47 protein-coding genes (2 of these 47 cut by a window edge) are annotated in these 57,671 nt (G+C 38.7%); 25 read left to right on the plus strand and 22 right to left on the minus strand.

The annotated features are described in order from the left end of the window. Both OSH00_RS14760 and OSH00_RS14765 read right to left on the minus strand, forming a co-directional pair. Positions 1-1,857 carry the 5' portion of an efflux RND transporter permease subunit gene (locus OSH00_RS14760; protein WP_266131063.1) on the minus strand. It extends 1,263 nt beyond the left edge of the window, so only the first 1,857 of its 3,120 coding nucleotides appear in the window; the start codon lies at positions 1,855-1,857; its stop codon lies off the left edge, out of view. Beyond that, positions 1,857-3,041 (minus strand): efflux RND transporter periplasmic adaptor subunit, encoded by a 1,185-nt coding sequence (locus OSH00_RS14765; RefSeq protein ID WP_266131128.1) that lies wholly within the window; start codon positions 3,039-3,041, stop codon positions 1,857-1,859. Before OSH00_RS14765 ends, OSH00_RS14760 begins: the two co-directional genes overlap by 1 nt. A 146-nt stretch (positions 3,042-3,187) precedes the next feature. On the opposite strand from OSH00_RS14765, the gene adeR reads away from it, so the two are divergent. Together adeR and adeS are read left to right on the plus strand one after the other, a co-directional pair. Beyond that, on the plus strand, positions 3,188-3,910 hold the full coding sequence (gene adeR, locus OSH00_RS14770) for an efflux system response regulator transcription factor AdeR (RefSeq protein ID WP_266131064.1): 723 nt from the start codon (positions 3,188-3,190) through the stop codon (positions 3,908-3,910). Between the two features lie 404 nt (positions 3,911-4,314). Continuing rightward, positions 4,315-5,385, plus strand: coding sequence for a two-component sensor histidine kinase AdeS (gene adeS, locus OSH00_RS14775; RefSeq protein WP_266131065.1), 1,071 nt, complete (start codon positions 4,315-4,317; stop codon positions 5,383-5,385). Between the two features lie 67 nt (positions 5,386-5,452). On the opposite strand, the gene OSH00_RS14780 is transcribed toward adeS, so the two are convergent. Then, the gene (locus tag OSH00_RS14780) at positions 5,453-5,908 is read right to left on the minus strand and encodes a GNAT family N-acetyltransferase (protein WP_266131066.1); all 456 of its coding nucleotides are present in this window, start codon (positions 5,906-5,908) and stop codon (positions 5,453-5,455) included. A 236-nt stretch (positions 5,909-6,144) separates the two neighbouring features. Next, positions 6,145-7,335: a benzoate/H(+) symporter BenE family transporter gene (locus OSH00_RS14785; protein WP_266131067.1), complete on the minus strand. Its 1,191-nt coding sequence runs from the start codon at positions 7,333-7,335 to the stop codon at positions 6,145-6,147. Positions 7,336-7,498: 163 nt separating this feature from the next. Between OSH00_RS14785 and pdxR the strand changes: the two genes are divergently transcribed. The 8 genes from pdxR (at position 7,499) to OSH00_RS14830 (ending at position 18,709) form a co-directional block, all read left to right on the plus strand. Beyond that, complete coding sequence (gene pdxR, locus OSH00_RS14790) at positions 7,499-8,992, plus strand: MocR-like pyridoxine biosynthesis transcription factor PdxR (RefSeq protein ID WP_266131068.1); 1,494 nt, start codon at positions 7,499-7,501, stop codon at positions 8,990-8,992. Positions 8,993-9,288: 296 nt separating this feature from the next. Then, the gene (locus OSH00_RS14795; RefSeq protein WP_266131069.1) at positions 9,289-10,218 is read left to right on the plus strand and encodes a hypothetical protein; all 930 of its coding nucleotides are present in this window, start codon (positions 9,289-9,291) and stop codon (positions 10,216-10,218) included. Positions 10,219-10,303: 85 nt separating this feature from the next. Beyond that, entirely contained in the window at positions 10,304-15,001 is a 4,698-nt protein-coding gene (gene tssI, locus OSH00_RS20600; protein ID WP_420909528.1) for a type VI secretion system tip protein TssI/VgrG, read from the plus strand. Positions 15,002-15,019: 18 nt separating this feature from the next. Further along, positions 15,020-15,529 carry a hypothetical protein gene (locus OSH00_RS14810; protein WP_266131070.1) on the plus strand — a complete coding sequence of 170 codons (510 nt, stop codon included), beginning with the start codon at positions 15,020-15,022 and terminating at the stop codon, positions 15,527-15,529. Beyond that, positions 15,529-16,296, plus strand: coding sequence for a DUF7738 domain-containing protein (locus OSH00_RS14815; RefSeq protein WP_266131071.1), 768 nt, complete (start codon positions 15,529-15,531; stop codon positions 16,294-16,296). The genes OSH00_RS14810 and OSH00_RS14815 overlap by 1 nt, the downstream gene beginning before the upstream one ends. Further along, a complete protein-coding gene (locus OSH00_RS14820) occupies positions 16,296-17,111 on the plus strand; it encodes a DUF7738 domain-containing protein (RefSeq protein ID WP_266131072.1) in 816 nt (271 codons plus the stop codon). The genes OSH00_RS14815 and OSH00_RS14820 overlap by 1 nt, the downstream gene beginning before the upstream one ends. Continuing rightward, positions 17,086-17,907, plus strand: coding sequence for a DUF7738 domain-containing protein (locus OSH00_RS14825; protein ID WP_266131073.1), 822 nt, complete (start codon positions 17,086-17,088; stop codon positions 17,905-17,907). Before OSH00_RS14820 ends, OSH00_RS14825 begins: the two co-directional genes overlap by 26 nt. Continuing rightward, positions 17,882-18,709 carry a DUF7738 domain-containing protein gene (locus OSH00_RS14830; RefSeq protein ID WP_266131074.1) on the plus strand — a complete coding sequence of 276 codons (828 nt, stop codon included), beginning with the start codon at positions 17,882-17,884 and terminating at the stop codon, positions 18,707-18,709. Before OSH00_RS14825 ends, OSH00_RS14830 begins: the two co-directional genes overlap by 26 nt. Before the next feature lie 87 nt (positions 18,710-18,796). Here OSH00_RS14830 and OSH00_RS14835 read toward each other — a convergent pair whose 3' ends face one another. After that, positions 18,797-19,894, minus strand: coding sequence for a transcriptional regulator (locus OSH00_RS14835; RefSeq protein ID WP_266131075.1), 1,098 nt, complete (start codon positions 19,892-19,894; stop codon positions 18,797-18,799). 260 nt (positions 19,895-20,154) lie between these two features. Beyond that, positions 20,155-21,147 carry a lipoyl synthase gene (lipA, locus tag OSH00_RS14840; protein ID WP_266131076.1) on the minus strand — a complete coding sequence of 331 codons (993 nt, stop codon included), beginning with the start codon at positions 21,145-21,147 and terminating at the stop codon, positions 20,155-20,157. Positions 21,148-21,509: 362 nt separating this feature from the next. Here lipA and OSH00_RS14845 point away from each other — a divergent pair, with 362 nt between their 5' ends. The 7 genes from OSH00_RS14845 to OSH00_RS14875 all read left to right on the plus strand — a co-directional run bounded on the left by OSH00_RS14845 (position 21,510) and on the right by OSH00_RS14875 (position 30,322). Beyond that, a complete protein-coding gene (locus tag OSH00_RS14845) occupies positions 21,510-22,472 on the plus strand; it encodes a thiamine pyrophosphate-dependent dehydrogenase E1 component subunit alpha (protein ID WP_266131077.1) in 963 nt (320 codons plus the stop codon). 15 nt (positions 22,473-22,487) lie between these two features. Continuing rightward, positions 22,488-23,507 carry an alpha-ketoacid dehydrogenase subunit beta gene (locus tag OSH00_RS14850; protein WP_266131078.1) on the plus strand — a complete coding sequence of 340 codons (1,020 nt, stop codon included), beginning with the start codon at positions 22,488-22,490 and terminating at the stop codon, positions 23,505-23,507. A gap of 1 nt (position 23,508) precedes the next feature. Beyond that, positions 23,509-25,074 carry a 2-oxo acid dehydrogenase subunit E2 gene (locus tag OSH00_RS14855; protein ID WP_266131079.1) on the plus strand — a complete coding sequence of 522 codons (1,566 nt, stop codon included), beginning with the start codon at positions 23,509-23,511 and terminating at the stop codon, positions 25,072-25,074. Positions 25,075-25,084: 10 nt separating this feature from the next. Next, positions 25,085-26,485, plus strand: a complete 1,401-nt coding sequence (gene lpdA, locus OSH00_RS14860; RefSeq protein ID WP_266131080.1) for a dihydrolipoyl dehydrogenase — start codon at positions 25,085-25,087, stop codon at positions 26,483-26,485. Positions 26,486-26,496: 11 nt separating this feature from the next. Beyond that, a complete protein-coding gene (locus OSH00_RS14865; RefSeq protein WP_266131081.1) occupies positions 26,497-27,282 on the plus strand; it encodes an acetoin reductase in 786 nt (261 codons plus the stop codon). 72 nt (positions 27,283-27,354) lie between these two features. After that, positions 27,355-28,413, plus strand: a complete 1,059-nt coding sequence (locus OSH00_RS14870; RefSeq protein ID WP_266131082.1) for a 2,3-butanediol dehydrogenase — start codon at positions 27,355-27,357, stop codon at positions 28,411-28,413. Between the two features lie 724 nt (positions 28,414-29,137). Then, a complete protein-coding gene (locus tag OSH00_RS14875) occupies positions 29,138-30,322 on the plus strand; it encodes a hypothetical protein (protein ID WP_266131083.1) in 1,185 nt (394 codons plus the stop codon). Positions 30,323-30,425: 103 nt separating this feature from the next. On the opposite strand, the gene OSH00_RS14880 is transcribed toward OSH00_RS14875, so the two are convergent. Together OSH00_RS14880 and OSH00_RS14885 are read right to left on the minus strand one after the other, a co-directional pair. Beyond that, complete coding sequence (locus OSH00_RS14880) at positions 30,426-31,259, minus strand: DMT family transporter (protein ID WP_266131084.1); 834 nt, start codon at positions 31,257-31,259, stop codon at positions 30,426-30,428. A 74-nt stretch (positions 31,260-31,333) separates the two neighbouring features. Next, positions 31,334-32,314, minus strand: coding sequence for a LysR family transcriptional regulator (locus tag OSH00_RS14885; RefSeq protein ID WP_266131085.1), 981 nt, complete (start codon positions 32,312-32,314; stop codon positions 31,334-31,336). A gap of 100 nt (positions 32,315-32,414) precedes the next feature. Here OSH00_RS14885 and OSH00_RS14890 point away from each other — a divergent pair, with 100 nt between their 5' ends. From OSH00_RS14890 to OSH00_RS14925, 8 genes are all read left to right on the plus strand, one after another. Continuing rightward, on the plus strand, positions 32,415-33,527 hold the full coding sequence (locus OSH00_RS14890; protein ID WP_266131086.1) for a tartrate dehydrogenase: 1,113 nt from the start codon (positions 32,415-32,417) through the stop codon (positions 33,525-33,527). A 43-nt stretch (positions 33,528-33,570) separates the two neighbouring features. Beyond that, positions 33,571-35,220: a BCCT family transporter gene (locus OSH00_RS14895; RefSeq protein ID WP_266131087.1), complete on the plus strand. Its 1,650-nt coding sequence runs from the start codon at positions 33,571-33,573 to the stop codon at positions 35,218-35,220. Next, on the plus strand, positions 35,217-36,170 hold the full coding sequence (locus OSH00_RS14900; protein ID WP_266131088.1) for an alpha/beta hydrolase: 954 nt from the start codon (positions 35,217-35,219) through the stop codon (positions 36,168-36,170). Before OSH00_RS14895 ends, OSH00_RS14900 begins: the two co-directional genes overlap by 4 nt. A 66-nt stretch (positions 36,171-36,236) precedes the next feature. After that, a complete protein-coding gene (gene cntA / locus OSH00_RS14905; protein WP_266131089.1) occupies positions 36,237-37,352 on the plus strand; it encodes a carnitine monooxygenase subunit alpha in 1,116 nt (371 codons plus the stop codon). A gap of 58 nt (positions 37,353-37,410) precedes the next feature. Beyond that, the gene (locus tag OSH00_RS14910; protein ID WP_266131090.1) at positions 37,411-38,862 is read left to right on the plus strand and encodes an NAD-dependent succinate-semialdehyde dehydrogenase; all 1,452 of its coding nucleotides are present in this window, start codon (positions 37,411-37,413) and stop codon (positions 38,860-38,862) included. Positions 38,863-38,966: 104 nt separating this feature from the next. Then, the gene (gene cntB / locus OSH00_RS14915) at positions 38,967-39,923 is read left to right on the plus strand and encodes a carnitine monooxygenase, reductase subunit CntB (RefSeq protein ID WP_266131091.1); all 957 of its coding nucleotides are present in this window, start codon (positions 38,967-38,969) and stop codon (positions 39,921-39,923) included. Between the two features lie 326 nt (positions 39,924-40,249). After that, on the plus strand, positions 40,250-41,131 hold the full coding sequence (locus OSH00_RS14920; protein ID WP_266131092.1) for a LysR substrate-binding domain-containing protein: 882 nt from the start codon (positions 40,250-40,252) through the stop codon (positions 41,129-41,131). Between the two features lie 68 nt (positions 41,132-41,199). Next, entirely contained in the window at positions 41,200-42,078 is an 879-nt protein-coding gene (locus OSH00_RS14925) for a LysR family transcriptional regulator (RefSeq protein ID WP_266131093.1), read from the plus strand. 105 nt (positions 42,079-42,183) lie between these two features. Here OSH00_RS14925 and OSH00_RS14930 read toward each other — a convergent pair whose 3' ends face one another. The 14 genes from OSH00_RS14930 to OSH00_RS14995 form a co-directional block, all read right to left on the minus strand. Continuing rightward, the gene (locus OSH00_RS14930) at positions 42,184-43,212 is read right to left on the minus strand and encodes an AraC family transcriptional regulator (protein WP_266131094.1); all 1,029 of its coding nucleotides are present in this window, start codon (positions 43,210-43,212) and stop codon (positions 42,184-42,186) included. Positions 43,213-43,401: 189 nt separating this feature from the next. Further along, entirely contained in the window at positions 43,402-43,917 is a 516-nt protein-coding gene (locus OSH00_RS14935; protein ID WP_420909535.1) for a fimbrial protein, read from the minus strand. Between the two features lie 42 nt (positions 43,918-43,959). Continuing rightward, on the minus strand, positions 43,960-44,967 hold the full coding sequence (locus OSH00_RS14940) for a fimbrial protein (RefSeq protein WP_266131096.1): 1,008 nt from the start codon (positions 44,965-44,967) through the stop codon (positions 43,960-43,962). 14 nt (positions 44,968-44,981) lie between these two features. Further along, complete coding sequence (fimD, locus tag OSH00_RS14945; protein WP_266131097.1) at positions 44,982-47,603, minus strand: outer membrane usher protein FimD; 2,622 nt, start codon at positions 47,601-47,603, stop codon at positions 44,982-44,984. A 3-nt stretch (positions 47,604-47,606) separates the two neighbouring features. After that, positions 47,607-48,305 carry a fimbria/pilus periplasmic chaperone gene (locus OSH00_RS14950; RefSeq protein WP_266131098.1) on the minus strand — a complete coding sequence of 233 codons (699 nt, stop codon included), beginning with the start codon at positions 48,303-48,305 and terminating at the stop codon, positions 47,607-47,609. A gap of 23 nt (positions 48,306-48,328) precedes the next feature. Next, the gene (locus OSH00_RS14955) at positions 48,329-48,805 is read right to left on the minus strand and encodes a hypothetical protein (RefSeq protein ID WP_266131099.1); all 477 of its coding nucleotides are present in this window, start codon (positions 48,803-48,805) and stop codon (positions 48,329-48,331) included. Positions 48,806-48,852: 47 nt separating this feature from the next. After that, positions 48,853-49,401 (minus strand): type 1 fimbrial major subunit FimA, encoded by a 549-nt coding sequence (gene fimA / locus OSH00_RS14960; protein WP_266131100.1) that lies wholly within the window; start codon positions 49,399-49,401, stop codon positions 48,853-48,855. Positions 49,402-49,935: 534 nt separating this feature from the next. Then, positions 49,936-50,136 (minus strand): hypothetical protein, encoded by a 201-nt coding sequence (locus OSH00_RS14965; RefSeq protein WP_266131101.1) that lies wholly within the window; start codon positions 50,134-50,136, stop codon positions 49,936-49,938. Positions 50,137-51,297: 1,161 nt separating this feature from the next. Next, on the minus strand, positions 51,298-52,332 hold the full coding sequence (locus OSH00_RS14970) for a helix-turn-helix domain-containing protein (protein WP_266131102.1): 1,035 nt from the start codon (positions 52,330-52,332) through the stop codon (positions 51,298-51,300). Between the two features lie 268 nt (positions 52,333-52,600). Continuing rightward, a complete protein-coding gene (locus OSH00_RS14975; RefSeq protein ID WP_266131103.1) occupies positions 52,601-53,161 on the minus strand; it encodes a fimbrial protein in 561 nt (186 codons plus the stop codon). Between the two features lie 12 nt (positions 53,162-53,173). After that, a complete protein-coding gene (locus OSH00_RS14980) occupies positions 53,174-54,214 on the minus strand; it encodes a fimbrial protein (protein ID WP_266131104.1) in 1,041 nt (346 codons plus the stop codon). 100 nt (positions 54,215-54,314) lie between these two features. Beyond that, a complete protein-coding gene (locus OSH00_RS14985) occupies positions 54,315-56,933 on the minus strand; it encodes a fimbria/pilus outer membrane usher protein (RefSeq protein ID WP_420909531.1) in 2,619 nt (872 codons plus the stop codon). Positions 56,934-56,939: 6 nt separating this feature from the next. Beyond that, entirely contained in the window at positions 56,940-57,641 is a 702-nt protein-coding gene (locus OSH00_RS14990; protein WP_266131106.1) for a fimbria/pilus periplasmic chaperone, read from the minus strand. A gap of 19 nt (positions 57,642-57,660) precedes the next feature. Then, positions 57,661-57,671: the final stretch of a hypothetical protein gene (locus OSH00_RS14995; RefSeq protein ID WP_266131107.1), read on the minus strand. Its footprint extends 469 nt past the window's final position; only the last 11 of its 480 coding nucleotides appear in the window; the start codon falls outside the window, past its right edge; it ends in the stop codon at positions 57,661-57,663.

Genomic DNA, 57,671 nt, shown 5'->3' on the forward strand with positions numbered 1-57,671 from the left:
GTTTTGACCTGAACCGCTAAAGCCCCAACCCAAGATTGTGGTATTACTTTTTACATTGGGATTGTCTTTCAAATGCTGTTCAAATTCATTGACGACATTGCGAGTACGCTCCGCAGTTGCATCTGAAGGCAGTTGGAATGAGGTTAAAAACCAGCCTTGATCTTCCTCAGGCATAAATGCTGTAGGCCAGTATTTCATACCTGCAAATGTAATTCCTGTGATCACGACAAAGATCACCATCATGGGAATCGTATGTTTGATGACTTTAAGCAACAGCAATTCATATTTTTTGGTGACTTTATCGAAACTACGATCAAACCATGCAAAAAAGCCTTTCTTTTGATGGTGGCCATCAATCGGCTTTAGAATCGTTGCACACAGGGCAGGCGTTAAGATTAGTGCCAAGAGTGCAGAGAATAAAATCGACACAGACATGGTCAGTGTAAATTGCTGATAGATGATGCCGACAGAGCCACTGGCAAAGGCCATCGGTAAAAATACCGCAGCAAGTACCAGTGTAATTCCAATGATTGGACTGGTGATTTCTTTCATTGCCTTAGACGTTGCTTCTTTGGGTGGCAAGCCTTCTGTGGCCATAATCCGTTCTACATTTTCGACCACCACAATCGCATCATCGACAATAATCCCGATGGCAAGCACCATTCCGAACATGGTCAACACGTTGATTGAAAAGCCTAAAGCTAACATCACTGCGAAAGTACCGAGGAGGGCAATAGGCGCAACAATGGCAGGAATCAGGGTATAACGTACATTGTGTAAAAACAGATACATCACAATAAAGACCAATACCATGGCTTCAAGTAATGTATGAATGACCTTTTCAATTGAAATTTTAACAAAAGGTGCAGTGTCATAAGGAATGCTATATTGCATACCTTCTGGCAAATTTAATTTCAACTCTTCAATTTTGGCTCTTACACCTTCTGCTGTTTTTACTGCATTTGCCCCCGGACTCAACTGAATCGCGGCTGCTGTAGCCGGTTGTCCATCTTCTAAAATGGCAAAGTTGTAGGCTTGGGAACCCATTTCAACTTGTGCAACATCTGAAAGTTTAATCACGCTGCCATTCGTTTTGCTTTTTAAGCTGATATTTTTAAATTGCTCTACATTGCCTAATTGTCCTTGAGCCGATAAAGGAACAGTGATTAATTGCCCTTTTTCAGCAGGAAGATCTCCAAGACGTCCCGGAGCAATTTCAATATTGTTTTCACGAATTGCTGTATTCACATCACTGATCGAGAGTCCATAAGAAATCAATTTATTCGGATCGACCCAGATTCGCATGGCTTTTTCAGCACCGAAAGATTGAACTTTACCGACACCTTCAACACGTTTGAGTTCTTCAACCACGTTACGGACCAGATAATCACTCAAATCGACTTCTGAATACTGACCATTGGGTGAGTTGATACCGACCAACATCAAAAAACCGGAAGATGAGGCTTCAACTTGCAAGCCTTGTTGACGAACAACTTGAGGTAAGCGTGCTTCAACAGCTTTGATTTTGTTTTGTACATCTACCTGTGCCATTTCAACATCAGTACCCGGCTTAAAGGTTGCAGAAATTTCCGCAGTACCCGAAGTATCTGTGGTTGAACTATAGTAAAGCAGGTTTTTCACCCCTGATAATTCACGCTCAATCAAGGTGACTACACTGTCATTGATGGTTTGAGCGGTAGCTCCCGGGTATGTCGCACTGATATTGACTTGAGGAGGTGCAACACTTGGAAATCGTGCGATTGGTAATTTGGGAATACTCAATACCCCAAATAAAATAATGAAAATCGCAATGACCCATGCAAAGACAGGGCGGCGAATGAAAAATTGTGACATCATCATTGAGCTCCTTGTGTTGCCTGTATTTTCACAGGTTCAGCTGCATTCGCTGTTGTTACAGGGGTTTTCCATACCGTTAATTCAAGTTTTTGGTTAGGTTGAATACGATCAATACCTTCAACCACCACCTTGTCACCCGCTTTCAGGCCTTTGTTGGCAATATAATATTGTTCATATTGTTGCCCCAGTTCGATTGGACGAATATCAGCTGAGCCTTTTGCATTGATCACATAGACTTGAGGTTCACCGTTGATATTGCGTTGAATGGCCTGTGCAGGGATCAGTAGAGCTTGAGGTACAGACGCACGATCAATATCGACCCGGACATACATACCAGGGAGTAACTTTCTTTCAGGATTGTTCACCTCGATACGAATCGTGACATCGCCTGTTTCTGGATCTACATTGATGTCTTCAAACAACATTCTTGCTGTAACGTTATAGGGTTGACCATGACTGTTGGAAATTCGGAAAGTCTTCTGGTCATTTGCCGACAGTTCACCATTCTGTAAAGCTGTTTGTAATCGTTCATATTCACTGATTGATTGTTTAATATCGACATAGACTTTATCGATCTGCTGTATCGTGGCCATTTTATTGGTATCACCTTGACCGACCAATGCGCCTTCAGTGACAAAGGACTGTCCGATTCGACCTGAAATGGGTGCACGAACTGTGGCATATTGCAAGTTGAGATTCTGGCGTGTCAGCAAGGCTTTCATTTGTGCAACATCTGCAAGCGCCTGTCGATACTCCGCTTGGGCATTGCTGACTTCCTGCTTACTGATCGCATTGCTGGGCAGCAATTGCTGATAGCGTTCTAGCTGAACTTTTAAACGTGCCACTTCTGCTTCTGCTTTATTGAGTGATGCACGATTGCTGTTCACATCTGCTTGAAAGGTTTCGGAATTAATTTTATAGAGTGCCTGTCCTGCCTTCACTTCACTGCCTTGTGTGAATAACACTTTTTCAATAATACCGCCGACCTGGGGGCGAATTTCAGCTGTACGGAATGCCTGTACACGAGCAGGGAGGTTCTCGCTGAAATTGACGGATTGAGGTTGGATATTCAGTACACTGACTTTTGCCGGTGGTGTTTCTGGTTGGGCTGCTTCCTTGGAGCCACAACCTTGCAGTACCAATCCAATGGATAAAAATAATGGAAGTAATAGATGCTTTTGCATTCTGTCCAAGCCTTGGGAGTTTTTGATGCTGACATTATTTTTGATGTTTGTGTAACCTTGATCAGCAAAGTGTGGAAAAAGTGTGGAGAAAGACAGATAAATCAGCGTATCATGCAGATTGACAGAAATTATTTGATGATTCATTCATGTTTGAAGCCTCATTTTCTTTTGATTGCCGTGATAAACAAATCCTTGTGGTCGAGGATGAATATGATATTGGCGATATTATTGAGCGTTATTTAAAACGTGAAGGAATGCGGGTGATTCGTGCGATGAATGGGCGGCATGCGATAGAAATACATGCAAACCAACAGATTGATTTAATTCTTTTAGATATTAAATTACCTGAGATGAACGGTTGGGAAGTGTTGAGCAAGATTCGTCAAAAGGCCCAGACGCCCGTCATTATGTTGACTGCATTGGATCAAGATATTGATAAGGTGATGGCATTACGTATAGGTGCAGATGATTTTGTGGTTAAACCATTCAATCCAAATGAAGTGGTTGCCCGAGTGCAGGCGGTATTAAGACGAGCGCAGCAAAATGCATCTGTTCAAAACCCCCATCTTATTTATAAAAATATTGAAATAAATACCGATATTCATAGTGTCTATGTGACTCAGCAAGACAACAGGGTTTTACTCAATCTGACTTTGACTGAATATAAAATTCTCAGTTTGATGATTCACCATCCACATAAAGTCTTTACCCGCAGCGAGTTGATGAATCATTGCTTGCCTGATAGTGATGCACTGGAACGTACAGTGGATAGTCATGTCAGTAAGCTTAGAAAAAAACTGGAAGAACAGGGGCTTCAGCAAATGTTAATCAATGTACGTGGGGTTGGTTATCGACTGGATCATCTTTGAAATTCAAACATCCTTTTTAAAATGGAATTAACCTGGATTATGCGTTTATATTTTTTTCATGATGCTATAAAAAGATAGGGATGATTTAATGTTAAATATCCCTGAGTGAATAGAACAATTTCACAGCAACATTCAACTTTAATCATTATGATTAATACTGGGACTTGTGATGTTGAATTCTCAATATTTAAAAGTAGTGGACTGTTGATCATAATTGATTTTAATTCACAATTTTTAAAATCGTTTTAGTTCTATTGAATACAATTTGATTGTCGATACATCAATGATGCGAAACTTTGCCAAAGAATAGAGAGTTAAACTATTCATAAAATGTTTAAGCGTAAGATCAGAAAAAATGCAGAAAATGAGAGAGTGAAATTTCGATGGATAGAGCTGCAAAGTTCATGAAAAAAAAGTCAGGAATCAGTAAACAGCTATTCATTGCACTCAGTATCGTCAATTTGAGTGTGACACTGTTTTCTGTTTTGCTGGGCTATTACATTTATAACTATGCCATTGATGTGGGCTGGATTACCTTAAGTACGCTACAGGAAGACTGGACAGAATTTCATTTTGTTGACTGGATTTGGTTAGCCACAGTCGTTTTTTGCGGTTCGGTGATTTCACTGATTATTGGAATGCATCTTGCCCAACGATTTATAAAACCGATTAATTATTTGGCAGAAGCTGCCGAGAAAATCAGCCAAGGCGATCTTTCTGCAAGAGCAGATGACCGCCAGATTCATTCAGCTGAAATATCTGAGTTGATGCATAACTTTAACCATATGGCACAGAAACTTGAGCTCTCCGTTAAAAATGCTCAAGTGTGGAATGCTGCCATTGCACATGAACTCAGAACGCCAATGACGATTTTACAGGGTCGTTTGCAAGGAATCATTGATGGTGTTTTTGAACCCAACGTTGTCTTATTTAAAAGTCTTTTAAATCAAGTTGAAGGTTTATCTCATCTGGTGGAAGACTTGCGAACATTGAGTTTAGTTGAAAATCAGCAGCTAAGATTAAACTATGAATGGGTCAATCCACAGGAAAGTATCGAACGGGTGCTTAAGCTGTTTGATGACCGTTTGGCTCATGCCCAACTCATTCCTCAGCTTGATTTGACCACAACCCCTGTATATTGTGATCGACGTCGTATTGAGCAAATTTTGATGGCATTGATTGATAATTCAGCACGTTATGCACATGCAGGTCAATTAAATATTTCCTCAAAAACAATCAATAAGCAATGGATTTTACACATTGAAGATCAAGGACCAGGCATAGCTCCTGAGTATCAAGCAAGTTTGTTTGACCCTTTTTTTAGACTGGAGCAATCCAGAAATAAAGAATTTGGTGGAACCGGGCTGGGATTGGCGGTCGTCCATGCAATTGTTGCTGCACATCAAGGAACGATTGAATATCACAACAAAAATTCAAATAGTATATTTACGATTAAAATACCATGTCTTGAATAGCATGCTTTTAAAGCAGGTATTTCCAGAGAATCAGCGCCAGAAATAAATGACTTCTGGCAGTATGAGTTTAATTTAATGACATACGGTATTCAATTACACCTGGTTTTTCAGCTACCCAGTCATACAGTTTTTGTGCAGTATGATTGCTTTCTTGAGTGTGCCAATACAGACGCGCGCATTCACGTTTTTGAGCGTACTGTTTGACATATTCAATCAAGTGTTTACCAATATGTTGACCTCTGGCTATCGGTGAAACATATAAATCCTCAAGGTAGCAATAATCCTGTACGGCCCATGTCGAGCGGTGAATAACATAGTGTACAAAGCCCAATACAGTGTCTCCATTTTTTGCGACAGCACAATAAACAGGTTCTGCATCACTAAAAAAACGCTGCCATGTGGCTTGAGTGACTGCACTGGATAAACTGATTTGATAAAATTCTTGATAGGCTAACCAATAGTCTAGCCACTGTGTGTAATCGCGTTGTGTGGCAGGTACAACTTGAATCGTTAAATTTTCCATAGATATTCTCCAGTCGATATATGGTTTAAAGTGGAGAAAGAAGTTTAATTTTATTGTGGTATTCTCATAAGGTACACTTTTGATATTTTTGAGAGTACCAGTTGCTCAAGCTATAAAAAAGGGAGCCTTCGTCTCCCTTGTCTTACTCAGATATGCCGATAGAATTCCACAGTATCTAAATCTCATCGATGGGGAATATCCCGTGAAAAATAGAATTAGACTGCTAAAACAATCCCTTATCTTTTAAATTTTCCATTTAAGATAGCATAGGAGATTAACCCAATCACCAGTCCCCAAAAAGCCCCACCGATGCCCAACAGATGAATATTTGCTGCAGTGGCTAAAAAGGTGATAAGCGCAGACTCGCGCGTATCCTGAGCATGCATTGCATTTGCCAGGCTTCCTGCAATCGTCCCCAGTAAAGCAAGTCCAGCCAAAGTTGCAATGAAAACACTTGGAAAAGCGCTAAAGAGGCCTGCAAGGGTTAATCCAAATATTCCCACCAAGATATAAAACATACCCGCCGCAATCCCTGCAATCCAGCGTTTAGATGGATCAGTATGCGATGCTTTACCTGTACAAATCGCTGCAGTAATTGCTGCGAGATTAAATGCATGAGACCCAAAAGGCGCCATTAAAAATGAACCTAAACCCGTGATGGTGAATATCGGTTTTAAACTGGTTTGATAACCATCATTTCTAAGTACCAAGATACCCGGCATGTATTGACCTGTCAGGGTAATTAAAAATAGAGGCAATGCCACGCTCAAAAGCGCATTGATTGAAAATACAGGCGCTGTAAAAACGGGCGTAGCCAATTGAAGTTCAAATGCTGAAAAATCAATACGAGATTGTAAGATTAAAAACAGCAGCCCCAGACTAAGTACACTGACGACAGCATAACGAGAAGAAATGCGTTTAGTCAGCATATAAATAATCAGCATACTGAGTGCTAACATCGGATCAATATTGATATTGGAAAATGCAGAAATGCCAAATTGTAATAAAATTCCAGCGAGCAGACCTGAACAAATGCTTGGTGGAATATAAGCAATCAGTCTTTCAAAATATCCAGTCATACCTAAAATCACGAAAGCCAGCGCAGAAACCAGATAAGCTCCAATGGCTTCCGCATAAGAGATGTTCACCAAAGCTGTAATCAGAAAGGCAGCTGCAGGTGTCGACCACGCTGTAATAATCGGTTCTCGGCTGATCCAGCTTAATAAGATGCCTGAAACTCCAACACCAATGGAAATAGACCAGACCCATGAAGCGGTCAATTCAGCACTTAATCCTGCTGCTTGAGCTGCCTGAAAGATCAGAATAAAAGTACCGCCATAGTTCACAATCACTGAAATCAATCCTGCCACAGCAGGATGGATCAGATCAGCAGAAAAAAATCGAAATGGGCGCTGTTGAGCGTGCATAAGTCAACCCCAAGTTTTTTAATAATGTGTTTAGAGCCAAATGATTTGAGTGAAAGTTTGTCTTTTTTCTCAATGATTTGGGATGGTCAGGTTGAGTGTAGTTTTGATTGTGGTATTTTTATAAGATACACTTTTGATATTTTAGACAGTACCAGTTCAGCTTATGAGTTCACCATCTTCTGCTGTTTTTCCACATTTAATTTTGCCTAAAGGGCAGATCAAAGATGGTTTATATAGTGTTTTGCGTGATGCGATCTTGGATGGGCGTTTGCGAGCAGGGACTAAACTGCCTTCGAGCCGTTCTTTGGCGGAGATGATGTCTATATCCAGAAATTCAGTGCTGGCTGCCATTGAACGCTTACTGGATGAGGGATATCTGTTTACCAGACCCAGTTCCGGGACATATGTGGCTGAAATTATTCCAGATCAGTTGATTAACTCAGACCGGGATTTAAAGCGAGCATTAGCCAAGCCCTCTCAGCAATTAAATATTAATCCGCACATCGCAAATTTGTTGCCTGCATGGCAAAAACACAACATTTCTGGACAAGGGAAGAAAATCTTTCATGTGGGGGTAGGGTGTACCGATTTATTTCCACATCCCTTGTGGGGAAAATTGTTGGGAAGAGTTTGGCGACAGTCTTATCATCAGTTAGGACAGTTGCATGACTGTCGTGGTTATTTGCCCTTACGCCAGGCAATTTGCGATTATGTTCGGTCTACACGAGGGCTCAACTGTCATGAACAGCAGATTATCATTGTCAATGGTACACAACAGGCGATTCATTTGGCTGCCTATGCTTTATTGCAAGCACAAGACCAAGTCTGTTTAGATGAGCCAGGTTATGATGCAGCACTGAATATTTTCCGCAGCTTTGGCATGACTGTCCATCCTGTGATGAGTGATGATGAGGGTATGAAGATCAATGAGATAATTCAACATTATCCAGAATCTAAACTCATCTATACCGCGCCCTCCCATCAGTTTCCGCTGGGTGGAACTCTAGGATTGAGTCGCAGGCTAAGCTTGCTGGATTGGGCAGTAAGTCAGCAAAAATGGATTTTCGAGGATGACTATAACAGTGAGTTCAGATATGGCACTCATCCGATTCAGGCTTTACAAGGCTTAGATCAACATCAACGGGTAATTTATTCTGGCACATTTTCAAAAATGATGTTTCCAGAGTTTCGCTTAGGATTCATGGTCGTTCCAGAAGCATTGATTGAAACTTTTAGCCTCGCCAAATACTACACAGATACACGTAGTTCCTATCTGGAACAAGCTGCTTTGGCATTGTTTATTCAAGAGGGGCATTATGCACGGCATGTACGAAAAGTACGCAAAGCATGTTATGAACGGCAGCAGGTGCTTATTGCAGAAATTCAACAACAGCTTTCTAATGTGTTGACTGTACAGCCGACAGATTCAGGGATTCATCTGGTGTGTTGGCTGAAACAAGGATGGACTGAGCAAAATTTCCTGAAAATGTGTGCGGAGATTGATCTGGCTGTACAACCTTTATCACGTTACTGCCAAAACCCACTGCAAAAAGCGGCGGTTTTATTTGGCTTCGCTGCGCATAGCCCTGAGGAGATCCGGTTCAATATTCAACGCTTAGCACAGCATATCCAAAATACAAAATCTTTACTTCATTGAAACGAATCATCGTACTTATAAAACGAATATTGTATTTAAGAACACTATAAAAAATTCCCACAAGGGATGATTGTATAGCAACAAAAGGATTTCAAAATCGAAACCTAAATTGTCAAAAACTTAATTAGGATCATCAAAGTTTAAGGATGTTCTTTTATTTATATGCAATATCTTTTATTGGGCTTTTTATAAAGATTAATTAACATATTAATTAATGTATTAACAGAAAATATCACTTGCTAATGTGTAGAAAAACTTGATAAAACAAACCATGTTGTGAATAAAATATTAGAGTTATGGTAAAAAGATATAAAAATGATCCAATTAAAATCATTAAAGATTGGCAAGGTGAGGATTGGAATGTTTATGAAGAGCGAAATACACAAGCTGGGGTAATAATCTACAAAGGCTGGATGTACGAGCGAGTTGCAAAGAGTCAATATATCTACATTTTGACGAGTGACTTGGCTGAATTTTTAAAGAAACATGATCGAGCTCAATCCATGAAACTACTTGGGTTGTCGGTTAAAATAGTGACTAAATTTAGACGTGTATTGGGGCTTCAAAAAAAATATGATTATACCTTATCCACTTTAAGAGATTGGATGCTTGAACATCAAGATGAGTTGTTTAATCAAAGTTTCCAGATGTTAAATGAAAAATATGGATTAACTCAAACGGAAGTCACAAAGTATTGCACCTTTTTAAGAAAGAAAGGAGTTCAACGTAGTAACAAACTACGTAAGAACAAAATTGGCTATGCAAATCGTAGAATTGTAGAAAATAACAAAGAAGCCCTAGCTCAATGTGAAAATATTTTTGAGGTTCAATCATTATTGAATAAAAAGAATCACAGAGCAGCGAGGTACGTGCATAATCAGGTATGTATAGAGCTAGGTATACCTACATTAAATGATTTGCGTCTACAACATTTGAATGAAAAAAAAGAGTGGCGATTAGAACATAAAGAAATCATTCTGAATAAACAGTATTCAATCAAAGAGATCGCGATACAGCTCAATAAAACTAAAAGGGAGATTTTAACTGCTCGTTCTTATTTAAAAGAATTATTCGGTGTAAAAAAAAGAGTTCCTATTCTAAATTGGGTAAAGGAGCATCAACAGGATTTAAATACACTTTCTATAAAAGAATTGTGTGAAAAATTTAATTTAACTATGGGAGCGGCAATATATCGGAGAAAGCTATTGAAACAAAACGAAACATAAGGGATTTTTAAGTTAAAATTAAATATGGACAAGATATGGTTTTTTTGTAATGTTGGTTAAATTTAGAACTACTACACAATAACTCATGTTTAATAATATTTATGTAGCATTAGAAAAAATGGGCCTTAGCGCTCAAAAGCGTACAATCCATGTATTTTTTTCAAATACAGATCTTAATCAGCAAGTATTTTTACAGCGTATTGATGGAACACATGCCATTAATGAAGGCGTAAATCTACAGCTTATTTGTCTGTCTACACGACATGACATTGCTTTAAAAAGTTATATTGGCTGTCGTGTAGCGGTTGATATTGTCAATGATCGATCTGAGCTTAATCGAATTTCAGGCATTGTCACCAAAGCTGAGGCGGGTGCCTCTGATGGCGCTCTCTCAGTTTATCGTTTGACCGTAGAAGATCCAACAGTACTTTGGAAGCAGCGTAGAAATTCGCGTGTATTTATGAATATGTCTGCTATACAGGCAGTAGAAGTGATATTTAATGAATGGCGAGAAAAATCTCAGCTCTTTGCTTCAAGTTTGACTCTGGATAAAAGTGGTTTAACCAAAGACTATGATGTTAGACCGTTCATTATGCAGCATAATGAGCGGGATGCGGACTTTGTTCAAAGATTGCTCGCCGAGGAAAGTGTGTGTACATTAATTGACGAAGCACAACTTAAAGTGTCTCGTTTTAACGAACAAATCCATCCTCAAAAACTTCGTTTGATTGATGATAATTCCCAGTATACTTGTTTGGACCGACGTAACATTCGGTTCCATCGAAGTAGCGCAGTTGAAAAAAACGATTCGATTTTAAGTCTGCTCGCAGAACGAAGCCTACAACCGACCTCAGTACATATCCAGCGTTGGCAAGCTGATGCACTGGAAATAGAAGAAGGGGCTGGCAATGTTTTAAGTAAGCACCAGCACAGTGGCAACTATGACAATGCCAGTTTAGGCTTAGAACAGGTATTGCATTTTAGCCCTGCATGGGTCTCAGACCTCAATGGTGAGGATGGAGCAACCCCATCGGGCAACAGTCAGGTTGAACGTTTTAATCAAAACTTGAGCAACTACTACGACTCACAAGCCAAGCAGTTTACTGCAACTTCGACGGTACGAGATGCCCATGTTGGATATTACTTCGACTTGAATGAGCATCCAAGTATAGGTCAAAAAAATTCTTCAGATAGCCAATTCCTGATCATCTCCAAAGCCTTCTATAACCAAAATAATTTGCCTAAAGATTTGACCTATCAGGTTGAAGCTTTACTGAAACAAAGTCATTGGCAACCAGCCAATATCACCACCAACCATATAGCGAATAGTGACGAACGCCAAGCCAATCAATTGCTGCTACAACGACGACATATCACGATTGTTCCAGAATATGACCCACTCAAGCACAGACCGATGGCAACACCACAACGTGCCAGAGTGGTTGGACCGAGTGAGGAAGAAATCTATGTTAATGAAAGGGGGATGGTTAAGGTAAATTTCTTGTTTACCCGTACTGAAGACCATCAACATGATGGTGGTGCAGGTTCTAACGACAATGATACAGACTCGGCTTGGGTGGACGTATTGACACCGTGGGCGGGCGAAGGCTATGGCGCAAGATTTTTGCCGAGGGTTGGAGAGATTGTTGTTGTCGACTTCTTTGATGGCAATATTGACAGACCATTTGTGCTGGGGCGTATTCATGAAGGACAACGAAGCCCGACCAAGTTTGATGACAAAGGCAAGCTGCCAGACACTAAAAAAATTTCAGGGATTAAAAGTAAGGAATATCAATCTAATGGGTTCAATCAGCTTCGCTTTGATGATACGACCAATCAGATCAGCAGTCAGTTACACAGTAGTCATGGGGCAAGCCAACTCAACTTGGGTAATCTGAGTCATCCAAAAGAAACCGAGCGCAGTGAAGGACGAGGGGAAGGCTTTGAACTACGTACTGACCAATGGGGCGCACTCAGAGCGAAAAAGGGTTTATTACTCAGTACTTATGCTCAAGATTCAGCAGCAGGCAACCATCTTGATGCAACTGAAACAAAATCACAACTTGAATCGAGTCTGAATAACTCAAAGGCTTTAAGTGAAGTTGCAAAGCATCAACAGACTGATCCTTTAGACGTTTTAAATCATTTAAAACAATTCCTCAATCAAATAGAACAAGGTGAAAAAGATAAAGCAGATGCATTTAAACAAGCTTTGATGGTTTTGGCTTCACCGAATTCTATTGCACTTGCAAGCAATGAAGACATTCATCTTTCAGCGGATGGGCAAATCAGTCACAGTGCAGGTGATAGTATCAATCTCAGTACGCAAAAGAACTTAATCACACATGCAAAAAACAAGATCAGCCTATTTGCTGCGCAGGAAGGTGCAAGGCTTTATGCAGGCAAAGGTAAAGTCGAGATTCAAGCACAGGGCGATGGTGCAGATTTGATCGCACGTAAAGGTATTCAAATTATATCCACAGAAGATCGTATTGAAATTATCGCCAACAAGAAAATAGTTTTTATCTCTGATACGACAAAACTTGAGTTGAGTGGACAAGGTATATTTTTTGGTACAGGTGGTTTGTTTGAGGTCAAGTCGGGGCAGCAGAAATTTAACAGTGGCATGAAAGTGAGTGCTGCATTACCGTTGTTACCTATTGTGAATTTTGCGCCAGATAAGCCATTACCGACATTGAAAAGTACCTATGCCCATGACCAACTTGTTGTATTGGCAAAGACCTTCTCACCAGAAAGTTTTGTCAGTTTGGTTGCACCGATCTTTGGTTTTGATATTCCCGATAGTCTGTATTTAGCATTGAAAACTGACTTGGAGAATGGCGTAATTCAACCGCCTGAACATATCGTGACGGCTAAAAGTATCAACGGTCATGCAGCAGGGTTTAATCATCAAGATAAGAAAATCTATGTTGCTGCGGATACAGTGTTGTCTGCGCTTGAAAATGACAGCAATTTGGAACGGCTTTATACCGTGCTTTTACATGAGTATGGGCATTACATCGATGATCGTCTTCGCATCAGTGGCAATTATTCATTAGACAATAGCTATAATCTATATGTGATCGTCAAAGGAAATGTGCTGGAAGAGATCGCGAAGAATTTTGATACTACCGTTGAAGAACTATGTTCGCTTAATCAAATTTCTGACCCTGATCTTATTTATATTGGCGATATTTTAAAAATACCCGCAAAAATAGAAAAAATAGCACCTGATGCACCACGAGATGAAGGTGCGGTTTATGCATATAATCTAGGTCAACTGACTGAAGGAAAAGATAAAGGTGCCAATACTGAATTTGAGTTTGCTGACATAACTTCTGAAAAATTCTCAGGAAAGCTGAAAATCACTCCGACCTCAGGGAAAAGAGCTGCAAGAATGCATGCTGATTTCGAGTCGCAAATGGATGAAGTGGTTGATGTTCAATATGAATACTTTGGTGCAGGTGAAGGCAAGTTTTCTAAACAGACTAAAATACTGGCAAATAGAGGAACAATAGACCCCAAAACAGGTAAATACATTAAAAAAGATGACAATAAAGGTGTAAGGATTGAACATGGACACCAATCTATTGAAAAAGAAGCCATTGGTGAATTAAATCCTAAGGGTGAAATATTTGATCGGCGCTCAGTTAATGCGATTTATGCAGGAAATTGGTTAAGAGACCATTCTCAACTGGTCTGTGGAGCTGTGCTGAATAAGAGCATTGATGTTGCGATAAATAATCAAGGTAAAATTACTACCATCAAACCAACGCGTAAGTTAATTACCAATATATTGGCAGTCTTGGCATATGATCATTTTTTTGATGAAGGTGTAGCGAGTGATTTAGTTAGATTAAAAAAACTCGAAAAAAACGATAGCTATTCCTCGAAATACCGTTCTACCATGCAAGTAATTTTAAAAAAAGGGAATTACGGTAATTTAAGTGAAAAAAATCAGAGGCGTTATAAAGCGTTAGCTTTGAAAGCCTATTTACCTGAAAGCTCTTTACCACATCGTTTATTTCGTGATTTAAAAGGAAAAGATGGCGTACAGATATTGGGTGTTTACCGTTTTGAAGAACATATCGACAATCCTTTTGGTGCGGATATCTATACCCATGTAGATAAACAATTAAACCCTAAATCAAATGATAAAACCTTTCAAACCAATAGTGATCAGAAATCTGCACAATTTAATTTAAAAAATTATATTGCAGACAATACTCCAAATAACTCAAAAGATTCGGCATTTCCTACAGCGTTAGAATATATGTTGGGACAGTTAGAAGAAAGCATGAAACAGAATACTAACTCGGATGTGCCTTTGCGACATTTGGGCAATGCATTCCACGTACTCGAAGATTTTTTTTCACACAGTAATTTTGTAGAGATTACACTGATTAAACATGGTTATACTGATGTTCGGCATAATGTATTGAGAAAAAATAATTTTAGTCGTTACGAACAAATTCCTTTGGTGACAGGAACTTTTGATACTTGGGATACTTTTGCCAGTATCGGCGGCGCTTTGGCGAAGATGATTGATCCACTTAAAGAGTGGAGTGAGTATGAGGGGATGGTGTCTGGAGAACGTAGTTTTTCTGATTTGATTATCCAAGAATTTATTTTTACCGTGGATGCGGTGTCTAAAGACAAGAATTTAATCAAAATTTGGTTCCGATACTTAGAGTTAAGGGATGAAATTTGTGCTTTGTATGAAGCAGGCTATGTTGATTTGGCAAAAAAAGCGGCAAAAACCATCAGTGAGTTTAGAAAGTAAACCGCACTTTTAAAAACAGTGGTTGCATCGTTACTTAAGTTTTTACTTCAATTTGGTGGAACCATTGTATTAAAGCATTCGCATGAAATTGTGAGTGTAAAACAAGGGGCAAATCCTGTGATTCATGGAGATAACCCAAGTCATACACAATTAGGCAAAGACGAAGCAGGAAACCCCTTACACTTACTAGCTGCCAATTTGGCGATTATTGCGGTACGTGATGTCGGTACAAAATGGCGAGATTGGTCTAAAAAGCCAACAGCGGCAAATAAACAAGCCGTATTGGACGCAGCAAAAAGTTATTTTAGACATCCGAATCGTTGTAACTGGATGGATGAAATCGTTAAACAATGGGCAAGACAGCATAAGGATCAAGTCAATCAAGCCAGTGATGGTATGCTGCAAAAAGGTTGGGACAGCACGCGACAGGGTGCGTATAAAGGCGCTAAGGCGGCACAAGAGAAAATTGATCAAGCAGCAGAATCGGTCCAAAAAGGTTTAGATATGATGAAGGGTGGAAAAAAATAATGCATATGCTTCAAAAAAAACTAGCACTGTTTTTACCCCTATTACTGTGTATCAGTTGTAGTAATGGCCAGTCCACTGCAAAGCAAGATGCTGAAGCAGAAGGCTTTGTAAAGAAAATAAATCAACAACATCAGTTTAAAGTGCATGGTTGTGCAATTAATTATAATGGTACAGACTTATATATGAGTTCAGGGGTAGAGCCTTGGCTTAAAGCGTTAGGGAAAAATTATCGTAAAGTTGAAAGTGTAGATCCAATTAATCGAATTAATATCTATATATATGATGATATCGGTGTTCGTTTGGTTGAAAGAATAGCGGATGAAAAAATCGCAAGTTTTGGATTTCGTTTAGAGCGTCCTGCACATGATATTCGTAAAGAAACAGATGCAGAAATAGAGGAAGAGTTAAAAAAACCAGATACTGAGCAAGTTAGAACTATATTTAAAGATGCAATAGAGGTGGATGGTGTATTGGTGGGTGCTTATCCAATGCATGATGAAATAAGAAACAAGTTTCGTGCAGAAACACGCGTAAGTTATAACTATACAGCGGACTGTAATGACAACCAACAAGGTGAGTCTTTTGGGGTTGAATTAAGTACAAGTTTTAATGACCCTGAAGTGATTGATTATATGTATTTTTATAACTATTTTGACATAATTAGTGACGAAGAAAAAGAAAGACAGCGGAAAGAGTTTTGTGAAGGACCTGATAGAGATGATCCTATTATTGGGGGAGGGTGTGAAAACTATCCTTTAAAAAAATAATGCATATGCTTCAAAAAAAACTAGCGCTGTTTTTACCGCTTCTTCTTTGTATCAGTTGTAGTAATGGTCAGTCCACTGCACAGCAAGATGCTGAAACAGAAGGTTTTATAAAGAAAATAAATTCACAACATCAGTTTAAAGTGCATGGCTGTGCAATTAATTATAATGGTACGGACTTATATATGAGTTCAGGGGTAGAGCCTTGGCTTAAAGCGTTGGGGAAAAACTATCGTAAAGTTGATAGTGCGGATGGTGTCAATCGAATTAATCTCTATATATATGATGATATCGGTGTTCGTTTGGTTGAAAGAATTGCGGATAAACAAATCGATAGTTTTAGATTTCGTTTAGAGCGCCCTGCACATGATATTCGTAAAGAAACCGATGCAGAAATAGAGGAAGAGTTAAAAAAACCAGATACTGAGCAAGTTAGAACTATTTTTAAAGATGCCATCGAGGTGGATGGTGTACTCGTAGGTGCTTATCCAATGCATGATGAAATAAGGGACAAGTTTCGTGCAGAAACACGTGTAAGTTATAACTTTACAGCGGACTGTAATGACAACCAAAAAGGTGAATCTTTTGGCGTTGAACTAAGCACAAGTTTTAATGACCCTGAAGTGATTGATCATATGTATTTTTATAATTATTTAGACACGATGACTGAAGAACAAAAGAAACAATTAGGTCGTAAAACGGATGAAAACGGACGAGAAATTTGTGGAAGTTATATGGATATAAAAACAATGTCTGTTGTTCCCAGTTATTGTACACAAGAAGAATTAGACGATGAAAAGAAACAAAAGGCAAAATAAATGGATTCTTTTTTTACCGTTTCTACTCTGTATTAGTTGTAGTAATGGTCAGTCCACTGCACAGCAAGATGCTGAAGCAGAAGGTTTTATAAAGAAAATAAATCCACAACATCAGTTTAAAGTGCATGGCTGTGCAATTAATTATAATGGTACGGACTTATATATGAGTTCAGGGGTAGAGCCTTGGCTTAAAGCGTTAGGGAAAAATTATCGTAAAGTTGATAGTGCAGATGGCATCAATCGAATTAATCTCTATATTTACGATGATATCGGTGTTCGTTTAGTTGAACGGAAAAACGATAAAAAAATAGACAGCTTTAGATTTCGTTTAGAGCGCCCCGCTCATGATATTCGTAAAGAAACAGATGCAGAAATAGAGGAAGAGTTAAAAAAACCAGATGCTGAACAAGTTAGAACTATATTTAAAGATGCAATAGAAGTGGATGGTGTACTGGTGGGTGCTTATCCAATGCATGATGAGGTCAGAGATAAGTTTCGTGCAGAAACACGCGTAAGTTATAACTATACAGCGTACTGTAATGACAACCAACAAGGTGAGTCTTTTGGGGTTGAATTAAGTACAAGTTTTAATGACCCTGAAGTGATTGATTATATGTATTTTTATAATAATTTAGATACGATGACTTTGGAACAAAAAAAACAACTAGCGCGAAGAACGGATGAAAATGGACGAGAGGTCTGTGGAGAATATGTGGATATTAAGACATTTGATGTTCTACCAAGATATTGTACACAAGAAGAATTAGACGATGAAAAGAAACAAAAGGCAAAATAAATGGATTCTTTTTTTACCCCTATTACTGTGTATCAGTTGCAGTAATGGTCAGTCCACTGCAAAGCAAGATGCTGAAGCAGAAGGCTTTGTAAAGAAAATAAATTCACAACATCAGTTTCAAGTGCATGGTTGTGCAATTAATTATAATGGTACGGACTTATATATGAGTTCAGGGGTAGAGCCTTGGCTTAAAGCGTTGGGGAAAAACTATCGTAAAGTTGATAGTGCGGATGGCGTCAATCGAATTAATCTCTATATTTACGATGATATTGGCGTGAGTTTAATGGAACGCCAAGTCGATAAAAAAATATCAATGTTTGGTTTTTATTTGCCAGATCCTGCACATTCCCTTGATTTAACGGAAACCCCTCAAAGTATAGAAAATAGAAAACTTATAGGTGATGAATCACCGAAAAAAAGATTTCAAGATGCGATAAGCATTAACAATATCTTGGTTGGTGCATATCCGATGCATGATGAAATCAGAGATTTATTTCGTGCCAAGACCAGTGTAAGTTATGCATATACTGCTAATTGTAATGAAGAACAAAAGAGTAAAGGTGAATCTTTTTACGTAGACTTAGGCACTTCCTATAATGAACCTGAAGTGATTGATAACCTATATTTTTATAATTATTTAGATACGATGACTTTGGAACAAAAAAAACAACTAGCGCGAAGAACGGATGAAAATGGACGAGAGGTCTGTGGAGAATATGTTGATATTAAAACATTTGATGTTCTACCAAGATATTGTACACAAGAAGAATTAGACGATGAAAAGAAACAAAAGGCAAAATAAATGGATTCTCTTTGTACCCCTATTATTGTGTATCAGTTGTAGTAATGGTCAGTCCACTGCACAGCAAAATAATGAAGCAGATCCAGATTAAAGAAGTTTTAAAAAGCGCTCACGATGTTGGCTTTCCTGTGGCAATAATTCCAGTACACGTTGTATCGCATCAATCCGTTCGGGCATATGACGGATGATTTTGAGTAAAGGATCGATATCCTGCATTTGATAGATCAAATGGCTTAAACGGGCATCGAAACAGTCACGCCATGTGGTCAAGAGTGGACTTTCTGATTTTGCCAAGAAACTGCCTTTATACAATGAAAATGTGCTGGCCAAAAAACCTGCATTGAGTGACTGTTCAGCTCGAATAAAGTCAGTTTGGATTTCACAAATCAGTTTATACGGACGCGATAAAATACAATTCGGCAGCAAAGTTCTGAGTTGAGACATTTCTGCCTTTAAGGTTTTCTCACTGATGTCACGATCGCCATATAGTGCATAATGCAATTCATCTAGATTTATCCCGTCAGGATGTAGAATAAGGATACATAGAATTTCAATTTGACGATGGGTTAGTGTTAAAAGTTGTTGATTGAACTGTACTTTGGGTGTACCAAAAACTTTCAGATACAGCATATTTTTCTGCTCAAACTGGATTGCTCGCTGAACCAATTCGGCACAACGCTCCACAGCCAATACACCAAGCGAAGTATGTTTTTTATATTTGGTGGATAAATTAATAATGCCGTGAAACTGACCAGATACAGGGTCGACAATAGGCGCAGCATAACAGACCCAATCTTGTACGCTATTCATTTGATTTTCATGAGAATAGACACAGCTTGAAATATGGTTGTTGAGTGCCAAACCAATGGCATTGGTGCCGACAGCTTGAGTCGACCAATGACCGCCTTCTACAAAGTGGACTTGTTCGGCGGAGGAAAGCATAGAACGGCTACTCCATGTCCATAATAATGTCCCATGGTGATCGGTGATTCCAATCGCCATTTCAGAGTCATTCGCTATTTTAAGTAAATCCGCATAATTATGTTGAATTGAACGGCGAAATAAAGATTGTTCCTGCTCCATGGGTAAGCTTAAAAGTGGTGCAGCATTAATGGGCTCTATATTGAATAAATGTGTAGTCTGTAAGCTTGATGTTTGAGTATGCGATTGATTCAATAGCTTCATATCATATTCCTTTATGATGAGCGGTTGTCGCCATTAATATGTTGTATTCATTGTCATTGTATTGCTTGGTTTTGATGATTTTTCACTTTCAGGATGGTTTTAATCCAGTAGAATGATTACACCAGAATTCAGCTGTTTATCTCTTGATCCGTATCCACTTTAAAATGCAATTGCTCAGTTTAAAATGGGTTTTCTGCTCATTAATGTTAAATAAAGTTATTCGCTCGAAGATATTCAACTTTGATCAAAGACCCAGCGTTCTAGCTATTTTTTAAGATATTTTCACGTTTAAATGGCTGAGGAACAGGCTCACCTTTATATTGACGATCGGCAAAATAACTTGAACGAACCATGGGGGCACTCCAGATATTCTTAAACCCCAGCAATTGCCCATGGGTCTGATAATGTTCAAACTCTTTCAATGAAACAAAACGGTGAATGGGAGCATGTGACTTTGAGGGCTGTAAATACTGACCAATCGTCACATAATCGACCAAATGATCACTGAGGTCATTGAGCAAAACAATCACTTCTGCTTCAACTTCACCCAATCCCACCATCAAGCCACATTTGGTCGCAACATCGGGACGCAGATGTTTAAACTTTTGGAGTAAATCAAGAGAATGTTGATAGTCAGAACCTGGACGCATTGCCCGATATAAGCGAGGAACAGTTTCAATATTGTGATTAAACACATCTGGTGGTGTTTGACTGAGAATTTCAAGTGCAAGCTCTAGTCTGCCCCGAAAGTCTGGAACTAAAATTTCAATCAGTGTGTCTGGGCTAGTTTTACGAATTTCTGTAATACAGTTTGCAAAATGTTGCGCACCACCATCTTTGAGATCGTCTCGATCTACAGAGGTTATCACCACATATTTTAAATTGAGATTCTTAACAGTTTCCGCCAAATATTGGGGTTCCTCCAGATCCAATGCATTTGGACGGCCATGTGCAACATCACAAAAGGGGCAACGACGGGTACAAATGTCTCCCATAATCATGAATGTTGCTGTACCTCCTCCAAAACATTGTGGAAGGTTGGGACACGCTGCTTCTTCACATACTGTATGCAATTTCTGTTGCCGTAATAGATCTTTTATGCGTTGTATTTCTTCAGGATGGCTGATTTTTGCTCTAATCCATTCAGGTTTCTGCGGAATTTTTTCAGTACTGATGATTTTTACTGGAATACGTGCCAGTTTATCAGCACCCCGTAATTTTTCACCTGTGGTGATTGAACGTTTTAAATCCATTTTAAATAGTCCATTTAATAAAATAATAAATATAAAATGACATTTTTATTTAATATGTCAAATATATTTAAAATATTTTAAGTGAGAATAAGTGAGTGCAAAATATTCATATTATAAAATAAAGGTTGGTTAAAGGTTTGGTTTTTCATGTTTTTGAAAATTATAAAAAATTACAAATATTTTTCGACTTTTAAATGATTGTTTTTAATCTTTTTGTTGATTTTTTTAAACGCTATTTTTTTTAGTCTAATATTAAATTTAATTAAAATAATTTTATATAAATATACAGGTTTTAAATACCAGTATTTTATTTTGAATATCTGGTTTTTTATTTCTAGACGTAAACATTAAGGATTAAATATATGCAATTAACGGAAGAGCAATTGCTGGCAGCATACCGACGGATGCGAGATATTCGTGAGTTTGAGGATCGACTGCACGATGAAAACAATACAGGTGATATTCCTGGTTTTATCCATCTTTACAGTGGTGAAGAAGCGGTAGCCGTTGGAATATGTGAAAACTTGACGGACAAGGATTTTATTACATCGACTCATCGTGGGCATGGGCATTGTATTGCCAAGGGCTGTGATATTCACGGCATGATGTTGGAAATTTTCGGTAAAGACGATGGGCTCTGTCGAGGTAAGGGCGGTTCAATGCATATTGCCGATTTGGACAAAGGCATGCTGGGTGCCAACGGTATTGTGGGGGGAGGACCTCCTTTGGCAATAGGTGCGGCCTTGACTGCTAAAACTTTAAAAACTGGTGGAATTGGTCTGTCTTTTACAGGGGATGGCGGCTCTAACCAAGGTTTAACTTTTGAAGCAATGAACATGGCGGTGGTTTTAAAGCTTCCTGTTATTTTTGTTTTTGAAAACAATGGCTTTGGTGAAGGTACTGCACATGACTATGCCGTTGGAAGTAAGGATATTGCGGGTCGTGCGGCTGCTTTCGGGATGCCGGCTGAAAAAGTAGATGGTACAGATTTCTTTGCTGTCTATGAAGTTGCTCAAAAAGCCATTGAACGAGCTCGTCGCGGTGAAGGTCCAAGTGTGATCGAAACCATTACCAATCGTTTTTATGGTCACTTTGAAGGTGATCCTGGACTGATTCGTTCGAAAGAAGAACTTGATTATGTCAAAGAACATAAAGATCCGCTGAAAATTTTCCGTGAAAAAGTCAAAGGGAAAATTGAGGACGCCAAACTGGATGCGATTGATGTTGAATCAAAAGCCAATGTGGATGCAGCCGTAGCGAAAGCGCGTGCAGCAAATTATCCAGAAGTTTCTCAACTTCTCACCGACGTTTATGTCTCTTACTAAAGGAATAGTAAAGCAATGCCAAATAAAAGTTATCGAAATGCAATTAAAGAAGCGATTGAATCAGAAATGCGTCGTGACCCTACGGTGATTGTGGTGGGGGAAGATGTACGTGGCGGTCATGGTGGCAAAAACACCGATGACAATAAACTTGAAGGTTTCGGTGGTGTATTGGGTGTCACCAAAGGTTTATGGACAGAGTTTGGTTCAGAACGTGTGATTGATACGCCGATTACTGAGTCAGCCATTATTGGTATGGCAGCAGGTGCAGCGGCAACAGGTTTGCGCCCGGTAGCGGATCTGATGTTTATGGATTTCTATGGCGTATGTCATGACATGCTGTATAACCAAGCTGCTAAATTCCGTTATATGTTTGGTGGAAAAGCCAAAGCTCCTTTAGTGGTACGGGGTATGATCGGTGCAGGTTTTTCTGCTGCTGCCCAGCATTCACAGTCGCCTTATAACGTATTTGCAGCTGTACCCGGTTTAAAAGTGGTGGTGCCATCCAGTGCTTATGATGTGAAAGGTTTACTGATTCAAGCCATTCGTGATGATGATCCAGTTGTTTTCTGTGAACATAAGTTGCTTTATGACATCAAGGGAGAAGTGCCAGACGAGTCATATACCATTCCGTTTGGTGTAGCCAATTACACACGTGAAGGAACAGATATTACCATTATTGCATTGAGTTTAATGGTACATCGCGCCAATGAAGTTGCCGATAAATTAGCCAAAGAAGGAATTTCTGTTGAAGTCGTTGACCCACGTACGATTTCACCTTTGGATGAAGATGGGATTTTGGAGTCAGTGGCGTCTACAGGTCGAGTGGTGATTGTTGATGAATCGGCAGCACGCTGTGGTTTTGGGCATGATGTTGCTGCATTGATCGCGCAAAAAGGTTTTCATTATCTGAAAGCCCCAATTGAATTGGTGACCCCACCACATTCTCCAGTACCGTTCTCACCTGTTTTGGAAAAAGAATGGTTACCAAGTGTAGAACGTATCGAGCAGGCTGTACGTAAAACGTTGGAGGCTTAGGATGAGCGAAATCAAAACTTTAGAAATTCCAAAATGGGGATTGTCCATGGAAGAAGGGACAATCGCGCAATGGCTGATTCAAGAGGGGGAGCAATTCAGCAAAGGACAGGAAATTTGTGAAATTGAAACCACAAAAATCGTCAATGTGCTTGAAGCACCCTTTGAAAGTACCTTGCGTAAAATTATTGCCCAAGCAGGGGATACTTTGGTGGTGGGTGGTTTAATTGCGATTTGTGCTGATTCACAGGTTTCAGATGCTGAGATTGATGCTTTTGCACAATCATTAGCAGGTTCATCGGTAGTTAATCAAAACCAAAGCGTGGCGGATGTTTCTGAAAAAGTATCTGAAAACTTCTCAGATCCTCAGGTTAAAACAACAGTCGCTACTATGGCTCAACCGAATAATTTGCCTCAACCGAATAATGCTGTAAATGCCCAGAAATCTGTTGCTCACAGTGGCTATTCAATTCCAGTCACATTGCAAGGTGATCAACAGCATGATGAAATTTTTGCGACGCCGCATGCTTTGAAATCGGCTGAAAAACATCATGTGAATTTGGCAAAAATCACCGGCACAGGGCGACAAGGGCGTATCAGTGTCCATGATATTCAACAAGCCGTTCAAGCTGCAGGAGGTTCATGGCCAGATATTCGTCAGCAAACAAGTGCTAAAGCCGCGAAATCTAAGGCAGATGACAGTCAAGTTCTTGCAACACCTGTTGCACGCCGTCTAGCAAAACAATGGGGAATAAATCTGCATGATTGTCGTGCATCCGGCACCAGAGGTCGAGTCTGTAAGGACGATGTTGAAGCCGTTTATCAGCGTGAAAACCCTGTACAAACACAACAATGCGATCAGATTAATCCAACGGAATCAGCAAAACCGACCACAATTGCCATGAATGGGATGCGCAAAGCCATTGCTTCACGGCTACAGGAAGCAAAACGGAATGCACCACATTTCCGCTTAACCGTGGATCTCAATGTTGAGTCAATACAAGCCTTGCGTCAGCAAATCAACAGCACTGTCCCCCAAGTGAAGCTGTCGATCAACGATATGCTGATTAAAGCTGCTGCCGCTGCCTTGATGAAAGTACCGCAAGTCAACGTGCAATATGATGAAAAAAATCAACAGATTTTGCAGTTTGCACAGGCGGATATTTCTGTTGCTGTAGCAATCGAAAATGGACTGATCACACCCATCATTAAAGCTGCAAATAGCAAGTCTTTGGCGCAAATTTCAAATGATATGCGTGATTTGGCGACACGTGCCAAAACTGGAAAACTCGCGCCAGATGAATTTCAGGGCGGTAGCTTCAGTATTTCTAATTTAGGCATGCTCGGCATTCAGCAATTCGATGCCATTATCAATCCGCCTCAGGGTGCAATATTGGCTTTAGGTGCAGCAGAGAAACGGGCGGTCATTGAACAAGACTCGATTGTGATCCGCCAAATGGTTACAGCAACCTTGTCGTGTGATCACCGAGTGATTGATGGTGCATTGGGGGCGCAATTCTTGGCAGCATTTAAGCAGTTTGTTGAAAATCCTGCATTGATTCTGGTGTAGGAGATGAAATATGTCAGATACACAATTTGATCTTATTGTAATTGGTGCAGGTCCGGGAGGGTACGTCGCTGCGATTCGCGCTGCACAACTGGGCTTAAAAACCGCAATTGTTGAAAAACAACATTTGGGTGGGATTTGCCTCAATTGGGGATGTATTCCCACTAAAGCACTGTTAAGTGGCGCAGCATTGGCACAACAGTTTAAACACTCGGAACAGTTTGGTTTTCGTTTGGGTGCGGTGGAATTTGATATTCAGCAATTGGTTCGACACAGCAGACAAGTTTCAGAGCAATTGGTGCAAGGTATCGGGCAATTGTTGAAAAAAAATCAAGTGACGGTTTTCAATGCAACGGCAAGATTTACTGCCAAAGAATACTTGGAACTGACGGATGCGCAGGGACAAAAACAGCAGATTTCAGCACCACATATCATTGTTGCAACTGGTGCGAAAGCGGCCAACCTAGCACATATTCCTGTTGATGGTAAGCATGTGTGGAGTTATCGAGAAGCATTGGTTCCTACCCAATTACCTCGATCGCTGTTGGTGATTGGTTCTGGAGCAATTGGAAGTGAATTTGCAAGTCTGTATCAAGACTTGGGTTGCCAAGTCACTTTGGTGGATATCGCCAAACAGATCTTACCGAGTGAAGATATTGAAGTTGCTCAATATGTGAAAAAGCAATTTGAACAGCAAGGAATGAGGGTTTTAACAGAAGCGGCCATACAAAAAATTGAATTGATTGATGATCAAGTCGATTGTCATATTGAAACTGCACAAGGTGTGCAGATCGTAACCGTGGAAAAAGTACTTTCAGCAATTGGTGTGCAACCGAATACACAACATTTAGGTTTAGAGGCTCTGGGAATCGAATTTGAGCAGGGTTTTATCAAAGTTGATTCATGGTGCAAAACCAATGTTGTTGGTGTTTATGCAATTGGTGATGTCGCTGGTGCGCCGTGTCTGGCACATAAAGCCAGCCATGAAGCAATTTTGTGTGTGGAAAAAATTGCAGGTCTTGAACATGTACATGGACTTGATCGGACTCAAATTCCCGGGTGTATCTTTACCCATCCGCAAGTGGCGAGTATTGGCTTGACTGAACAAAAAGCCAAAGCAGCAGGATTGAATATTCAAGTCGGCAAGTTTCCATTACTTGCCAATGGTAAGGCATTGGCATTGGCTGACAGTGCTGGCTTTGTTAAAACCATTTTTAATCAGGAAACAGGTGAATTAGTGGGCGCGCACATGGTGGGGCACGAAGTCACTGAGCATATTCAAGGCTTTGCCATCGCCAAATATTTGGAAGCCACAGACGAAAGTCTGGCACAGGTGATTTTTCCACATCCTACTTTATCTGAGGCGATGCATGAGTCGGTTTTATCGGCGATGCAACGTGCAATCCATATCTAAGGAGTCGCGATATGCCAAAAGGTTTAAACAATAAAGTTGCGCTGATTACAGGTGCAGCACAAGGAATAGGAAGAGGCATTGCCTTACGTTTGGCACAGGAGGGTGTACATGTTGCACTGGTTGACCTTCATCAGGAAAAATTAAATGCTGTGCAGCAGGAGATTGAAGATTGCGGTGTAAACACCACTACATTTATTGCCGATATTGCTGATCCGATACAGATCAGCAAAGCCATCGATCATGCAGAATCAACATTGAATGGTTTTGATATCATGATCAATAATGCAGGTATTGCGCAAGTCAAAGCTTTAGCTGAAGTGACACCCAATGAGTTCAACCAAATCATGAATGTCAATGTCGGTGGTGTACTTTGGGGAATTCAAGCCGCAGCGAATAAATTTAAACAGCGGCAACAACCTGGGAAAATTATCAATGCCTGTTCGATTGCTGGGCACGAAGGTTTTGCTTTGTTGGGCGTTTATTCTGCAACGAAGTTTGCTGTTCGAGCTTTGACACAGACAGCAGCCAAAGAATATGCCAGTGCAGGAATTACGGTAAACAGCTATTGTCCCGGTGTTGTGGGAACAGATATGTGGGTCGAAATCGACCAACGCTTTGCTGAAATCACAGGTGCAGCTGTAGGTGAAACCTACAGGAAATACGTGGATGGTATTGCTTTAGGGCGTGCTGAGACGCCAGAAGATGTAGCTGCTTTGGTTGCCTTTTTGGCAAGTGAGGATGCCAATTATATTACCGGTCAATCTATTTTGACTGATGGTGGGATGGTCTATCGTTAAAGCCTGTAGGTATTTCAACCCTGCATCTGTGAAGTATTAAAAGACTCTAATATCTGCATAAGGAGTAGTTCTATGAAAGCGGCACGATTTTATGACAAAGGGGATATTCGTATTGAGGATATTCCTGAACCCCAAGTTGTTCCCGGTACTGTGGGCATCCAAGTTGCATGGTGTGGTATCTGCGGTACAGATTTACATGAATTTATGGAAGGTCCGATCTTTATTCCACCTTGCGGTCATCCCCACCCGATTTCTGGTGAATCTGCTCCTGTGACCATGGGACATGAATTTTCAGGCGTGGTCTATGCCGTGGGCGATGGGGTAGAGGATATTCAGATTGGTCAGCATGTGGTTGTTGAACCTTATATCATTGCGGATGATGTACCTACGGGTCCGAATGATCATTATCACTTGTCAAAAAATATGAACTTTATCGGTTTAGGCGGAAGGGGCGGCGGTTTATCAGAAAAGATTGCTGTACAACGTCGCTGGGTACATCCGATTTCTGACCAAATTCCTTTGGATCAAGCTGCCCTGATAGAACCTTTATCTGTAGGGCATCATGCCTTTGTGCGAAGTGGTGCAAAGGCTGGGGATATTGCTTTGGTGGGTGGTGCTGGGCCAATCGGACTACTTCTGTCTGCCATTCTTAAAGCCAAAGGTTTAACCGTTATCATTACCGAGCTTAGTGCTAAACGTAAAGAAAAAGCTTTAGAAGCAGGTGTTGCGGATTATGTACTTGATCCATCACAAGTGGATGTGGTCGCTGAGGTCATGAAGATTACTCACGGTCGAGGCGTGGATGTTGCATTTGAATGCAGCAGTGTCAACAAAGTCATGGACACTTTGGTTGCAGCCATGAAGCCCACAGGTGTGGTAGTCATCGTGTCAATTTGGAGCCATCCTGCCACCATCAATGTGCATAGTGTGGTGATGAAAGAGTTGGATATTCGTGGCACGATTGCATATGTCAACGACCATCAAGAAACCATACGTTTGGTTGAGCAAGGTAAAATTAATCTAGAACCCTTTATCACTCAGCGTATTGCTTTAGATGATTTGGTGTCACAAGGATTTGAAACCTTGATTCATAACAATGAATCTGCAGTGAAAATTATTGTGCATCCATAAAATATATTTGGAAATCCTGTAATGGGCTATTGAATCTTCAATCCATCAACATGTGCTGAGCAACAATCAACCCTATGGATTTAAAAGTGCCTTCTCCTTTTGGAGAAGACACAGGATGATGGAATTTTATGGGTTGGATGAAGTATCTAGAGACGATATAAAAACAGACAATTGTGCAAAAAAATGATTTAAACGGTTGGGACAGGTGATAGCTAGAGATCATTGATGCAGCAAAAATTAGGAGGTGAAAGTGTATTTTCAGGATACCCAGGTGATGGTTTGAGAAAAACCAAGGTCAAGTCGTTTACGAACACGGTAGCGAACTTGTGTAATACTGAAATGTATTTTTAAATAAACTGATAAAAGCATAAAGATAAAATGAGCATTTGATCCAATAAATTTTGAAAATCGGTGTTTATAAATTTTATGTGTTATCTCAGTTTAAATTATAATTTTCACTAAAATTAAAAAATTATAGAGAGTTATATGAATTGATAAAAAATAGAAGACGATTTCTAATCCTTATATTTCAATATTGTAATCTTGATTTAAACACCTACTTATAACTTGAATATTCATTTAAAAAAATAACGTATTTTGCATGATTTAAATTCAATTGGTATAAATTAAACACACTTTGTAAATACTGACGACATAGTTTCAGCATTGTTTGTCTTGTTGAATTTGTTCATTTTCTTAGCAGGATAAACAAGGAAGTACAATAATGAAGAAGGCTCTCTTAATTTTGGGATCAATGGGTATTTTGGCGAATATGCCTGTTTTGGCAGCTGATTTAAGTATAGGCGATCCTAAATCAGAATCAGGTGAACTTAAACTCACAGGTGCAATTCGAACACGCTATATGTACAAAGACTATATCGTCGAGGCAAATGAAGGCTCTAAAAATCAGGATTGGCAACTTGCCGATATTAAAGCCGTTTTGAGTTATGAAAATCCCAATTGGATCGCCTCGATGGATGCACGCTGCTATCAATACAGCCGCTTATGCGATGCTTGGTTTTTAAAAGATGCATGGGCCGGATATAAAATCTCAGATCAGCAGCGTCTGTCTGTTGGGTTTCAATCTGTAGATTTTGGTTTTGGTCGATTATGGGGAAATAGCTATTATGAAACTTTGCTCAATACAGTAGGTTTAGAAGACATTCAAAATCTGGGGCTAAAATATCAGTTCAAGAATGATCAATACAATTTTAACTTCGGTTTTTACCCTGCGGATGGGGGAAATTATACAGGCACATCCAAAGATGCAAGTCGATACAGTGGTAATTTTATTCAAGCGGATGATTTAAGTCAGGGTACGGATATTGATGAAAAAAATATGTGGATCACCCGTTTATCTAGAAAGTTTGATTTGGATAAAACACAAAACTTTTCGACTGAAATCGGGGGGTCATATTGGTACTCAGACCTAGAAAACAATAGAACTCATCAAGATGGTCATCGTCGTACATGGGCTATATTTAATACAATGAACTATCAAGCATGGCAATGGTTATTCTTGGCAGGTGAGCAGAATATTAAAAATGCAGACAATTTATTGCCAGACAGCTCAACTATGGGAGCATTCGACTATCCATATCAAGTGGCAAATAAAGGCAAGTTTATGTCGAATGAGATTAATTATACATTCGCGCAACCTTTTCATCAGTTGGAGAACATCAAGCCTTATTTGGCTTATAGTCGCTACTTTAAAGATCAATCGGACGCTCAAGATTCAGACCGTCTCACTGCTGGCGTGTATTTTAACTACAAAGCAATCGGTATTCAGGGTGAATACATCTGGAGTCGGAATGATCCTATGACAGGAAGTGGTGCAAATGGCCTGGCACAGGGGGAAAGTAATCAGTGGAATAAATTATTTTATTTGTCGCTAGGTTATTATTTCTAAGTTTAAAGCTTAAGTTTCGCCAGCTCTGAATAAGATGGGCTGGCTGTCGGATTGAAACGAAGCTAAATGGACTGATGTTTAGCTGCTGTTATGGTTGAACTATTCAGCTAATTCTTAGAAGCAGTGCGCCGATTAAAATAATACATGAGGAGAGAATTCGAGTGACCGTGGCGCGCTCTTTTAAAATAAAAATCGTAATTAAGGTCGCAAATAAAATAGAAGTTTCACGCAATGCGGCAACGATGGCAACAGGTGCGCGTGTCATTGCCCACAATGCCAATCCATAAGAAAAAAAAGAGCCCATTCCACCAATTAAACCGAGATGCCAATTTGAACGCAAATAATCACCCATTTGTCGATACTGCATTTTTAAAGCAAAAATAAAAAAGATTAGACCAGACAGTACAAAGCTCCATAAAATATAGGAAATAGGTGATCCAGAGAGGCGAATCCCATACCCATCCACCAAGGTATAACTCGCAATCAAGATGGCATTCAACAAGGCTAGACCAATACCTTTTCGTCCCGTTTTAGGGGCAGCAAAGATCATGGATAAAATACCCATGGAAATGGTGATGATGCCAAGCCACGCCTGGAGTTCGAGTTTTTCATTCAGGAAAACTGTCGCTAACACCGCCACAATCAAGGGTGCAGTACCTCGCATCAACGGGTAGGTCAATCCCATATCTGCGATGTGATAGATTTTGGCAACCATACCAAAATAAAGAATCTGTATCCCTGTGGATGCTAAGATATAAAGCCAGCTCGCACTATTAGGCATGGGAAAAAAGGGCAGCATTAGCATGGCGAATACTGCTGCTGATGCTGTAACCAACACGGTGGTTAAAAACTTATTCGAACCTGCTTTGACAATCGCATTCCATGTTGCATGAAATGCTGCTGCCAGTAGAATTAGACCAAATATTGCTGTGCTCATAGTTTAGGTATCTATAGATCATCAGTCTCGACTGCCTGATGATATTTAAAAATAACGCAAATCTCTGATCATACCTATAAAAATACCTTTTCAGAATTTTGTGTTATCGGTTGGATAGGTTGAATCAACTGCCCCCGAGATAAATTTTGAACATGCTGTAAGCGATTGAGTAATTCATTTTGAATAAACAAAATACAGGTCTGTAATTTGGATGAGCTTTTCAATCGTGATGGATAAACTGCCCATACATCAGCATCTTGCCAGTATTCAGGAAGAATGTGTTGTAGCTGACCACTGATCAATTCATCGGCAACATCCCAAATCGAACGTAAGATAATGCCATGACCTTCGACTGCAAGTTGATGAATAATTTCACCATTGTTGGAAATAAAGCGAGGTGTCACATGGACTGATCGATCTTCTGATGCATGACGTAGTTTCCATAATACCGAAGATTGATCACGTTCACTGATGGTCAAACAGTCATGATGGCGTAAATCTTCAAGATTTTCAGGCATGCCATTTTTAACGATGTAATTCGGTGCGGCGCAAAAAATTCGAAAATTGGGGATCAATTTCTTTGCAATCATATTGGGTGCAATTTCGTTACCAATACGAATATCCAAATCAATACTGTGCTGAATCAGGTCTTTGGTGTTATCAATGGTATCAAACTGTATTTCCAGTTTGGGATACATGGTCATCAGTTTTGACAGGATGGGTGCCACATGTTTCCGACCAAAGCCAAAGCTGCTGACAATATCCAGATGACCTGTTGGTGTACTCAATGGATTATTGACCAGCTCACTAATCTCGTCAAACTCGTCCAAAATATGGGCAACACGATCTAAAATAAGTTTTCCGTCTTCCGTTAAACTGACATGACGTGTGCTTCGATGAAACAGTTTACAATTCAAATTGGTTTCTAAAATATTGATACGTTTACTAATAAATGCCGGTGAAACACCAAGCTCCTCCGCAGAATCGACAAAACTCTTGCGTTTTGCGACTGTACAAAAAACCTTTAAATCCGATAGGTTAGGTAGATTATTCACGATCCGTGTCCATTGGGCTGATAGTTTTATTATTGATCATTTTTGCTGAAAACAGCATGTTTACATCTAAGGATATTAACCAAAGGTGTAAGGGAGCATTATGGCAAAAAAGTATAAAGTTGCCACGATTGCAGGCGATGGGATTGGCTTAGAAGTTCTACCAGAAGGAATCAAGGTTGTAAAGGCAGCTGCAGATAAATATGGGATTGAACTTCAAATGGATGCATTTGATTGGGCCAGCTGCGATTATTATCTTGAACACGGCAAAATGATGCCTGACAACTGGTTTGAGGTATTGCAGCAATACGATGCAATCTTCTTTGGTGCTGTGGGATGGCCTGAAAAAGTACCTGATCATATTTCACTCTGGGGCTCACTACTTCAGTTCCGCCGTCGTTTTGATCAATATGTGAATTTACGTCCAGTTCGATTAATGCCAGGAGTGAAATGCCCACTCGCAGGTAAACAACCTGGTGATATTGATTTTTATGTGGTGCGTGAAAACAGTGAAGGGGAATATTCCGCTATTGGCGGTAAAGCTTTTGAAGGGACTGAGCGTGAGTTTGTATTGCAAGAAGCAGTATTTACCCGTCACGGTGTAGATCGTATTTTGAAATATGCATTTGAATTTGCCAATCAACGTGATGCTAAAAAGCTCACTGCAGCGACGAAGTCCAATGGAATTGCAGTCAGTATGCCGTACTGGGATGAACGCGTGGATGAAATGGCAAAACAGTATCCACACATCAAAACAGACAAACAGCATGTGGATATTTTAGCTGCACGTTTTGTGTTACAGCCTGAGCGTTTTGATGTTGTTGTTGCATCGAACTTATTTGGAGATATTTTGTCTGATTTGGGGCCGGCATGCACAGGAACCATCGGTTTAGCAGCTTCTGCAAACTTAAATCCTGAACGCAAGTTTCCGTCATTGTTTGAACCCGTACATGGTTCAGCGCCTGATATTTTCGGTCGCAAAATTGCCAACCCAATTGCTGCAATCTGGTCAGGTGCCATGATGTTGGATTTCCTGGCCAATGGCGATGCACAAGTTGCTCAAGCAGGTCAGGACATTATGCAGGCGATCGAACATATATTACTACATGGACCTAAAACGCCAGATATTGGCGGAACTGCAAAAACGGATGAAGTTGGAGATGCGATTGCATCATTTGTTACTCACAAGAAAATGGATTTATTCGCTATGGAATAACCACCATATGGAATGATCAGAATCCAAGATGGATTGAAAAGATATGGATAATCAAAATACAAAACTCTATACAGATAAGACGCTTTCCATTACCAGTCTTGCCGTGGTGTTTATTTCGGTAGCTGGGTTGGCGATCTACTCATCTGAATCAATAGAACTTGCATCTAAATGGATGCACTGGACAACTTCGGTATTTACCACACCCGTGCTTTTATTTGCTTTTTTATCAATTATTTTTACCTTTGGTTTAGCATTTAGTAAGTACGGCAAAATCAAATTGGGTGAGGGTAAGCCTCAATACAGTACCATGTCGTGGATTTTTATGTTCATTTTATCGGGCATAGGTTCTTCGACTTTGTATTGGGGTTTTTTGGACTGGGCGTATTACTACCAAACGCCTGGTTTAAATTTAACGCCTGAATCCGCGGAAGCACTCAAATATAGTGTGGCATACTCATTCTTTCACTCAGGTTTAAGTGCTTGGTCGATCTATGCTTTGGCATCGATTTCACTGTGCTATAGCTACCATGTCAGAAAGAACAAAGGATTGAGCTTGGCTTCAGTGATTGAAGCAGTGACTGGCTTTAAGGCGACAGGTCCTGTTGGACGTCTTGTTGACCTGATGTTCTTGCTGTGTATGTTCGGTGCATTAACCATTTCATTGGTACTTACTGCAGTGACCTTCACCAATATTTTGTCGCAGCTTACGGGTATTCCAAATACCTTCATGACCAAGGTGGTGATTATTTTCGCAGTTTCGATTCTTTTCGCACTCAGTTCTTATGTGGGTATGGATAAAGGAATGCAACGTTTAAGTCACATGGTTTGCCTCGGTGTGGTGTTGTTTGCGGTTTATGTACTGTGCTTTGGGCCAACGCAATTCATTATGAATAATTCATTGATGAGTTTTGGTTTAATGGCAACCCATTTTGTTGATATGAGTTTATTTACTGATCCGATGGGGGATGGAAAATTCACACGTGAATGGACTGTATTCTACTGGTTGTGGTGGATTTCTTATGCACCAGGTGTGGCACTATTTGTAACGCGTGTTTCAAAGGGGCGTACCATTAAAGAAGTAATTTTTGCCATGGTTATTGGTGGAAGTGTTGGTTTATGGTTCATCTTTGGCGTCTTTGAAAACTACAGTGTCTACAGCTTTATCCATGGCATGGTGAATGTTCCTCAAATATTGAGTCAGCAGGGTGGTGAAGTCGCGATTGGCCAATTGCTTGGTTTATTACCAGCAGGCAAGCTGATGATGTGGATTTTCCTTGGCATTATGGTGATCTTTCTTGCTGCACATATGGATGCAGTGGGCTATGCAGTTTCAGCAACCTGTACGCGTGGCTTACGTGAAGGGCAAGATCCTTCTCCGAATGCGCGCTTGTTCTGGTGTGTGATGTTGACGTTGGTACCGATTGCGATGATTTTCTCTAAGGCACCTTTAGACACCATGAAAACGGCCACCATTGTGACAGCCTTGCCATTTATTGTGATTATTTTGATTCAGACTTATGGCTTGGTGAAATGGTTGATTGAGGATTATTCAAAAATTCCATCACATTTGATTGAGCAAAGTAGTTTTAATGAGCTGCAATCATTGGATCACAATGATGCAAATAAACACATGCACATGGATGTTGCAATCGAGTCTGTTGCAGAAAAAGCCAGTCAAAAGGAATTGTCATGACAACAGTATCGAACATGAACTATGAATTGAGTGAAGAAATGCAAAGCTTGGTGTATTGGAGCAGTATTTATTCACCTGCGGATCAACATATCGATTCAATCCGGGCAGCATACGATGCAATGTGTTTACATTACACATTGCCACGCGATGGCACGGTCGATGTTGAAGACAAAATTGTACCGCATGATATGCATCCAGTGAATGTTCGATTGTACTCACCACTTGGTCAAGCACCAGCACAAGGTTGGTCATGCGTTGTGTATATTCATGGTGGCGGTTGGATGGTGGGAAATTTGGATTCACACGAATTTATTACCCGTTATCTTTGTCGTGATTTAAATGTTGCTGTACTCAGTGTGGATTATCGTTTAGCACCTGAGCATCATTTCCCCGCAGCTTATGAAGACTGTGAAGTGGTTTATGAGTGGCTTAAACAGCATGGAGCTGATTGGAATATTAATACGGATCAAATCGTATTAGTAGGTGATAGTGCAGGCGGTAATTTAGCCGCAGCATTGGCAATACAGTTACAACATACGGCAAATCAGGCTTGCGGTCTTGCCTTGATTTATCCAAGTCTGAGTGGCTGTTTTGAGAATGAATCATGCCAGCAACATGCACAAGCGCCGTTGTTGAGTGTAGAGGACATGCACTATTACCTGAAAGCCTATGCCCCAAATACACAGGATTGGCAAGACCTACGTTTGTCACCGATGTTGGCACAGGATCTTTCAGACATGCCACCCAGTTTTATTGCAGTGGCAGAGTATGACCCTTTGAGTGATGACGGACGCATCTTTGCCGAAAGATTACAACAAGCCAATATAAGTACTGAATTTTATCTTGGAAAGGGACTCCTGCATGGCAGTCTACGTTTAGTACGTGATTGTCCCGTCGTACAGGATTTATATCAGCATATGCTGAGTTCAATAAAGCAAATGCTCAAATGATTTGGGCATCAGCCAATTTTTAATGAAACGGTCGTTAGGACATAAAGAGTTTAATGGAGTAAAACCATGAATGCAGTTGAAAAATTACCAGAAGATTTCTGTTCAAATCCAGATGTTGCATGGACATTTCCTAAAGTGTTTTATACCTCATCACAAATATTTGAACGTGAGAAAGAAGAAATTTTTGCAAAAAGCTGGATTTGCGTGGCACATGGCAGTGAAGTTGCTCAAGCCAATGATTATATTACCCGTAAAGTGATTGGCGAAAATATTATTGTGATTCGTGGTAAAGACAATGTACTTCGCGCTTTTTACAATGTGTGTCCCCATCGTGGACATGAGTTGCTGAGTGGCAGTGGTAAAGCGAAAAATGTAATTACCTGCCCTTATCATGCTTGGACTTTTAAATTAGATGGTAGCTTAGCTTTGGCACGCAATTGTGATCATGTCGAGTCATTTGACAAGCAAAATTCAAGCATGGTCCCTTTAAAAGTTGAAGAGTACGCGGGCTTTATCTTTATCAATATGGATGAAAATGCAACGTGTGTAGAAGATCAATTGCCTGAATTTGCACAAAAGTTAAATGAATCGTGTGCTGTTATCAAGGATTTGAAGTTGGCTGCACGCTTCGTAACGGATACACCGGCAAACTGGAAAGTGATTGTTGATAACTATTTGGAGTGTTATCACTGTGGACCAGCACATCCGGGTTTTGCTGATTCTGTTCAGGTCGATAAATACTGGCACACCACACACCAAAACTGGAGCCTGCAATACGGTTATGCACGCTCTTCAGAAAAATCGTTCAAGTTGGATCCATCTGTACAAGATCCAACATTTAGTGGTTTTTGGACTTGGCCTTGTACCATGTTTAATGTACCGCCAGGCAGTAACTTTATGACAGTGATTTATGAATTTCCTGTAGATGCTGAAACAACCTTACAGCACTATGATATTTATTTTACCAATGAAGAGCTTACTCAAGATCAGAAAGATTTGATTGAGTGGTATCGCAATGTGTTCCGTCCAGAAGATTTAAATCTGGTTGAGAGTGTACAACGTGGTTTGAAATCGCGTGGTTATCGTGGTCAAGGACGAATCATGACGGATAAGGAACGTTCTGGAATTAGTGAACATGGTATTGCCTACTTCCAAAATCTTGTTGCGCAATATCATAAATAATCAGTCAATTCAAAGGTGCGATATCAAACATCGTACCTTCATTTCATAGGATCATGACATGACAAGTTTGCAAGGTAGTCAGTTATTTCAACAACGAGGATTGGTCAATGGTCAATGGATCGATGCGCAATCCCATGACACAGTACCTGTTACCAACCCGGCGACGGGTGAAGAAATTGGTCTCATTCCAAACATGGGGGCAAGCGAAGCAACCCATGCAGTCGAAGTTGCTGACCAAGCACTCCGTACATGGAAAGCTTTGACTGCGCAACAGCGTGCAGACTTAATGTTAGCTTGGCACAGGTTGGTTTTGGAACATGCAGATGAATTGGCACGCATTATGACCATTGAGCAGGGTAAACCTTTAGCTGAAGCTTTGGGTGAGGTTAAATATGCTGCTTCATTTATTCAATGGTTTGCTGAAGAAGGCAAGCGTGTTTATGGGGATGTGATCCCAACCACTAACAATCAACAACGTTTTATCATCACCAAAGAGCCAGTTGGTGTTGTTGCTGCAATTACGCCGTGGAATTTTCCAATTGCGATGATTACACGTAAAGCAGCACCTGCATTAGCAGCAGGTTGTACCATTGTGATTAAACCAGCCAATGAAACACCCTACTGTGCATTAGCATTGGCAAAACTCGCTGAAATGGCAGGAATTCCAGCGGGTGTGATCAATGTGGTGACAGGAAAATCGCAGGAAATCGGTAGTGTCTTTACCAGTCATGAAAAAGTTAAAAAGCTGACGTTCACAGGTTCTACGCCCGTGGGTCGTTTATTGATGCAACAATGCTCGAGCACAATTAAAAAGTTGGCATTGGAACTTGGTGGTAATGCGCCATTGATTGTTTTTGATGACGCAGATTTGGATAAAGCTGTACAAGGTGCAATTTTTGCGAAATTCCGTAATGCAGGTCAAACCTGTGTATGTGCCAATCGAATTTATGTACATGACAAGGTTTATCAGGCATTCACTGAAAAATTTGTTCAAGAAGTTAAAAAATTTAAAATTGGTAACGGTCTGGAAGAAAATGTACAGATTGGTCCGTTAATCAATGAGAAAGCCGTGGTAAAAGCCCAGCAATTGATTGATGATGCGTGTAAAAAAGGTGCCCAGGTGGCTTGTGGTGGTCAGCAGCATTCACTTGGACAAACATTCTTCGAACCGACCGTTTTAACGGATGTGAATCAAAGCATGGAAATTGTGCAAGAAGAGATCTTTGGGCCTGTTGCACCAGTCATTCGTTTCAATGACGAAGCAGATGTTATAGCACAAGCCAATGATACGATTTTCGGTTTGGCGGCTTATGTCTACAGTGAAAACATTTCCCGAATCTGGCGAGTGGCAGAGCAACTTGAATATGGCATGGTGGGGATGAATGCGACTGCAATTTCAAATGAAGTTGTGCCATTCGGCGGTGTAAAACAGTCTGGTGTTGGACGTGAAGGTTCTAAATATGGTTTAGAAGAATTTATGACCATTAAATATCTGTGTTTAGGGTTATAGGAATAAAATGGAGTGGCTGATGAAACAAAGTCAGCCAGCTCCTAAGATGTGCTTAAAATTAAAAATGCTTGAACGAAGCAGCATGTGGTAAAGAGGATTTAGACATGGCTAGTCATTATGAAATGTTTCCATCGGTGGTGACGCGAGTAGAACAGCTCACTCCACTGATCAAACGATTTACATTTAAACGTCAGGACGGACAAAATTTCCCTCAATTTAATGGTGGTAGCCATATCATTGTAAAAATGAATGATCAGCTTTCAAATGCATATTCCCTGATGAGTTGTGCTCAAGATCTTTCAACGTATCAAGTCTGTGTGCGTAAGGATACTGATGGAAAAGGTGGTTCAGTGTTTATGCATGATCAGTGCTTCGAAGGATCTGAAATCATCATCTCTGAACCTAAAAATCTTTTTCCTTTGGCTGAAAATGGTGTAAAGCATATTTTAATTGCGGGTGGAATTGGAATTACGCCGTTTGTTCCTCAAATGGAAGAATTGGCTGCTCGTGGCGTCGAATATGAGTTGCATTATGCTTATCGCTCACCAGAACATGCTGCCCTATTGGAAGAATTAAAACAGAAGCATCAAACCCATATTTTTAGCTATGTTGATTCTGAAAGAAAAAGCTTGGATATCGATCAGCTCATTGCCTCACAGCCTAAAGGAACACATGTTTATGTCTGTGGTCCTAAACCGATGATTGATGCTGTAATTGATCGCTGTAATTACCATCGTTATCGTGATGAATACATTCATTGGGAACAGTTTGCTTCAACAGTACCTGAACAAGGTGAAGCGTTTACTGTGGTTTTGGCTAAATCAAATCAGGAAGTTGAAGTTCAAGGCAGTCAAACCATTTTGCAAGCTATTGAAGCATTGAATATTGATGTGGAATGTCTTTGCAGGGAAGGCGTTTGCGGTACCTGTGAAACAGCGATTTTAGAAGGTGAAGCAGAACATTTTGATCAGTATTTGAGTGATGATGAAAAACAATCACAGCAGTCAATGATGATCTGTGTATCCCGAGCAAAGGGAAAGAAATTGGTATTAGATCTCTGATGTGTAAAAGTATCAGGCTAAATCTAGCGCGATGAGTGTTTATCTGATTACAGTTAAATGTTGTGATTAAACTCAAAACATTTAACTGTAAATAAAGTTTTAAGAAAATTGCTGAATATATTAAAAAAAACAAATGAATTACAAGTTGGATTTTTGATTCCTGAATAGGCTGACTGGATTTTTATTTATTTGATTCATCAAAATATAAGTAGAATATTGGATATTTGTGAGCAATATTGAAAGGCTTCATTTTAGAAAAAAAACATAAATCAATGTTTTTTAGTTATAATTTTAATCAATTGCATAACCTATAGAAATCTGTTGATATGTATAGCTATCTGAATTCACTTCCATCACTGAGCACATTACGTGCTTTTGAAGCACTCAGCAGACATTTAGACTTTGAGCTGGCAGGCGAAGAGTTAGGCATATCAGCACATACGATTATTAATGACATTAATTCCTTGGAAATGGAATTAAATACTCATTTGTTCTATAGATCTTTGGATGCAATCTCTTTAACTGAGCAAGGGCAACATTATGCTGATAAAGTTCGAGAAGCTTTTGATACAATTGTAGAAGCAACAAATTCGATTCATCCTCGTGCAACACATATAACGTTAAGTGCACCGCCTACATTTGCTGCAAAGTGGCTTATACCTAGATTACATACATTTACCAGTGAACACAGCAATATTAATTTGCAGATATTGGCGACAGGTGAGCTTTGTAATTTTGATACAGATTTAGTTGATCTGGCAATTCGTTATGGCACTCCTCCTTTTGATGATCATCTTTCTTATGAGTTATATATAAAGGATGACTTTATCAGTGTTGTGAGTCCAAAATTAGTGAGTTTATATGGCAAGCCGGATGAAAAGGATAATTTTAAATCCTACACACTTTTACATGATCTTTTAAAATTATGGCCAGACTATTTAAAATTAATTGATTTAGAAAGTAATAACGAAGCGAATAATGTTTATTTTAATCAAGCTTCCTTGGCAATAGATGCAGCATTGAGTGGGCAAGGAATAGCCATCTGCCATTCTTTTTTTGTTAAAAATGAAATTGAAACTAAACAATTGGTCTATGCATTTCCAGAGAAGCTGATTCGCGAATCCGGTTTTTATATTGTTTTTCCTAAATCATCTTTGAATAATGGAAATATAAGAAAAATTCGTGATTGGTTAATTTCTCAAGTGTAGGTTTTGATTAATTTACATATCTAATTATTTTCCATATTAAAGTGTGGTCATGCTATAAGGCACTAGTGATGTTTGAAAGATTTTCACTGAATACATTTAAAATTTTCTATTACGTTGCATTATATAATAGTGTAACGATAGCAGCTGAGAAGCTTTTTGTAACTCAAGGGGCTGTGAGTAGACAATTGAAGAGTTTAGAAGACTCACTGAATGTTATTTTATTTTATAGAAAGGGAAAAAAATTAGAGTTAACCAATGACGGTATTTTTTTATTTAACTACTGTCAAAATATTTTTCATCAAATTGATGAATGCATTATAAAAATAAGTAATAAAAAAAATCAAAATAAAAATCTAATTATTTCTTGCGAGCCAACAATTTGTATGAAGTGGTTGATTCCGCGACTGAATAAGTTCAATAGTCTAAATCATGGTTTTGGAATTGATTTAATAACCAGTGGAAGCGAGGTGGATTTTAGTTTACAAACATTTGATTTAGCTTTACGTCGAAACCATGCCATGTGGGGAGAACATATTTTCAGCAAAAAAATTAGCGATGAAATCATATTTTTTGTGCGTAACGCAGATTCAGGAAATACCAGTAAAGTTTTGCTGTCCAAATCCAGACCTAAGTTTTGGAATCATCTATTAAATATTAATTCAATTAAAGATCAGATTATCGGTTTAAATTATGAGGAGTTAGATTATTTTTATCTTTGTATTGAAGGATGTTTAGCAGGATTAGGATCAACCCTTGTCTCAGGATACATGATTGAAAGGGAGTTAAAAAATGATTTTTTAATCTCACTCTCTAAACCATTTCTAGATGGTTCATCTTATTATTTGCTATCCTCACAGCCTTTTGAGGATGATTATAGAAAAATGATTTTTAAAGAATGGCTTAAAACAGAAATGCAAGAAGCAAAAGGTGAATTATTAAAAAAATAATGAAACTATTCAATGCTAGATAGAGATATACATTTTTTAAAGATTTTATATGTAGAAAATAAATTAAATGATAAATACGTGATATGATTTTTATCGGTGCTATGTTTATGAAGAATCATTTTTATTATTTTGCCACTTTCTCCATTTTGAGGGAGAAACCCCGGTCCAATTTTTAAAAGCACGATTGAATGAAGTTTGATCCTTATAACCGAGTAAAAAGGCAACATCTACAATCATTAAATTATGATTACACAGATATTTTTTGGCTAGATTTTGACGAATGGTATTTAAACTATTTCTAAATGACAAGCCATTTTTCTTTAAGTCACTCTGCAACAGACGAGGAGAGGTATTTAAAAAATCTGCGACAGTATTGATTTTAACATCATTACTTTCAAGTGCTTTGATGATACTTAAATTAACCATTTCTCTGAGAGAATCTTGTTTTGGAATTTTTTTAAGTAGTGTATTTGCATGCTTTGAAAGCATTTCAAAAAGTGTAGGATCAGAATTCTTTAATTTAATCTTCAATAATGAAATCGGTAATGTTATTTTTGTCTGTTTTGCATTGAAAATAACAGGGCAATTAAAATACTCTATATATTTTTCAATATTTCTTGGTTCAGGAATAGATAATTCTAAACAGTGAAAGATATTTTTTTTAAAATCCATGTTTTGCTTTAAATGTTTGTAAAGAATAGCAACTTGAACTTCTTCTGTTATCGCTGTTTCTTCTAAATATAGACCTATTTGTAAGTATGTTGGTTTGTCCCAGAAAATAGAAAAATAATCATTTTTAGAGAAAATTGTTTTAGGGGTATAATTTAACCATAGTTTCTCATATTTGATTAAAATATTAATGTAGTCTGCTAAAGTATCGCTTGATTGAGTCATATAAGCCAATATCCCCATGTGATTGGGTTGAAATAAAGAAGCAATATCTAGCCCAAGACCTTCTTGTTGATTTTGCTCTTTAATTTCTTTAATTTTACTCAACCATTTATCGAGCACTATTTGATCATTTAAATTATATTTTATATCTATTGAGGAGTTTAAATTATTTTTTTTGCAATAATCTTCAAGTAAATTAATCATGCCGCTATTCACACTTTTTATTTTTAAGAATGATTTCATTGTTTCTCCACGTTAAAGATAATCAATTTTGAAATTTAAAAAATAATGATTTAAATATTTATTTTTTTGATTTGAGTAAAAGAGTTTAATTTCTATAAGCATGACTCACCTGTGATGTGAATTTTGAAATACACAATTGTTGAATAATGTGGATAAGATTTATTTAAAATAAGAAGTACATTTATAGTTTTAATCGTACTCTACAGTAAACTGAGCATTTGCATTTGCCAAACCTGCTATAGATCTATTTTGAGTAACAATATAATTTGCATAAAATAAAGTCGACAAATTACCATTTTGATCCACCAGCATGTTTTCACTTTTCAAACCAATCGGTATCCTTTTTTTATTATTATCGCTGATCTCAATTGCAATATTTTTTGCGCTATTTATATTATTTTCGATCGCCAATAATTCATTATTGATGCTGTCTTTGTTCCCACTGAATGTTACATTGACTGAACCATTCGGTGGGCAATTGCTTAAATCAAACGGAATCGCAACCGCAAAACTTTTATCTCCCACATTTGCTAGATTTTTTGTCGCATACTTACCCAAATCAACATACTTTTCACTTTCTGAATCGAGTACACCACAGGTTGAAATGGTGACTACACCATAAAGTTCATAATTAATTTTTCCTAAAATGGATTCAGTATGTCCGATATGAGATATACCCAACACGCTCACAGTGACCACTAACATTTTAAAGGCTGAACTTATATGAGATTTCATCAAACTTTACCTCTAATTAAAATCGACACGTAAATAACCTCTTGCCCTAAAGGGACCAGGTACGGGCGTCTTATTGGTTGTACTCACTGGCCATGCCTTAATCGTGACATAAGCAGGATCTGCATTTCTAAAAGGAATATAGCTATTGATGTTGTTTGGCAGTAGCACTCGACTATCCTGATCCGCCATTTTAAAGCCCACATCTGGATTGTCTGACTGGATCATGTCACCTGTGGCTTGTTCTGCTTCAACACGTAATGATAAAAGTGCCTGACCATCAATATTGGTACATTGGATGGGGAAGGTTCTGGTTTCAACCTTGGCTGTTGAGGGTTTATTTCCTATGCCTGCTTGAGAAAAAGCATTTGCAGCAATATTTCCAAAATCAATTTCTAAGGTATTTCCTGCACCGATCTCACAACTTTGTGGGACAGTAATTGAGCCACTATAGCTAATGTTATATACCGGCATATTTAATGGCTCACCATTTGCAGTCGTTACATAAACGGTAAACATGGTTCTTCGAGGAATGGGAACAAAACTGACAAATGAACGAATGACTTTGATCCTAAAAGTAAAGTTCGAATCTTTTACTGGAAATGGATCACCTTTACTCACATTGGGATGTGTTCCCATGTGGACATAATTGACTGGTGGATAAAAAGTGCCAGCAGCACTGTCGGTAATTTTCATTGCACCGATTAAGTAATCATTGATCGGTAAATATTGGTATCGATCTATGGTCTCCAACACAGGTAAACTCGTCACATAACTTCGCCAAGTTCGGTTATTGCTTGAGCTGGCACTATGTTTAGGACAAACGGCATAGACTTGTTCACTAAAGTTTTTTTGTAGCTCAATAATTTTACCTGCTGTGTTATTGGAACTGGTGAAAGTATTGGTGAGGTCATAAAAGACTTCATCCACAACACCTTGTCCTTTGCTGTTCCAGCATACAACAGCACCTGCTTTTGCTGAAGCAACAACCAATAGAGTAGAAACCAGAAGTTTAATTTTCATGTGATCCTCAATCTTTAGTGACAGTCTAGTTCAAACTGTAAAACAGCCTGATTCAGATCCATGCTTGAAATATCATAGTTTGCAGCACAGTTTTGGCGTTCTTCCACGCCCCAGTTGACTTTTAATGTTCCTTTCACCGGTAAACCTGTCATGTAGGCTGCACCATCTTCGGCAACCACACCATACGCAGAAGTTTCAGCCTCTGTGACACTACTGGCATATGCCACAGGCTTGCCTTGATATTTCAGGGTGACCAAAGCCCTTAAACCTAAACTTGGTTTAAAGGTGGCACGGGTGATTGCGCCCTTGATTGGAACCACATTGTCAACGTTATTGCTAATCTCTAAATTATTACTAAAACTGTTGGTATCCAATGCAACACGATTCATCCTGTATTCGGTGGCATAAGGCACAATTGCATAACCACGCCAGTCCGTTTTAACGCCAGTATAATTTTCTAAACGGACACCTGCAGCACCCGGTGCTTTTACTAAAATGGCTGTATCGCCTATAGGCTGTCCAAAAGTCACACCATCTTGATGCGCTAATACACCCCCAGAGGCGTTATAGGAGAAGCGATCTGAATTTGCATCATAACTGTAACCGCCACCAATGTTGCCATAAGTTCCACGGTAATTGACATTGAGTGAAGAGGTATTGCCTTGCCCAGAAGCATGACCTTGGTTCATACTAAAACTCAGGTTACGGTCTTTTAATAAGGTTCCACTTAAACCCGCCAAGTAGGTATCACTACCATTTGTGTTTTGGTTGGTGGAGAAGTTCCCATAAAGATTGCCAATCGCAGGATCTTCAAATTTGGCTTTACGAATTGCACGATCCAATGGGAACGATACATTGGCCATGAACATATTATTCGTTTCATTGACCTGTGCCATTTTATTTCGGCTCATGGAAAATGAATAATTCACACCTTTCCAGTTGTTGGCATAACCTGCCTGTAACCACTCATTTTTATCATTGGTGCCCCAATAGGTTTGCTGATTCCCTGACGCATAGATCGAACCATATTGACCAAATGAATGGGAGAGGTTGACTTCAAAACGGCCTTTTTTAGGATGGCTTAAATTATAGTAGTCGGTAATCACGGGCACGATCCCCTGATTGCCATCATGGGTTTCCGAATAGTTATAGCCAGACATTTGACTATACGCCACATCGTTTAAGGTATAGAAGCCTTTGGTTGAATACCGGTAACCCAATAACTGGAACGTGGTTCCTGTTTTTAACAATGATTTTGAATAGAGAAAACGAACCGACTGACCACTATGTTTGGAACCATCCACCAAGGTACTGTTGGCATGGGACACATCGAATGAAACGGCACCATAGTTGCCCAAGTTACTGCCGACACCCACCACACCTCCGGTATAATCATCGGCAATCTGGGCGCCTGCATAAACAGAAATGCCTTTTTTTAGACCGTGACTGATGGTGGCCTGAAACACATTCGGATTGTCTTGCGATTGACGTCCACTGCGGAATTCACCCGCCATCACGCTATATTTGGTTCGACCTTCCCGCTGTAAAATCGGCAAGCTTGAGTAAGGCACAGTATAGCTTTGTACAGTCCCATCATTTTCTTCAATCGAAACCTGTAAGTCACCACTAATCGAGGTGGGATTTAAGTCTGCAATGACAAATGGACCAGGCGCGACATTGCTTTGTTGAATGATAAAACCATTTTGTTTAATCACAACACGGGCATTGGTTTTTGCCACACCTCGAACCGTGGGCGCATAGCCTTGCTGACTATCAGGATACATTTCATTTGCCGTTGACAAATGGGCACCACGAAAACCAAAGCTGTCAAAAATTTCATTGCTGGTAAAACCATCACCAATCAATAGATTACTTTTAATGGGGATCAGGGTTTTTTGTACATAGGTTCTTAAACTATTCCATTCATTGCTGGAATTCCCCAAACTTGAAGTTTGGTTCCAACTTCCTGAATGTCTTAATTGCCATGAACCAATATTCAGTCCAGTATCTATTCCCAGAAAAAGCCCATTACTGTCTGTTTTTGAACTGTTATAACCCGATAAACTGTAGTTTAAAAATAAGCCGTTAATGCCTTCTTCCCATTGGTCAGGGGGAATATAGCCGCGAATCTGATTTTTAAGCGCAGCCTGTGGCAAACTAACGATTAATTTTTGTTTATCAAAGATAAACGTGGTATCCGCACCTTCAATAATTGAAGTGAAATCAACACACCGTTGATCTTTGACTTCATTGAATTTTTCATATGCGGCAGTATTAATTCCAAAGCTTTCTAAGGTTTTCATGTCAAAACATGGAAACAATTTGCTTTTATTCTCAGTATCCGTTTTTTCAATAAAATTGACATCTCGTGTAAACATGGCTTGATCATTGGCCACCACTTCCACACGGTATATACCTGGCATTTGGTAACTTGAATCTTCAAATTTTGATAAATCAGAAATTTGTGAATTTGATAAATCATCTTTTAAAAATGCAGGGTTAAAAACTTGTTTCGCAAATGCATCTTCCGATACTGTCACGGACGCAGACATTGCCACCAATACGCAAAGTGGCAATGTTTTCAGCCTTTGACCAAATCTCAAAGGATCTGGTGACACCATCTGTAATGAATACATAATTTAGTCCAGATTTAAATCGACCTTAGCTGTTAACCCACCAAAATCGTTGACTGTTTGATAGCTAATTTTTTTACCTGCAACATTGGTAATTTTTGTTTGAGTCAATGGTGCAGCCATTGCGTTTGCAACACGAACCCCATCCACATAGACATTGACAAATGACACATGATATGGCGATGGATTATTGACCTGAATGCTGTCACCCAATTTTGAAAAGGTGATTTTTTCTAAAGCAGTTTCAGGCTTCATGGTGAGATTTTTAGGGCGGATAAAGAGCTTAATTCTCGACAATACCGCCAATTGCAGAATGTTTTTATCAATCAAGGCATCCTTGTCAATTGATGGAATCGCCTTAACATTAATCCAGTAAACACTCTCACGATCCTGAGGCAATTGACCTGCAAGATTGACAATTCTGAGTGTATTTTCAGTGCCAGGTTCAGCCACAAATAAAGGCGGTGTAATCAAAACATCTTTGGTTTTCTTTTCATCTGCTGTTTCTACCCATGAATTGATGAGAAAACGATCTTTTTTACTGTGATTAATCACAGGTAAAGAAATCTGCTTTGCTTTTATAGGATAAATAACACGGGTCGCACCAAGAGAAACTCCACCCACAGCATTTTCTGCATAGGCACCTGATGCACTGCAGGATAAAAGTACAGGAAGGCCAACTTTTTTGATTATGCTTAGGTTCATATTCATCTCTAAAACACTAAAAATTATGGATAAACAACGGAAAGTAATACTTTTTCAGGAAGCTGTTCAGTAGGATTGTTCATTTGCACAACACCCATCTTTTTTTCTGTATCACCAGTGACAACAGCGTTATAGTGGTAATAAATACGCCCACGCTCTAATTTTGTAATCTCTTGTTTATCAATTAGATTTTCTGCAAGCTCAATCTGTTGGTTTGCATCTTTCAATAGTCTTTGTGATTGTTGTTCAATATCAGAAAACTTCAAACTCAAGCCGGTATAGACCCAAGGTGAACACTCGGTAAATGCCAGCATCACATCATGATGATTTTTTTTAATCAAAAACGGTGAAGTTGTTGATGGGTCATCTATACCAATCGCGCAAGCTGGATTGACCAGTGCACCGTTAAAATGGGCCCGACCACCAAATACATAACTCGCAGCATGGCTATTCAAGGAATATCCAGCAAGAACAGCAACTAAAACCATGTATTTTTTCATGAATATCAAGCCCATTTAAACAAACCTAAGTGAATTAGATTCGAGGATTATTCATATTTAACAACGAAAGTCGCGTCAGCATTTGCTTGACCTGGAGTAGATGTACCCGTTGCTACATAACGTGCACTAAAGTTCAACGCATTGTCGCCTGCAATTAGATCTTTAGGTGTAGAGAACGTTGCACCATCAACAGCAAGAATTTTTGAAGTGTCGTCAGAGATTTCGATACCCACATTGCTTGCAGCAGTTTGGTTTGAACCACCTGCAGAAACAGCAAGAAGATTTGCATTGGCAGAATCAGCTTGACCGTAGAAAGCAACTGCAGCAGTTGCAGAAACAGTAGGATCGCAATCCACTAATTTAATTTGGAATGGCACTGGCGTTGTTTTATCACCAGAAGCTGCAAGACTTGCAGTACGGTATTGGCCTAGATTTACAGTTTGATCAGCAGAATCTGTATGAACAGCACAAGCAGCATTTACAAGCTCACCAACGAAATGAACAGTACCACCGTTTACTGTTACAGGAGCAGCAAAAGCAGAAGCGGAAAGAGTGAGTGCAGATACAGTTGCAAGACTTAATAGACTTAATTTCATAGTAAAACCTATTTATTTTAAAAGAGGATGTTTTTCAGTTTTTTTGATCTACTGAGTTCATTGCGATGCACTCAGTAAATTACATTTGATTTCACTGTTTTCAAAATAATAGTGATGCAGTTAAACAAATGCAGGTTCATCCTAAAGTTTATTGTGTGAAATATCTTTGTATTTTTTAAATGATTTTTTGTATTTTACGAAAATTTAAAAATTTGATTGAAATAAATTAATTGTTATAAATCAGTGACTTATTTTTTTGTTGAATTTGAGAATATAAAATTTTTTTAAATATTTTCTGGCAATTTATAATTATTCCAATCAATATTTATGAGATATATTCAATTGTTAGTGATTGAAAAATATACAGATATTATGCGTTTGAATATTTGGAATTTACAAAGAACTTAACACGCACAGCACAATTCAATGATTTTTAGCACCGTTGGGGAAGGTGTAAATCATCTAAATTATTGAAAGAAATTTTTATATCGAGTTCTTTGCTCTATGAGGGTTTAATTTGTTATAAAATTCGTCTTATTCCACAGCTCTCTTTAATGTGGAATATAAATGTCTATAATTTTTACTTTTTGCATGTTGTAATGTTGTTTTGATTCTTTCATCACTCCAACCTAAATATTTGACATGGGTGAGAAAACTAGAGATCAAGACCAAGCTGGGATCTCCATTTCTTAAATAAGTACGTTTGAGTTTGCGTTTATCAGCCTGATGGGTCATTGTTTAAATCCTCAAAATTTTTTTTAATCTAATACAAATTAGATTTTAAAACTTTCCATCTAGCACACAGTTTCCTATCATTTGAGACAAAAATCATATTTTTATTATCCTTTGAATTAGGGAATTAATTATAAAAAGGAATGTTTTGAAAGAGACGTGATTGAATTTTTTTTATTGTTAGAAATCCTATTTTTCATGAGTACTTTGGCATTGATTGAAAAAGGAGCAGGAAATACTGACACATTTTTAAATACGAATAAATCATAAACGGTCTTTCTATCGAGAGACGACATGATGGGTGTGACCATATTAATGAAAGTCAACATAATTTCCCCCCCATACTTACATGAGTAAACAAATCACTTCTTTGTTTGTAAGGGAAAATTTATCAAGGTCTCTGAAAGTTGACACATGATCTACATAAAGTAATTCAAACTTAAAATGTAAAATGCGGCATTGGGAATCTGATTTTCATACAAGAAGTTCAATGCATTAGTCATACTTCATGATTGATAAAGCTGAATGCGGGTTTAAAAATCATTGCGAAGTTTACTGTCGTAGGAAGTCTATTCTTGAAAAATGTCGCGAAATACAAATAAATAATGCTTGATATGGAAATTTTTAATCATTGAAAAGTCATATAATATGACATATATCATTGTTTTAGTGATATGTTTGGTTAATTTGTAAGTTTCCTCTGATTTACAAAGATTTAGCCCTTCTTACTTTTAAGAGGGGTTTTTTATGTTGAAGGTCTTAATGTTTCTGAAGAAGTTTTATTGTAGGCATGATTTTGAGTATTTCTATTTATTTAAGCTTAAGAAATGTCACAAATGTGAAGTGATTAAAAAATTTCTAATAATTGATCAATTAAATTGGTATGAGACTGAACTTAGTAAGTATCGTTGCCTATCTCGTGATTTGATGTCATCTGACGAACGGGCGATGGTTGATAATAAGATGACTCAATTAAAAGAGTGGATCAATAATATAAGAACTAATTTTATAGAAAATAATAAATGAATTTTGTAGAATGAGTGATTGTTTAAATTTTTGACTTGAATTAATTATGCTGATTTCAAATGTGTAAATATTTATTTTTAATAAATGATTGTGTATATTAAAAATATAATGAGTTAATCTTTCTTTAAGTCTATCCTCTTAGCAGTATTTATTCATTTTATCACTGTTATACTGCTTTCTCCAATCTGAAGGTGTTAGACCTGTCCATGATTTAAAAGCACGATTAAAAGAGGTTTGGTCTTTATATGCGAGTAAAAATGCAATTTCTGTAATAGAGAGATTTTCATTTCTCAAATGCTTTTTTGCAAAATTCTTTCTGACATTGTTGAGAATAATTTTAAAAGTGATTCCTCTATTTTTTAAATCACGTTGTAACATTCTAGGTGTCGTATTTAATACTTTTGCAACAAAATTAATTTGAACATTATTATTTTCCATTGCTTGAATTGTACTTAAATTTACCAGTTCAATAAATGAGTCATATTTTGGCATTTTTTGAAGCAATATATTGGCATGTTCAGATAAGATTTCTAAGAGTGCTGGATCATAACATTTCAGTTTGGTCTCCAGTAAGGATTTAGGTAAGATAATTTTAGTTTTGTCAGCATTAAAATAAACTGGGCAATTGAACAATGCTGTATATTTGTCAATATTGACAGGTTCTGGGATTGCTAACTCCACGCGATGAAAAAAATTTTCTTCTGAATCAACCAATTGTTTTAAGTGATGATAAATGATTGAAACTTGCATTTCTTCAACAATAGAGGTTTCTTCCACATATAAACCTGCCTGTAAATAAGCGGGTTTATCCCAAGAAATTGAAAATAAATTTTCTCCAAAATGTATTTTCTTTGGGTTGTAGTTAAACCACAGCTTTTCATATTTGGAAAGTGTGTCTATATAATCTGATAATGTATTGCAGGATTGGGCTATATATGCCACGATACCAATATGATTCGGTTGAACCAGCGCTCCAATTTCCAAGCCTAAACCTTCTATGGGATGTTGATCATTTATTCTTTGAATTTTTTTGAGCCACTCTCCAAATGTAATATGATCATTGAGGGTATATACTGAATGCTGAGACGAGGAAAGCCCTTTTATTTTACAAAAATCATCTAATAATAAGGTTAGGCTACTACGAACACTTTTAATTTTCAAAAAAGACTTCATAATTTCTCCATGGTGCTATTGACTTAAAATAAAGTAAGGTTTAATGTTACAAAAAATATATAAACCCTCCTTTATTTAGGCATGTATTTAATTAACTGCTTTAATGAGTAAAAGCAGGTCTATTGGCAAAATCGAAAGATCTGCCATAAAATGAAATAAGTTTGATAATCTAAAATGATTGATTATTTATAACTAATCATATTTGCCTCTTAAAATTTAGTGGGTGATTATTATAATGTGATTGTTTAATAATAAGATTGATATTTTCTCATTCGTATTCAATAGAAAATTGCATCTTTGAATTTGCGATACCTACTTCAACTTGTGATTTAGTCACAATATAATTTGCATAAAGTGTGGTAGAAAGTTTACCGTTTAAGTCGGATTTTAAGCCCGTCGTTTTTGTTCCAATCGGTATTCTCTTTTTATTTTGATCACTGATTTCGATTGCAATATTTTTTGCTGGATTTTTTCCATTTACTATTATGTTGTCTAGGGCTAGTAACTCATTATTGTTTGGATCCTTAGCTCCAGTAATAGTGATATTTACTGTTCCATTGGGTGGACAGCTATTTAATGAAAAGGGAATAGCGACAGTCAGGCTACGATCTCCAAGTGAAGATAGGTTCTTAGTGCTATGTTTGCCTAAATCTATGACTTTTTGACTTTCTGAATCCATCACGCCACACGCCCAAGCCCGGACAGTCCCAGAAAGTTCAAAGTTGATTTCACTTAACGTGTCTTCTGTATGACCAAGTTGGCTTGTAATACTTAGAAGACTTGAAAGGAACAGAAGAGAGAGGATTTGATTGATTCTTACATTTATCATGGGGTTTCCTCATTAGTTAAAGTCAACACGCAAATAGCCCCGTGCTCGAAATTGCCCTAAAGCAGGAACTTTATTGGTAGTACTGACAGGCCATGCTTTGATGGTGAGATTGGCGGGATTCTGGTTGACAAAGGGAATAAAACTGCTGGCATTGTTGGGGGTTAGTACACGGTTATTCTGGTCGGCTATTTTAAAACCAATGTCTGGGTTATTGGATTGAATGATATCGCCATTGGATTGTTCAGCTTGAACACGTAGTGTGAGGAGGGCTTGCGCTGCAATATTGGTACAGGCAATACTCAAGTCACGTGTTTGTACATTGACATTTGTGGGTTTGTTGCCAATCCCAATGGAACCAAAACTATTTGCTGAAATATCACCAAAGTTGATATCCAGTTTTTGTCCTGCATTAATTTTACAGCTTTGTGGAACAATCACAGTGCCAGCCAGATAAACAGTCTGTGTTGCGCCACGTAATTTTGCTGTTCCTGCCTGATCACCTGTATAAATCCGTGCAATTGCCAACCGAAATGATGTAGCGCCAACAAATGGTTTTCGGATTTTAAGGGTGACGTTAAAAGGTGTGTCACCGTAATGAGAGGATACTTTTCCACAGGTATCATCTGCCCACCCAAGTACGACATTTTCCATCGGCAACCAGTACAGTCTTGAGCCATAACCATATTGCAATGCAGCCATAAGATAATCATTGACTGCAGCATAGTTTTTGCCATCTTCTGTTAAAATCACAGAATTAACATATTCGCCTGTGGTATAAATCGTTTTTGATTCACTTGTCAAAGTCGTTCCTGAATCACATTTTGTTGTGAAACCTTTACCATTAATATTCGTTTTAGCAGTCGTAGGGAAATTCGCACCTGTAACATTTTGAGACGAGTTCAAGGTAATAGACCCAAATGTTGCTTCCAGATTTGACTCAGCTTCTTCTCGCCACCAACCTGCATGCGTATTTGATAGGCCAAAAAAATTCAATAAGATCACCAAGGGAATGGCGCTATGGGGGCGAGTAGCATTTTTCAACCAATGCTGCATGTGTTGACTCCTTGATGAATCGTATTGATCACAGTAGACTCAAAAAACTGTAAAAAAGTGGTGAAGTCGAAAAATAAGAATATTGATGGCATGACGAAACCTACTTACATTCCAAATCAAAACGCAGAACATTTTGTGTTAAATCCATGGCTGAGATGTCATACTCAACTGAACATTTATCTTGTGCATTCGAACCCCAAGACGTTTCAATGACGCCTTTCACGGGTAAGCCCGTCATATAGGCTTGACCTTCATCAGCCACCAGTCCTCTAGAGGAACTGTTCGTTTCAATGACACTGCTGGCATAAGGTACAGGTTGTCCATTATGGCTAATATTGACTAAAGCGCGGATCCCGACACTAGATTTAAATGAAGCACGCGCAATCGCACCTTTGATAGGAACGACTTGTTCGACATTGTTGTTAATTTCCAGATTATTGCCAAAAGTGTTGCTGTCTAAAGCAACACGGTTCATTCGGTATTCTGTTGCATAAGGCACAATGGCATACCCGCGCCAATCCGTTTTAACACCTGTGTAATTTTCAAGCTGTACACCTTTTGCACCCGGTGCCTTGACCAATATTGAGGTTGTACCCAAAGGTTGACCGAAAGTAATACCATCAGCATGGGCTAAGATTCCACCTGAAGCGTTATAGCTGAATTGATTGGAATCTTTTTCATAATTATAGGCTGCACCGACTCGACCATAACTGCCATTGTAAGTAACACTGAGGGAACCAATATCACCTTGTTGATGATTTTCTCCGTAATTGATGCTGTAACTTAAATTGCGGTCCTTCAATAATGTTCCGCTCATGCCTGCCATGTAGGCGTCTTCACCATTTGAATTTTGGGTGCTTGAAAAAGTGGCATAACTATTACCAAGCGGATTTTCTTTGAATTTTGCTTTAGGTAATACTTTGTCTAATGGAAATGACATGTTCATGGCATAGATGGTGTCATTTTGCTGGCTTTCAGAATAATTGTTGTGACTGACAGACAGCGAATAGCTCATGTTTTTCCAGGAATTGGAATAGCCTGCCTGAATCCACTCATTCTTTTTAGCCGTATTCCAATAGGTCTGCTGATTTGCTGAAACAAACAAAGAGCCGTAATTTCCAAAAGAGTGAGAAATATTGGCTTCAAATTTCCCTTTTTTTGTATTGTTTAAATCGTAATAATCAGCAATGTGCGGAAGCGTTCCTACAGATGGACTTTGGGTATTTTCACTATGATCATCATTGATACTTTTGTTTAATACATCATTTAAGGTATAAAATCCTTTGGTTGAGTAACGATATCCTAAGAGTTGGAAAGTCGTTCCAGACCCTAACAATGACTTTGAATAGAGAAAGCGTAGAGATTGTCCTTTCGAACTGGTTTGATCTGCAAACTCGCTATTGGCATGGGTAATGTCAAAAGACAAGGCACCAAAATCACCCAGGTTTGCGCCCATGCCAAATAAGAAGCTTTTATAATTTTTTGATAATTGCGTTCCACCATAGACAGAAATGCCTTTTTTAAGTCCTTGGATCGCAGTGACCTGAGCAATCAGTGGATTATCCTGTGTAGCTAATCCAGTTCGATATTCACCCACGGCAATACTGTATTTGGTACGTCCTTCACGCTGTAAAATCGGTAAACTTGAATAGGGAACTTTAAAGGTTTGTACAGATCCATCATTTTCTTCAATATTAACGATAAGATCGCCATTGATCGACGAAGGATTTAAGTCCTGAATTAAAAATGGTCCTGGTGCCACATTCACCTGATGAATCGTATAACCATTTTGTTGAATGGTCACTTTTGCATTGGTTTTTGCTACCCCACGGATCGAAGGTGCATAGCCGAGTTGGCTGTCGGGATACATACTATCTGAAGTCGATAAATGTATACCCCGATAACCGAAGCTATCGAAAATTTCACTATTGGTCGAACTGTCACCTAGGATCAACTGGCTTTTGATCGGAACTACGATGGTTTGTAGATAAGTATCTAGATCATTCCATTGTTCATAGGTCTTACCTTTATAATTGTTATAGCTCCAACTGCCTGAGTGTCTAAACTGCCATGCGCCAATATTAAATCCATTGTCGAGTCTTAAAAAAGCACTGTTTGAGTCAGTTCTATTATTTTTACTACCAGACAGGGCATAGTTGATAAATAAGCCATTAATTCCCTCATCCCATTGTTCTGGTGGAATATAACCACGCACCTGATTGCTTAAAGATGCTTGGGGAAGACTAATAAATAATTTTTGCTTATCGAATTGAAACTGACTATTGGCTCCTTCAATGATCGAAGTAAAATCAATACATTGTGGGTTGACACTCGCGGATAGGTCAAATTTTTCACTATCTATGCCAAAACCTTGTAAGGTTTTTGTGTCTAAACATGGAAATAAACCAGTTTTATCTTGAGTTTCTGGCTTCTCGATAAAATTAATATCTCGGGTAAAGACATACTGGTCATTGACATAAACATCCACCCGATAAATGCCAGGTAATTGGTGTGTCGACTGTTCGAATCGAGATAAATCAGAAAGTTGTGAATTTGTTAGATCATCTGTCAAAAATTCAGTATTAAAAATCTGTTCTGCATGACTCGTTTTCACCATCGCGATAGAAATAAACATGGTGATTGCCACTCCCATCGGGGAGCGCCTCATCATTTTTCCTATATAAAAAGCATGGGATGGCTTTGAAAATTGAGAATACATAATGATTTACTTCAAGGTTAAATTCACTGTAGGTGTTAAACCGCCAAAGTCATTCACAGTCTGATAACTGAGGTCATTTCCACTGGAGTTGGAAATTTTTGTTTTCGAAAAAGGTACAGCCATCACATTGGCAAGTTTTTCCTTGTCCAGATAAACATTTACAAATGAAACATGATAGGGAGAGGGATTATCGACAGTAATGCTTTCACCTGACTTGGAAAATTTAAGTTTTTCCAAAGCACTTTCTGGTGTAGTTGTTAAACCAGAAGGTCGAACAAAAAGCTTTATTCTTGATAAAATAGCAAGTTGCAAAATATTCTTGTCTGTTAATGCTGATTTATCTATAGATGGAATGGCTTTGACATTGATCCAAAATACAGACTCACGATCTTGAGGTAAGTTTGGTGCAACATTGATGATTCTCAGTGTATTCTCTGCGCCTGCTTCAGCGACAAACAAGGGGGGCGTAATCAGAAAGTCTTTGGTCTTTTCTTCAGATTTATTTTCAATCCATGCATTAATCAAAAAGCGATCTTTGCTGTTACTGTTAATAATCGGCAAGGAAACTTGTTTTGCATCGACAGGATAAATGACACGAGTCGCTCCGAGTGAAATTCCTCCAGAGTTACTGGTATCTGCAAAGCTTGTTGAGACAAGGCTGCCTAAGGTTATGGCTAGCAAACCTTGTTTTAATATGTTCAAGTTCATATAAACCCTTAGTGTTTATTTATGGGTAAA

Origin of the sequence: Acinetobacter nematophilus (assembly GCF_026344175.1) — a bacterium.
GTDB lineage: Bacteria > Pseudomonadota > Gammaproteobacteria > Pseudomonadales > Moraxellaceae > Acinetobacter > Acinetobacter nematophilus.

Excerpts from the sequence above, each read along its gene's own strand:
- OSH00_RS14765 (WP_266131128.1), bottom strand. The coding sequence starts at position 3,041 with ATGCAAAAGCATCTATTACTTCCATTATTTTTATCCATTGGATTGGTA.
- adeR (WP_266131064.1), top strand. The coding sequence starts at position 3,188 with ATGTTTGAAGCCTCATTTTCTTTTGATTGCCGTGATAAACAAATCCTT.
- adeS (WP_266131065.1), top strand. The coding sequence starts at position 4,315 with ATGAAAAAAAAGTCAGGAATCAGTAAACAGCTATTCATTGCACTCAGT.
- OSH00_RS14780 (WP_266131066.1), bottom strand. The coding sequence starts at position 5,908 with ATGGAAAATTTAACGATTCAAGTTGTACCTGCCACACAACGCGATTAC.
- OSH00_RS14785 (WP_266131067.1), bottom strand. The coding sequence starts at position 7,335 with ATGCACGCTCAACAGCGCCCATTTCGATTTTTTTCTGCTGATCTGATC.
- pdxR (WP_266131068.1), top strand. The coding sequence starts at position 7,499 with ATGAGTTCACCATCTTCTGCTGTTTTTCCACATTTAATTTTGCCTAAA.
- OSH00_RS14795 (WP_266131069.1), top strand. The coding sequence starts at position 9,289 with ATGGTAAAAAGATATAAAAATGATCCAATTAAAATCATTAAAGATTGG.
- tssI (WP_420909528.1), top strand. The coding sequence starts at position 10,304 with ATGTTTAATAATATTTATGTAGCATTAGAAAAAATGGGCCTTAGCGCT.
- OSH00_RS14815 (WP_266131071.1), top strand. The coding sequence starts at position 15,529 with ATGCATATGCTTCAAAAAAAACTAGCACTGTTTTTACCCCTATTACTG.
- OSH00_RS14820 (WP_266131072.1), top strand. The coding sequence starts at position 16,296 with ATGCATATGCTTCAAAAAAAACTAGCGCTGTTTTTACCGCTTCTTCTT.
- OSH00_RS14825 (WP_266131073.1), top strand. The coding sequence starts at position 17,086 with ATGAAAAGAAACAAAAGGCAAAATAAATGGATTCTTTTTTTACCGTTT.
- OSH00_RS14830 (WP_266131074.1), top strand. The coding sequence starts at position 17,882 with ATGAAAAGAAACAAAAGGCAAAATAAATGGATTCTTTTTTTACCCCTA.
- OSH00_RS14835 (WP_266131075.1), bottom strand. The coding sequence starts at position 19,894 with ATGAAGCTATTGAATCAATCGCATACTCAAACATCAAGCTTACAGACT.
- lipA (WP_266131076.1), bottom strand. The coding sequence starts at position 21,147 with ATGGATTTAAAACGTTCAATCACCACAGGTGAAAAATTACGGGGTGCT.
- OSH00_RS14845 (WP_266131077.1), top strand. The coding sequence starts at position 21,510 with ATGCAATTAACGGAAGAGCAATTGCTGGCAGCATACCGACGGATGCGA.
- OSH00_RS14850 (WP_266131078.1), top strand. The coding sequence starts at position 22,488 with ATGCCAAATAAAAGTTATCGAAATGCAATTAAAGAAGCGATTGAATCA.
- OSH00_RS14855 (WP_266131079.1), top strand. The coding sequence starts at position 23,509 with ATGAGCGAAATCAAAACTTTAGAAATTCCAAAATGGGGATTGTCCATG.
- lpdA (WP_266131080.1), top strand. The coding sequence starts at position 25,085 with ATGTCAGATACACAATTTGATCTTATTGTAATTGGTGCAGGTCCGGGA.
- OSH00_RS14865 (WP_266131081.1), top strand. The coding sequence starts at position 26,497 with ATGCCAAAAGGTTTAAACAATAAAGTTGCGCTGATTACAGGTGCAGCA.
- OSH00_RS14870 (WP_266131082.1), top strand. The coding sequence starts at position 27,355 with ATGAAAGCGGCACGATTTTATGACAAAGGGGATATTCGTATTGAGGAT.
- OSH00_RS14875 (WP_266131083.1), top strand. The coding sequence starts at position 29,138 with ATGAAGAAGGCTCTCTTAATTTTGGGATCAATGGGTATTTTGGCGAAT.
- OSH00_RS14880 (WP_266131084.1), bottom strand. The coding sequence starts at position 31,259 with ATGAGCACAGCAATATTTGGTCTAATTCTACTGGCAGCAGCATTTCAT.
- OSH00_RS14890 (WP_266131086.1), top strand. The coding sequence starts at position 32,415 with ATGGCAAAAAAGTATAAAGTTGCCACGATTGCAGGCGATGGGATTGGC.
- OSH00_RS14895 (WP_266131087.1), top strand. The coding sequence starts at position 33,571 with ATGGATAATCAAAATACAAAACTCTATACAGATAAGACGCTTTCCATT.
- OSH00_RS14900 (WP_266131088.1), top strand. The coding sequence starts at position 35,217 with ATGACAACAGTATCGAACATGAACTATGAATTGAGTGAAGAAATGCAA.
- cntA (WP_266131089.1), top strand. The coding sequence starts at position 36,237 with ATGAATGCAGTTGAAAAATTACCAGAAGATTTCTGTTCAAATCCAGAT.
- OSH00_RS14910 (WP_266131090.1), top strand. The coding sequence starts at position 37,411 with ATGACAAGTTTGCAAGGTAGTCAGTTATTTCAACAACGAGGATTGGTC.
- cntB (WP_266131091.1), top strand. The coding sequence starts at position 38,967 with ATGGCTAGTCATTATGAAATGTTTCCATCGGTGGTGACGCGAGTAGAA.
- OSH00_RS14920 (WP_266131092.1), top strand. The coding sequence starts at position 40,250 with ATGTATAGCTATCTGAATTCACTTCCATCACTGAGCACATTACGTGCT.
- OSH00_RS14925 (WP_266131093.1), top strand. The coding sequence starts at position 41,200 with ATGTTTGAAAGATTTTCACTGAATACATTTAAAATTTTCTATTACGTT.
- OSH00_RS14930 (WP_266131094.1), bottom strand. The coding sequence starts at position 43,212 with ATGAAATCATTCTTAAAAATAAAAAGTGTGAATAGCGGCATGATTAAT.
- OSH00_RS14935 (WP_420909535.1), bottom strand. The coding sequence starts at position 43,917 with ATGTTAGTGGTCACTGTGAGCGTGTTGGGTATATCTCATATCGGACAT.
- OSH00_RS14940 (WP_266131096.1), bottom strand. The coding sequence starts at position 44,967 with ATGAAAATTAAACTTCTGGTTTCTACTCTATTGGTTGTTGCTTCAGCA.
- fimD (WP_266131097.1), bottom strand. The coding sequence starts at position 47,603 with ATGTATTCATTACAGATGGTGTCACCAGATCCTTTGAGATTTGGTCAA.
- OSH00_RS14950 (WP_266131098.1), bottom strand. The coding sequence starts at position 48,305 with ATGAACCTAAGCATAATCAAAAAAGTTGGCCTTCCTGTACTTTTATCC.
- OSH00_RS14955 (WP_266131099.1), bottom strand. The coding sequence starts at position 48,805 with ATGAAAAAATACATGGTTTTAGTTGCTGTTCTTGCTGGATATTCCTTG.
- fimA (WP_266131100.1), bottom strand. The coding sequence starts at position 49,401 with ATGAAATTAAGTCTATTAAGTCTTGCAACTGTATCTGCACTCACTCTT.
- OSH00_RS14965 (WP_266131101.1), bottom strand. The coding sequence starts at position 50,136 with ATGACCCATCAGGCTGATAAACGCAAACTCAAACGTACTTATTTAAGA.
- OSH00_RS14970 (WP_266131102.1), bottom strand. The coding sequence starts at position 52,332 with ATGAAGTCTTTTTTGAAAATTAAAAGTGTTCGTAGTAGCCTAACCTTA.
- OSH00_RS14975 (WP_266131103.1), bottom strand. The coding sequence starts at position 53,161 with ATGATAAATGTAAGAATCAATCAAATCCTCTCTCTTCTGTTCCTTTCA.
- OSH00_RS14980 (WP_266131104.1), bottom strand. The coding sequence starts at position 54,214 with ATGCAGCATTGGTTGAAAAATGCTACTCGCCCCCATAGCGCCATTCCC.
- OSH00_RS14985 (WP_420909531.1), bottom strand. The coding sequence starts at position 56,933 with ATGTATTCTCAATTTTCAAAGCCATCCCATGCTTTTTATATAGGAAAA.
- OSH00_RS14990 (WP_266131106.1), bottom strand. The coding sequence starts at position 57,641 with ATGAACTTGAACATATTAAAACAAGGTTTGCTAGCCATAACCTTAGGC.